We start from the raw sequence: 54,904 nt of genomic DNA on the forward strand, positions 1-54,904 counted from the left end.
GCCAACGATCCGGTTGCCGCATTTCGCGCGGCAAACGTCGAAGGCGCATTGCGGGTTGCGCAAGCCGCGCATCGCCGCAACGTCCGGCGGATGGTGTTCGTCAGCAGCGTGAAGGCGGTGGCGGAGTCCGACGGCGGCGTGCCGCTGGACGAGCGTGTGCCGCCGCATCCGGAAGATGCGTACGGGCGGTCGAAACTCGAGGCCGAGCAGGCGCTGGTCGAGTTTGCCTCGCAAACCGGCCTCGACGTCGTGATCGTTCGTCCGCCGCTCGTCTACGGCCCCGGCGTGCGCGCCAACTTCCTGCGGATGATGGATGCGATCGCGCGCGGCGTGCCGCTGCCGCTCGGCGCGATCGCCGCGCGCCGCAGTCTGGTCTACGTCGACAATCTCGCGGATGCGTTGCTGCACTGCGCGACCGACCCGCGTGCGGCGCAGGGCTGCTTTCACGTTGCCGACGACGACGCATCGTCCGTGACCGAACTGCTGCAGATGGTCGGCGATGCGCTCGGCAAGCCGGCGCGGTTGTTTCCGGTTCCGGTCGGGTTGTTGCGCGCGGTGGGCAAGTTGACCGGCCGGACTGCCGCGATCGACCGCCTGACGGGCGGCCTGCAGCTCGATACCGGTTGCATCGCGCGGGTGCTCGACTGGCGCCCCCCGTATTCGACCCGGCAGGGGCTCGAAGCGACGGCGGCATGGTATCGTTCGCGCGATACGGAACAATAACCGACATGCATTTCGCGATTTCCACGTGGCCGACTGCCGCCGCGATGGCGCTGGCCTGCGCCGTCGCGACCACAGCGATCCTGCGCACGCTGCTCGCCACCGGGCTGGCGTGGCGGCTTGCCACCGACATTCCAAACGATCGTTCGTTACACGTGCGTCCGACGCCGCGCGTCGGCGGCTGGGGCATCGTGCCGGTCTCCGTGCTTGCGATGCTGGGGTTCGCGCCGCGGATCTGGCTGATCGCTGTCGCGGCGGCAGCGCTGGCAGCCATGTCGCAATTCGACGACCGGCACGGGCTGCCGGCCCGCGTGCGGTTCTCGGCGCACCTCGTGGCGGTGGTCGCGCTGATCGCCGTGTTCCCGGCCGACGCACCGTGGTGGCTGCTGGTCGGAATCGGCTTCGCGATGGTCTGGCTGACGAACCTGTACAACTTCATGGACGGCGCCGACGGCCTCGCGGGCGGCATGGCGCTGTTCGGTTTCGGCGGGTACGCGGTCGCGGCGCTCAACGGCGCTCAGGTGGCGCCCGATCTCGTCGTGGCGGGCGCGGCGGTTGCTGGCGCGGCGCTGGGCTTTCTTCTGCTCAATTTCCACCCGGCGCGACTGTTCCTCGGTGACGCCGGCTCGATTCCGCTCGGGTTCCTGGCCGGTGCGCTGGGCTACTGGGGCTGGCGCACCGGCGTCTGGCCGATCTGGTTTCCCGCGATGGTGTTTGCTCCCTTTATTGCCGATGCATCTGTAACACTTTTGAGACGCCTGTTACGCGGAGAAAAGTTCTGGCAGGCGCACCGCGAGCATTATTATCAGAGGATGGTCCGATCGGGCGTCAGCCACGGTCGGACCGCTCTTTATTGGTACCTCATCATGCTCGCGGGCATAATTGTCGCCGTGTGGGCAAAGGGCCGCCCGGAACTGCAGCAATGGCTGTCGTTCTTCGTGTGGTATGGCGTCCTGGCATGGTTCGGATGGTTGATCGACATGCGTTGGCGCCAGTTTCAATCGGCCGCCGAAAACAACTCTTGAGGTTTCCCGCCGATGTTGCGATCCAAGGCATCGTGGCTGTCACTCAGTGCTTTTCTGTTCGACCTGATGGCGGTTGTCGCCGCATGGTTGTTCGCCTATCTCGTTCGTTTCAACGGTAGCGTTCCGCATGAGTTCCTGAGCGGCGCGCTGATGGCGATGACCTGGGTACTGCCCATCTACGCGCTGATGTTCCACGGGTTCGGCCTGTATCGTGGGCTGTGGGTGTTCGCGAGCCTGCCCGACCTGATGCGCATCGCGAAGGCGGTGGTCGGCGGCGGCGTGATCGTGATGATCGGCGCCTTGATGTTCCAGCCGCAGCCGATCATTCCGCGCTCGGTGCTGCTCGTGTCGCCGCTGATGCTGTTCCTGGCGATGGGCGGTGCCCGCGCGCTGTATCGCGCGACGAAGGAGTACTACCTGTACGGCGGGCTCGTCGGCAAGGGCAAGCCGGTGCTGGTGCTCGGCGCCGGCACGGCCGGCGCGAGTCTCGCGCGCGAACTGTCGCGCTCCGGTGAATGGCGCCTCGTCGGCCTGCTCGACGACGATGTCACGAAGCAGGGCCGCGAAATCTACGGCTACAAGGTGCTGGGCTCGTTCAACGACCTCAAGCACTGGACCGATGCGATGAAGGTCGAGTACGCGATCATCGCGATTCCGTCGGCGTCGGTCGAGGCGCAACGTCGCGTCGCGACGCTGTGCGTGCGTGCCGGCGTGAAGGCGATGGTGCTGCCGTCGCTGACCGCGCTGATGCCGGGGCAGGGCTTCCTGTCGCAGGTACGGAACATCGATCTCGAGGACCTGCTCGGCCGCGATGCCGTGACGATCGACACGCCGCACGTCGAGGCGCTGCTGCGCGGCCGTGTCGTGATGGTGACGGGTGCGGGCGGTTCGATCGGCTCCGAGCTGTGCCGGCAGATCCTGCGTTTCGCGCCGGCGCAACTGGTTGCTTTCGACCTGTCCGAATACGCGATGTACCGGCTCACCGAGGAGTTGCGTGAACGGTTCCCCGACCTGCCCGTCCTGCCGATCATCGGCGATGCGAAGGATTCGCTGCTGCTCGACCAGGTGATGTCGCGCCATGCGCCGCACATCGTGTTCCATGCGGCCGCCTACAAGCACGTGCCGCTGATGGAAGAGCACAACGCCTGGCAGGCGCTGCGCAACAACGTGCTCGGCACGTATCGCGTGGCGCGCGCGGCGATCCGCCACGACGTGCGTCACTTCGTGCTGATCTCGACCGACAAGGCCGTCAATCCGACCAACGTGATGGGCGCGAGCAAGCGCCTTGCCGAAATGGCGTGCCAGGCGTTGCAGCAGACGAGCGGGCGCACGCAGTTCGAGACGGTGCGCTTCGGCAACGTGCTCGGCAGTGCGGGCAGCGTGATCCCGAAATTCCAGCAGCAGATCGCGAAGGGCGGCCCGGTGACGGTCACGCACCCGGAGATCACGCGCTTCTTCATGACGATCCCGGAAGCGTCGCAGCTCGTGCTGCAGGCGTCGAGCATGGGGCATGGCGGAGAAATCTTCATTCTCGACATGGGCGAGCCGGTGAAGATCGTCGATCTCGCGCGCGACCTGATCCGCCTGTACGGGTTCTCGGAAGAGCAGATCCGCATCGAGTTCACGGGCCTGCGGCCCGGCGAGAAGCTCTACGAGGAACTGCTCGCGGACGACGAGGCGACGACGCGCACGCCGCATTCGAAACTGCGGATCGCGCGGGCGCGCGAAGTGCCGGACAATTTCCTCGACGAACTGCTGCCGTGGCTGATGCAGCACCGCGTGCTGTCCGACGATGAAGTGCGGCGCGACCTGCGGCGCTGGGTGCCGGAATATCAGACGACCGTCGTGCCTGTACTACAGAGCGTGCCAACGGTGATGCGGGCAGTATCGAATGAATGATGTCGGTCTTGCTGACCGCGAGGTTCAATTCTGCTGATCGAGCGGTGGTAATCGAGAGTTGATAGGTTCGTGGCGCGTATTTCGGCGTGCCGAAACGATCTGATTTGATTCGATATGCCGCCCCGGGACGGTAAGTCGGTTACCGTCCCGGCAAGCCTGCCTTACTCCACCGTCACCGATTTCGCGAGGTTCCGCGGCTTGTCGACGTCGGTGCCGCGCGCGCATGCGGTGTGATACGCGAGCAGCTGCAGCGGTACGACGTGGAGGATCGGCGACAGTTGCCCGTAGTGCTCCGGCATCCGGATCACGTGGAGGCCGTCGTCGTTGACGATCTGCGTATCGGCATCGGCGAACACGTACAGCTCGCCGCCGCGCGCACGCACTTCCTGCATGTTCGACTTCAGCTTTTCGAGCAGTGTGTCGTTCGGCGCGACCGTGACGACCGGCATCGCTTCGGTGACGAGCGCGAGCGGCCCGTGCTTCAGTTCGCCGGCCGGATAGGCCTCGGCGTGGATGTACGAGATTTCCTTCAGCTTCAGCGCGCCTTCCAGCGCGATCGGGTAGTGCAGCCCGCGGCCGAGGAACAGCGCGTTTTCCTTGCGCGCGAATTCTTCCGACCACGCGATGATCTGCGGCTCGAGCGCAAGCACGCTGTTCAACGCGGCCGGCAGGTGGCGCAGCTGCTTCAGGAATTCGGCTTCCTGCACGGCGTCGACGTGCCCGCGCAGCTTGCCGAGCGTCGCGGCCAGCACGAACAGCGCGACGAGCTGGGTCGTGAACGCCTTCGTCGACGCGACGCCGATCTCGGTGCCCGCATGCGTCAGGAACTGCATTTCGGTCAGGCGCACCATCGCGCTCGTCGCGACGTTGCAGACCGCGAGCGTATGCGCGTGGCCGAGCGACTGCGCATGCTTGAGCGCCGCGAGCGTATCGGCCGTCTCGCCCGACTGCGAGATCACGAGCACGAGCTGGCGCGGGTTCGGCACCGATTCGCGGTAGCGGTACTCGCTCGCGATCTCGACCTGGGTCGGGATCTTCGCGATCGATTCGAGCCAGTACTTCGCGGTGAGCCCCGAGTAGTAGCTCGTGCCGCACGCGAGGATCAGCAGGCTGTCGATCTCCGCGAACGCGGCGGGCGCGGCGTCGCCGAACAGCGTCGCGTCGAAGGCTTCCGTCTGCGGCACGGTATCGCTGATCGCGCGCGGCTGTTCGAAGATTTCCTTCTGCATGAAGTGGCGATACGGGCCGAGCTCGACCGCGCCGCCGTATGCGCTGACCACGCGGATCTCGCGCTGCACGGTGGCGCCATGTCGATCGACGATCTTCACACCGTCGAGCGACAGCTCGCACATGTCGCCTTCCTCGAGGAACGTGAAATGGTCGGTGCTGCCCGCGAGCGCGAGCGCATCGGACGCGAGGAAGTTCTCGCCGTCGCCATGGCCGACGACGAGCGGCGAACCCTGGCGCGCGCCGACGACGGTATGCGGCTGGTCCTTGTGGATCACGGCGATCGCATACGCGCCATGCAACTGATGCACGGCTTCGCGCACGGCGTCGAACAGGTTGCCGCGATACAGGCTGTGCACGAGGTGGGCAATCACCTCGGTGTCGGTCTGCGACACGAATTCGTAGCCCTTCGCGCGCAGCGCTTCGCGCAGCGTCTCGAAGTTCTCGATGATGCCGTTATGGACGAGCGCAAGCGCGTTCGACGAGAAGATCGGGTGCGCGTTGTGCGTGACGGGCGCGCCGTGCGTGGCCCAGCGCGTGTGCGCGATGCCCGTCGTGCCTTCGAGGTGCGATTCCTGCACCTGCGCGTCGAGATCGGCGACGCGCGCAACGCTGCGCGCGCGCTTCGGCGCACCCGGTTCGAGCACGGCGACGCCGCACGAATCGTAGCCACGGTATTCGAGGCGCCGTAAACCTTCGATCAGCACCGGAACGATATTACGCTGCGCAACTGCGCCGACAATGCCGCACATGAATGGTCAATCCTGTAAGTCGACGCGGGCGCCGCGTGGGCGCCCGCAAAAGGTTTAGCTATATTTCCTGGAAGCAGGGCCGCCTTTGCGGTCTTCGTTTTGTCGTTGGTGGGAACACACCATCGGTGACATCACTTGTCACATTGCGCGGTCATCACGCCGCAGCGATGGGTGAATTGGCGCGAGAAATTGCGTTTCCGACCTGACGAATATATCGCATTCGAGCACGGTCCCAGCGTTGCTGTTGGCTCTGGTCTGATCAATGCTGCTGGCGCTGCTTCCTTACCACCATCCACTTCGGTACCCTGAACCTGACGATGCTGAGATAAAGCCAAACATAAGTCAGCGCGAACAGCACGACAAAAACGAACAGGTGCACCGTATGCCGCCAGAACAGCGTCGCCGGAATCACCGCGACGAGGCACAGCAGCCATAGATAAGGTGACGTGAGCGAATTCCGCCGCGTCAAATCATGCGCATGCTTCGTCCCCACAGCCCAGCGCATCAGCCGCTTGTACACGAGCATGTGCAGGTGCACGCCGTCCGGAATGCCGGGCGACATCCCGCGGATGAACTTTTTCCGATAGATCGAGAAGCACGTCTCGAAGATCGGATACATGAACAGCAGCACCGGGTACCACGCGGACACCTCGCGATTGCGCATCACGAGCATGATCGCGAGTTCGGCAAGCATGAAGCCGATGAAATACGCGCCGCCGTCGCCGAGGAAGATCAGCCCGGCCGGAAAATTCCACAGAAAGAAGCCGAGCACGGCGCCCATCATGATGATCGACGCAGACATCACGACCGGGTCGTTGACATGGAACGCGACGTACGCGAGCGACGCGAACATCATGAAGCTGACCATCGACGCGAGGCCGTTGAAGCCGTCGATGATGTTGATCGCGTTCGCGAGCGCCGCGACCGCGAGCACGGTGATGAACGCCGAGATGGCCACGTAGCCGAGCAGGAAGTCGAGCGGCGGCACGCTGATGCGCTTGACCGCGATGCCCAGCAGCCAGAACGCCAGCGCGGCCGCGCCCATCGTGCAGAGCAGCCGCGCGCGCGGCGACACGCGTTTGGTCAGGTCCTCGACGAGGCCGGACAGGAACGCCGGCAGCCCGCAGGCGGCGATGCCGAGAATGCTGCCCGCGATCGTCGGATAGCGCCGGGACAGGATCAGCGCGGCAACGACGACCCCGGCGAGGATCCCGATGCCCCCCACTCGCGGCACGGGCCGCACGTGGAATTTCTGCACGCCGGCCAGATCGCTGTCGACCGAGAATTTCTCGTGAAGGTGCGCGTAGCGCACGATGAACAGCGTGACGAACAGGGAGACGATGAAGCCGGACGCGAAGCTGAGCATGGGATCGCTCGAAAAATGGACAGCGGATTATACAAAACCGCGCGGGTTCCCCTCCTGCCATCGCCAGTGGTCGGCACACATTTCTTCGATACCGAGCGTCGCGCGCCAGCCGATGATGTCGGCCGCGGCCTGCGGGTTCGCGTAGCACTCGGCGATGTCGCCCGGGCGGCGTGCGACGAGTTCGTACGGCACCGGGCGGCCCGACGCCTTTTCGAACGCGCGGACGACTTCCAGCACGCTGTATCCCTGGCCGGTGCCGAGGTTCACGACGAAGCTCGCGTCGCGCTTCGCCAGCGCATCGAGTGCGGCGATGTGCCCCTTCGCGAGATCGACGACGTGGATGTAGTCGCGCACGCCAGTGCCGTCCGGCGTCGCGTAGTCGGAACCGAACACGCGCAGCTTTTCCAGCTTGCCGACCGCGACCTGCGCGACATACGGCATCAGGTTGTTCGGGATGCCGGCCGGATCCTCGCCGATCAGCCCGCTCGCGTGCGCGCCGACCGGGTTGAAGTAGCGCAGCGTCGCGATGCGCCACGAAGGATCGGACACCTCGAGATCGCGCAGGATCTGCTCGGCGATCAGCTTCGACTGGCCGTACGGGTTCGTCGCCGACAGCGGGAACGACTCGTCGATCGGCGAGCGCTCGGGCACGCCGTACACGGTCGCGGACGAGCTGAACACGAACTGTTTGACGTTGCGTTCGCGCATCACCTTGAGCACGGCGAGCAGGCCGCCGATGTTGTTCTGGTAGTACTCGAGCGGCTTCGCGACCGATTCGCCGACGGCCTTGAGCGCCGCGAAATGGATGGTGCCGGTGATCGGGTGCGCGTCGAACACCTTCGCGAGCGCGGCTTCGTCGCACACGTCGACCTGATGGAACGAGGGCGTCTTGCCCGTGATCTGCTCGATGCGCCGGACGGATTCGGCCTTGCTGTTGACGAGGTTGTCGACGATCACGACATCGTAGCCGTTGTCGAGCAACTCGACGGCCGTGTGCGAGCCGATATAGCCCGCGCCGCCGGTGACGAGGATGGTGCCTTTAGCAGTCATTGCTGATGCGCTCCTTCAAAGTGTGAATCCTGTCAACGAATGGATGGTCTGCCGGTAGCGTTCGACGACCTGCTGCTCGTCGAATTCCGCCGTGACCTTCTGCCGGCCGCGCGCGCCCATCGCGTCGCGTCCGGCCGTTCCGAGTTCGATCATGCGGAGCAGCTGCTCCGCGAGACTTGCGCTGTCGCGTACGCGGCACAGGAAGCCCGTTTCGCCGTCGGCGACGACATCGCGGCAGCCCGGCACGTCGGTCGCGACGATCGGGCGGCTCATCGCCGATGCTTCCATCAGCGTGCGCGGCACGCCCTCGCGGTACGACGGCAGCACGACGCAGTCGGCCGCCGCGATATGCGGGCGGACATCGTGCGCCTCGCCGAGATATTCGATGATACCTTCGCCGACCCACGCGTCGACATCCGCGCGGCCGATCGCGCTCGGGTTGTCGACGCCGAGCGGCCCGAGCAGCTGGAAGCGTGCGTTCGGGAAGCGGCCGCGCACGATGCGCGCGGCTTCCACGTATTCGCGCACACCCTTGTCCCACAGCAGCCGGCCGATCAGGATGAAGACAGGTGCGTCACCGGCGGGCAGCGGCGCGGGCGCGAACTGGTCGAGATCGACGCCTTCGCCGTGCAGCAGCCGCGCGCGGTCGGGATGCGCGAGCAACCGCTCGTCGGTGAAGGTCGCGAGGTCGTCGCGGTTCAGGAACCATACTTCACGCGGGAAGCGGAACGCGAACCGGTACAGCCGCTTCGCGACGCTCGCCGCACGGCTCTTCTGGATGAAGACGTAGCCGAGCCCCGTCGTCACCGCGATCGACGGCACGCGCGCGAGCCAGGCTGCGACCGACCCGTAGATGTTCGGCTTGATCGTGTAATGGAACACGAGATCGGGCCGCAGCGCGCGGTAGTGGCGTACGAGCGCCGCGAGCGTGCCGAGATCCTCGCGCGGGCTCGTGCCTTTCGACGCGACCGCGAGCGCCACGTAGCGGCAGCCCATCTGCTCGAGCAACGGCACCGTGCGGTCGTGCGGCGCGATCACGACGACCTCGGCGCCGCGCGCGACGAGCGCACGGATCAGCCCGTGGCGATACGTGTAGATCGCCCAGGCCGTGTTGCAGACGAGCGCGATGCGCAGCGGGGAAGTGGCGGACATGAAAAAAAGAAAAAATAAAGCGTCGTAAATGCCGGATCGGCGTCAGGCGGACGGCCGCGCGGCGAACAGCGTCTGCTTGATCCGCTGCAACGTATGGTACGGCGTCACGAAATGCAGCAGGTTCTTGGCGAGGCCGGCCCAGTCGTACGGGTTCAGCGCGTTGAAATGGCTCAGCAGCAGCGTGAGCGTCGACACCAGCTGGCGCCGGCGCTTGGTCGCACTGATCCCGCCCTCGTTCAGTTCGTAATACAGGCCGAGTTCCGGCAGGTTCGCGCAATCGTAGCGTTGCATTAACCTCAAAAAAAGATCGAGATCCTCGGCCGCACGGTATTTCGCGCGATAGTTGCCCACTTCCCGCACGGCGTCGATGCGCAACATCACCGACGGATGCACGAGCGGCGAGCGCAGGAAGCGCGTGCGGCGCAGCGTGCGCGGATCGGCGGGCGGCGTCAGCATGAAGCGCGGTTCGCCGGCGCGCGACACGACCTGCGTCCACATGCCGACGCAGGCCACGCGCGGATGGGCGCCGAGATACGCGCGTTCCTTCGCGAGGCGCTGCGGCGCGGCCAGGTCGCCCGCGTCGATGCGGGCCGCATAACGGAAGCCGCGCGCCGCGAGCGCGTCGATGCCGGCCGCGAGCGCGCGCTCGATGCCGCCGTTCTGCGGCATGCGCAGCACCTCGATCGCGAGGCCCGGCAGGTCGGGTGCGACGATCGGCGGCGTGCTGCCGTCGTCGACGATCAGCACGTGCACGGGCGCCTCCTCGCGAAACGACGCGAGGGTCCGTACGACGTCGTCGTGCCCGTTGTAGGCCGGCAGCAGCACGGCCACGTCGTCGAGCGGGGGCGGGCAATCAGGGGACGTCATGTTCGCAGCTTGAAACGGATGTAATAAAAGTTGACGGCGGCCGCGGCCAGATAGCCGGCCGCCAGCCCGACGAGCGCGCCGTAGAGGCCGAGCCGGGGGATCGCGAACAGGTTGACGACCGCGGCGATCGCCAGCGCGAGCAACCATTTCGCCAGCAACACGAATTTTGCTTGATATTTGAGAACGATAAGATTGCCTATCGCCTCGATGCCGGCCGGCACGGACAGCCAGACGGCCCAGCGGAAGATGTCGACCGACGCCTCGTATCCGTGGCCGAACACCTTGCCGACGATCAGCGGGGCGGCCGCGTCGAGCACGAGCGCGCCGGCCGTCATCAGCCCGGCCGTCATCGCGATCAGCCGGACGATGTTGCGGCGCAGCCGTGCGACGTCCTGCACGCGGTAGACGAAGGCGGGCGCGATCGTCTGCGCGAGCATCAGCGCGAGCGTGATCCAGTTCTCGTTGAGCTGCTGCGCGGCCGAGTAGCGGCCGAGATCGGCGAACGACACGTGACGCTCGAGCATCAGGCGGTCGAGCTTCAGGAACAGGTACATGCAGATGAGCCCGAGCCAGAACACGGTGCCGGCCGTTGCAAAGTGCCTGAACAGCGGCTTATCGAACGTCCAGCCGAGGGTGCCGCCGTTACGATGCCGGTAGTACAGCAGCAGCGCGAAGCCGATCGCGGCGGCCTCGAGCGCCCACAGCCACGCGAAGCGGGCGGGGCCGGCGGCCGCGCGGACCAGCAGCCACACGAGCAGCGCCTTCGCGAGCGCCGTGACCATGCTGGTGACGAGCTGCGGCTTGCTGTAGGTCATGCTCTGCAGCCACGCGTTGATCACGCCGACGAACGGCTCGCGGAACACCATCGTGACGGCCAGGCCCGCGAGCATCGCGCCGACCAGCGGATCGAAGGCGCCCGCGGCGATCGCGATCCAGGTCGCGACGAGCGCGGCCACCGACACGGCGATGCGCAGCGCGAACGCGCTGCCGAGCACCGCGCCGAGCTGGGCGGGCGGACGCTGGACGATGGTCGGGACGAGGATTTCCGCGCCGCACACCCAGGTGAGCGGCGCCAGTACCAGGAGGAGCGTATTCGCATACTGCCATTTGCCGAACACATCTGGCCCGAAATAACGGGCCAGCAGGCCGCTGATCGCGATCGCGACGCCGATCTGCGTGAGCCGTTCGAGCCCCAGCCAGACGAGGTTCGCGACGGCTTTCGCGACGTCCGGGTTGCCGAAGCGCTTCAGCATGCGCAGCGGCGGCACGCGCACGGGGCGGCCGGCAGGGCGCCCGAAGGCTGCGGGGTGGCTGCGGCGGAGCGGCTAGGCATTAAAATGGGCGACATGCGCGTCATCAAAACCCGCGATTATAAGTGGGATCGCGACCGCTCCAGCCGTTCCGTTCCTTGTTTTGCGGGGCCGCATGTATCATGCGCGGCACCGGCGCGAGGCGGCCAGCCAAGCCAGACAATTTTCCATGCACGCAACTGAGAGAGAAGAGAATCGATGATCTCCCAATCCATCTTCAAGGCATATGACATCCGTGGCGTGGTCGGCAAGACCCTCGACGTCGACACGGCGCGCGGGATCGGCCGGGCATTCGGCAGCGAAGTGCGTGCGCAGGGCGGCGATGCGGTCGTCGTCGCGCGCGACGGCCGCCTGTCCGGGCCGGAACTCGTCGGCGCACTCGCCGATGGCCTGCGTGCGGCCGGTGTCGATGTCGTCGACGTCGGCATGGTGCCGACGCCGGTCGGCTATTTCGCGGCGAACGTGCCGCTGGCGCTGAAGGGCGGCGAGCGCCGCGTCGATTCGTGCATCGTCGTCACGGGCAGCCACAACCCGCCCGACTACAACGGTTTCAAGATGGTGCTGCGCGGCGCCGCGATCTACGGCGAGCAGATCCAGGCACTGTACCGCCGCATCGTCGACGAGCGCTTCGAGACGGGCAGCGGCACGTATGAAGAAATCGACGTCGCCGATCAGTACATCGCGCGCATCGTCGGCGACGTGAAGCTCGCGCGGCCGCTGAAGCTGGTCGTCGACGCCGGCAACGGCGTCGCGGGCCCGCTCGCGACGCGCCTGTTCAAGGCGCTCGGCTGCGAACTCGTCGAGCGCTTCACCGACATCGACGGCACGTTCCCGAACCACCACCCCGATCCCGCGCACCCGGAAAACCTGCAGGACGTGATCCAGGCGCTGAAGGACACCGATGCCGAACTCGGCTTCGCGTTCGACGGCGACGGCGACCGCCTCGGCGTCGTCACGAAGGACGGCCAGATCATCTACCCGGACCGCCAGCTGATGCTGTTCGCGGAAGAAGTGCTGTCGCGCAACCCGGGTGCGCAGATCATCTACGACGTGAAGTGCACGCGTCACCTCGCGAACTGGATCAAGTCGAAGGGCGGCGAGCCGCTGATGTGGAAGACGGGCCACTCGCTCGTGAAGGCGAAGCTGCGCGAGACGGGCGCACCGCTCGCCGGCGAAATGAGCGGCCACGTGTTCTTCAAGGATCGCTGGTACGGCTTCGACGACGGCCTTTACACGGGCGCGCGCCTGCTCGAGATCCTCACGAAGACGGCCGACCCGAGCGCGCTGCTCAACGGGCTGCCGGACGCGATGAGCACGCCCGAGCTGCAGCTGTGGCTCGACGAAGGCGAGAACTTCCGCCTGATCGACAAGCTGCAGAAAGAAGCGAAGTTCGACGGCGCCGAGGAAGTCGTGACGATCGACGGCCTGCGCGTCGAGTACCCGGACGGCTTCGGCCTCGCGCGTTCGTCGAACACGACGCCGGTCGTCGTGATGCGCTTCGAATCCGAGACGCAGGAAGGGCTCAAGCGCATCCAGGAGGACTTCCGCCGTGTGCTGACGGCCGCGAAGCCGGACGTCAAGCTGCCGTTCTGAGTGTCGGCGGCCCGCGGGCCGCCAACGGCGCGAGGGTCGATCCAATCGTCGCGCCATCCCCGAAAAGCGGCGCACGCCAAAGGCGTGCGGCCGCTTTTTGTCTGTCTGGACCCCCGGGCGGGATAAAATCCCCTCTTTCTGCTTGTCGCCGGCTGCCAGCCGGCGTTTTTTCAGCGTGCAAAAGATCCTGATCGTGCGCGTGTCGTCGCTGGGCGACGTCGTGCACAACATGCCGGTGATCGCCGATATCCGGCGCCGCCACCCCGATGCGCAGATCGACTGGCTCGTCGAGGAAAGCTTCGTCGACCTCGTGCGGCTCGTCGACGGCGTGCGCAACGTGCTGCCGTTCTCGCTGCGCCGCTGGCGCAAGAAGCCGTTCTCGGGCGCCACGTGGCGCGAGATCCGCGCATTCCGCAGGCGCCTCGCGGCCGAGCAGTACGATCTCGTGATCGACTGCCAGGGCCTGATCAAGACGGCCTGGGTCGCGAGCTGGGCGCGCGGCCCGCTCGTCGGGCTCGGCAACCGTACCGACGGCGCCGGCTATGAATGGCCGGTGCGCTTCTTCTATCGCAAGCGCGTGCCGATCGCGCCGCGCACGCACGTCGTCGAGCGCTCGCGGCAACTGGTCGCGGCCGCGCTGGACGACCCGGCGCCGACGCCGGCCGATCCGGTCGACTTCGGCCTCGACACGCGCGCGGCGGCGCTCGCGGTGGCCGCGCTCGGCCTGAACCTGCCGGTGCCGTACGTGGTGTTCGTCCATGCGACATCGCGCGCCGACAAGCAGTGGCCGGACGCCGCGTGGATCGAGCTCGGCCAGGCACTCGTGCGGCGCGGCGCATCGCTCGTGCTGCCGTGGGGCAACGACGCGGAGCGCGCGACCAGCGAGCGGCTCGCGAAGGAATTCGGCGATGCGGCGATCGTGCCGCCGAAGCTGTCGCTGCCGGCCGTGGTTGGGCTGATCGACGGCGCGGCCGCGACCGTCGGGGTTGATACAGGTCTGGTTCACATCGCGGCCGCGCTGAAGCGTCCGACGGTCGAACTGTACAATTTCGCGACGGCCTGGCGGACCGGCGGCTATTGGTCGCCGAACGTCGTCAATCTCGGCACGGCGGGGCAGCCCCCGTCGATCGCGCAGGTGAAGTCGGCGCTCGCGGGCTTCGGTCTCCTGTAACGCTGTCACATACGCGAACCGATCATGAGCGAATCCCAGATCATCGAAGTCCCGTCCGCCGACTGGAGCGGACACAACCTGTCGGCGCCGCGCGAGCAGTTGCTGGCCGCCGTCGAGGAAGGCAAGGTGCTGTATTTCCCGCACCTGCGCTTCGCGATCGAGGGCGGCGAGGAAGCGCTGCTCGATCCGGCGCTCGCCGATCCGAAACGCAAGAACATCAGCCTCGCGCCGAACGGCGGCGCGCTCGCCGGCGTGCTCGGCGACAGTGTCACGCAGTCGGCCGTGCGCGCGCTCGTCGCGCGCTTCCAGCAGCAGGCCGGCACGCTCGTCGACGGCCTCTTTCCCGAATACCGCGGCAAGCTGCGCGTCGCGCCGACCAGCCTGCGGCTGATGCAGGTCGAGACGCGCCAGACATCCTGGCGCAAGGACGACAGCCGGCTGCACGTCGACGCGTTTCCTTCGCGGCCGAACTACGGCGAGCGCATCCTGCGCGTGTTCACGAACGTGAACCCGGCCGGCGTGCCGCGCGTATGGCGCGTCGGCGAGCCGTTCGAGGACGTCGCGAAGCGCTTCCTGCCGTCGATCAAGCCGCAACGGCCGGGTGCCGCGTGGCTGTTGAACCTGCTGCACGTGACGAAGTCGCCGCGCAGCGCATACGACCACCTGATGCTGAACCTGCACGACAGCATGAAGGCCGATCTCGACTACCAGAAGACGAGCCCGCAGGAGACGATGCCGTTTCCGCCGGGTTGCGTGTGGATATGTTTCTCGGATCAGACTTCGCACGCTGTGATGTCCGGCCAGTTCATGCTCGAACAGACGTTCTTCCTGCCGGTCGACGCGATGGTCCGCCGCGAATGCGCGCCGCTCGGCATTCTGGAACGCCTGAAGGGCAGGGCGCTGGTTTGAGCGCGCACCTGCTTCGACGCAATACGGGGGCCGCCGCATGCTGAGGGTGATCTATCGCGCGCTGTGGTGGCTCGTCGCGCCTGCCGCGGTTATCCGGCTCTACGTGCGCTCGCGCAAGGAGCGCGGCTATCGCGAACATATCGGCGAACGCTTTGGCCATGTGACGGGCCGCTCGCGCGACGACCGCGCGCCGCTGATCTGGGTGCACGCGGTGTCGGTCGGCGAGACGCGCGCCGCGCAGCCGCTGATCGACGCGCTGATGCACGCGCGCCCCGATGCACGCATCCTGCTCACGCACATGACGCCGAGCGGCCGCGCGACCGGCGAACAGATCTTCGGCGATCGCTTGCTGCGCTGCTATCTGCCGTACGACATGCCGGGTGCGGTGCGGCGGTTCCTGCACGCCTGGCGGCCGACGCTCGGCCTCGTGATGGAAACCGAGGTGTGGCCGACGCTGATCGACGAGTGCCGTCGCGCGGACGTTCCGCTCGTGCTGACCAATGCGCGGATGTCCGCGCGTTCGTTCCGGCGCGCGGCGAAGTTCGGCGCGGCGACGCGCGACGTGTTCGGCGGCTTCTCGCGCGTGCTTGCGCAGAGCCCGGCCGACGCGGAGCGGCTGACGTCGCTCGGCGCGCGCAACGTGAGCGTGCTCGGCAACCTGAAGTTCGACATGACGACGCCGCCGGAACTCGCGGCGCGTGGCCATGCGTGGCGCGATGCGATCGGCACGCGGCCCGTGTGGGTGGCCGCCAGCACGCGCGAGAACGAAGAAGCGCTGGTGCTGCAGGCGTTCGCGGAGATGCATACGCCCGACGCGCTGCTGGTGCTCGTGCCGCGTCATCCGCAGCGTTTCGCGGAGGTCGAGGCGCTCGTTGCGCGCAGCGGGCTCAAGTGCGTGCGCCGTTCCGTCTGGGCGGCCGACGCGGCTGCGCTCGCGGCCGGCCAGACGGCTGCCGAGCCGTTGCCGGGCGACGTGACGGTTCTGCTCGGTGATTCGATGGGCGAGCTCGGCGCGTATTACGCGGCCGCCGATATCGCGTTCATCGGTGGCAGCCTGCTGCCGCTCGGCGGCCAGAACCTGATCGAAGCGTGCGCGGTCGGCGTGCCGGTGCTGATCGGGCCGCACGTGTTCAATTTCACGCAGGCGACCGCCGACGCGGTCGCGGCCGGTGCGGCGATGCAGGTCGCGGATCCGCTCGATCTCGCGCACGTGCTCGACGCGCTGTTCGCCGACAAGGCGCGGCGTATCGCGATGGGTGCGGCCGGCGCGGCCTTCGCGTCGCGTCACCGCGGCGCGACCGCGCGTACGGTCGACGTGCTCGCGGCGCTGCTGCCGCCCGCCGAACGCGGCGAGCGCATGCTGCAGGACGCGCAGGGCGCGGCTTCCGACGACGAATAGACGACGGGCGGCGCAAGGCCGCCCGCGTGCGCGTTGTGGCGTCGTGTGCCGCCGCAACGCGGCTCAGACCGTCAGCAATCCCTTCTTCTCGATGAACGCGATCACGTCCGCGACGCCTTCGAGCGCCTTCAGGTTCGTCATCACGTAAGGTCGTTCGCCGCGCATCTTCCGCGTGTCGGACGCCATCACGTCGAGGTTCGCGCCGACCAGCGGCGCGAGGTCGGTCTTGTTGATCACGAGCAGGTCGGACTTCGTGATGCCGGGGCCGCCCTTGCGCGGAATCTTCTCGCCACCCGCGACGTCGATCACGTAGATCGTCAGGTCCGACAGCTCGGGGCTGAAGGTTGCCGCGAGATTGTCGCCGCCCGATTCGATGAACACGATGTCGGCGTCCGGAAAGCGCGACAGCATCCGGTCGACGGCCTCGAGGTTGATCGAGGCATCTTCCCGAATCGCCGTGTGCGGGCAGCCGCCCGTCTCGACACCCATGATGCGCTCCTCGGGCAGCGCGCCGGCCACGGTCAGCAGCCGCTGGTCTTCCTTCGTATAGATGTCGTTCGTGATCGCGACGAGGTCGTACCGGTCGCGCATCGCCTTGCACAGCATCTCGAGCAGCGTGGTCTTGCCGGAGCCGACAGGGCCGCCGATGCCGACGCGCAGCGGCGGCAGTTTCTTCGTGCGGCGGGCGGAGGAGGGAGCAGGTGCGTTCATGGCGGGTAGCGTCGGGTTCAGGAGCGGAACAACCGCGAGTATTGGGTTTCATGCCGCGCGGAGAGGATGCCGAGCTGCGGCGCGAACGTGTTGACGGCGTCGGGCGGTGTCGCGAGCGCACGGCGCACGGCCGCGTCGATCGCGCCGCGCAGCGCGACGATGATGCGTTGCCCGGCGAACTGGCCGAGCGGCACGGCCTTCAGCGCGGCGGACGTCTGGTTCTCGACCCAGCCGAATGCGTACGCGGCGAGCGTCGCGTCGGCGTCGGCGTCGTGCATCGCGGCCGCGTAGGCGAACGCGGTCGGCAGCGCGATCGGCGACAGCGACGCGAGCGTTGCGCGGCGCGCGGCATCGCCCCATTCGAGCGACGCGCACAGCTGCGCGAGCGACCAGCCCATCTGTTCGGTTTCGCGGCGCAGTTCCGCCGATTCGCGGCTCGCGACGAACCACGCGTTTTCGGCGACAAGCGCGGGCGTGTCGTGCGCATGCCAGCGTGCAAGCTGATGCGCGAGAAACGGCAGCTCGCCGTGCGCGAGCACGTCGGTCAGGCCGCTGGCGATCCAGTCGCGCGCGGAATCGGCGTCGTGGATGAGGTTCGCGTCGAGCGCGGCTTCGAGGCCTTGCGAATAACTGTACGCGCCGATCGGCAGCGCCGGCGACGCGAGGTGCAGCAGCGCGACGAGTTCAGTGGTGGTCATGGCCGTGGCCGTGCGTGCATCCGGGACCATGCTGATGATCGTGATCGTGATCGTGATCGTGATCGTGATCGTGATCGTGCGAATGCGAGTGCCCGTGGTGTTCGCCGAATACCTGCTGCGCGAGGGCGTAATCCTCCGCGAACGTCGCATCGTGTCCATGCTTGTGGCCGCCACCGTACGCGCCGGCTTCCGGCTGGAACGGCGCGCTCGTTTCTTCGACCTGCGTGCCGAGCCGGCGCAGCATGTCGGCGAGTACCGGGTCGGCTTCGAGCTTCAGGTAACCGTCGCCGATCTCGACCGGCGTGTGACGGTTGCCGAGGTGATACGCGGCGCGCATCAGTGTGAGCGGGGCGGCCGCGCGCACGAGCAGCACGGTTTCGGGCGCCGCGGCGATGCGCACGAGTGCGCCGTCGTCGGCGACGAGCACGTCGCCGTCGCGCAGCACCGTGCCGCGCGGCAGCAGGACGGCGACGTCCTCGCCGGTGTCGAGCGTTGCCGCGAGGCGGCTCCTGCAGCGGGCGTCATAGGCGAGCGTGAGCGTCGGCGCGCGCGCGACGAGCGACGCGGCGAGTTTCACGTTCGGGGCAATACGTTTGTCGAGAGTGCGCATGAAACGGGGAACCGGAAATCAGAACAGGAAATAGCGCTGCGCCATCGGCAGCACCGTCGCCGGCTCGCAGGTGAGCAACTGGCCGTCGGCGATCACGTCGTAGGTTTCGGGATCGACGCTGATCGACGGGCGCCACGCGTTGTGGATCATGTCGGCCTTCGTCACGTTGCGGCAGTTGCGCACGGGCACGATCTGCTTCGCGAGGCCGTAACGTTGAGCAATGCCCGCATCGGCCGCCATCTGCGACACGAAGGTCAGCGACGTGCGGGCGAGCGCACCGCCGCGCGTCGCGAACATCTCGCGATAGTGGACCGGCTGCGGCGTCGGAATCGACGCGTTCGGGTCGCCCATCTGCGCCATCGCGATCATCCCGCCTTTGAGGATCATCGACGGCTTGATCCCGAAGAACGCCGATTCCCACAGCACGAGGTCGGCCCATTTGCCGGGCTCGATCGAGCCGACTTCGTGCGCGATGCCGTGCGTGATCGCCGGGTTGATCGTGTACTTCGCGACGTAGCGCTTCGCGCGGAAGTTGTCGTTGCGTGTGGTGTCTTCCGGCAGCGCGCCGCGCTGCACCTTCATCTTGTGCGCGGTCTGCCACGTACGGATGATCACTTCGCCGACGCGGCCCATCGCCTGCGAATCGGACGACAGCATCGACAGCGCGCCGAGATCGTGCAGGATGTCCTCGGCTGCGATCGTCTCGCGGCGGATCCGCGATTCGGCGAACGCGAGATCCTCGGCGATCGACGGATCGAGGTGATGGCACACCATCAGCATGTCGAGATGCTCGTCGAGCGTGTTGATCGTGTACGGGCGCGTCGGGTTGGTCGACGACGGCAGCACGTTCGACTCGCCGCACACCTTCAGGATGTCGGGCGCATGGCCGCCGCCCGCGCCTTCGGTGTGGTACGTGTGGATCGTGCGGCCCTTGAATGCGGCCACGGTCGATTCGACGAAGCCGCCTTCGTTCAGCGTATCGGTGTGGATCGCGACCTGCGTGTCGGTGTCGTCGGCGACCGACAGGCAGTTGTCGATCGCGGCGGGCGTCGTGCCCCAGTCCTCGTGCAGCTTCAGCCCGATCGCGCCGGCCGCGATCTGCTCGACGAGCGGTTCCGGCAGGCTTGCGTTGCCCTTGCCGAGGAAGCCGAGGTTGATCGGCCAGCCGTCGGCGGCCTGCAGCATCCGCTCCATGTGCCACGGGCCCGGCGTGCAGGTCGTCGCGTTGGTGCCGGTGGCCGGCCCGGTGCCGCCACCGAGCATCGTCGTGACGCCCGACGCGAGCGCCTCGTCGATCTGCTGCGGGCTGATGAAGTGGATGTGCGTGTCGATGCCGCCGGCCGTCACGATCAGCCCTTCGCCGGCGATCACTTCGGTCGCGGCGCCGATCGCGATCGTCACACCGGGTTGAATGTCGGGGTTGCCGGCCTTGCCGATCGCGGCGATGCGGCCGTGCTTGATCGCGATGTCGGCCTTCACGATGCCCCAGTGATCGAGGATCACCGCGTTCGTGATGACCGTGTCGGGCACCTCGGCTGCCACACGCTGCGACTGGCCCATCCCGTCGCGGATCACTTTCCCGCCGCCGAATTTCACTTCCTCGCCGTAGGTCGTGTAATCGCGTTCGATCTCGATCAGCAGTTCGGTATCGGCGAGCCGGACGCGGTCGCCCGTCGTCGGCCCGAACATTTCCGCGTACGCGCGGCGGCTCAAGCGTAGTGTCATGTCGTGCTGTTCCTGAAGAGCGGGGCGCGGCTTACAGCGGCCCCATCACCTTGCCCTGAAAACCGTAGACGGCGCGCGCGCCCGCGAGTGCGACGAGTTCGACGGTGCGCGTCTGGCCCGGCTCGAAGCGCACGGCCGTGCCGGCCGCGATGTTGAGCCGGAAGCCGCGCGCGGCTGCACGGTCGAACGACAGTGCGTCGTTGACTTCGAAGAAGTGGTAGTGCGAGCCGACCTGCACCGGGCGGTCGCCGGTGTTCGCGACGACGAGCGCGAGCGTTTCGCGGCCCGCGTTCAATTCGTGTTCGCCGTCGTCGGTGAGGATTTCGCCGGGGATCATGCGGGGCCTCACGGAATCGGGTGATGGACGGTCACGAGCTTCGTGCCATCGGGGAAGGTCGCCTCGACCTGGATGTCGGGAATCATCTCCGGCACGCCGTCCATCACGTCGTCGCGCGTGAGCAGGGTCGTGCCGTAGTGCATCACCTCGGCGACTGTCTTGCCGTCGCGCGCGGCTTCCATCAGCGCGGCGGTGATGAAGGCGACCGCCTCCGGATAGTTGAGCTTCAGGCCGCGTGCGCGACGGCGCTCGGCCAGCAGCGCCGCCGTGAAGATCAGCAGCTTGTCCTTCTCTCGGGGAGTCAGTTTCATGAAGGCAGACGTTCAGGAAAACGTAATTTTTATCGGTGCGCACGCAACCGGGCGAACGCGCGGGTCATCGTAGCACCGCGCTGTTTTGCGTGCGTCGCGTATCGCTTATGTAAGGAGCAAGGCGCGTGCCATGCCTGTTGCATGGTGCGCGATGCGCGTTCGTGGTGCGCCGTGCATGGGTAACGTGCAGCGTTTGATGCGGCGCTGCGCCGAAACGGTGCGCGGTGCGAACGCGCTCAGGTTTGCCAGAGGCGCAGCGGCCGTGCGTCGACGCCGTGCACGATCGGACGCAGATGCAGCCAGCAGTCGGTGAAGTGGCGCTGCAGCGCCTCCATCGATGTCGACAGCGCGCGCACGAGCACGACGCCCGGTGTCACGCAGGTCGCGCCCGCGCGCAGCGTGTCGTCGAACGGCATCCGCGTTGCGAGCGATTCGGCCAGCGCGGCGTCGCACGCGGCGCCGACGGCCCACAGCGTGCCGTATGCGGGAAAGCCGGCGAGGCCCTGCAGCGCGCCGCGCAGCGGATCGTGTGCGTCGAGCAGCGCGCGTTCGGTCCAAAGCGGCCGGCCGTCGGCATCGACGAGCGCCGAAGTCGACGCGATGCGTCCTGCCGACCAGGTTTCGCCTGCCGCCTGCCGGCCGAGCTGCGTCGCGTCCCAGCCGATCGCGCTCGCGCCCGCGCCGAGCGTCACCGTGAAATCGAGCGACGCATGCGATGCGTCGAAGAACAGGTTGTTCTGCGGCAGCCAGTCGAGCTTCGCATCACGGCCGACCGTGATGCCGATGCGCTGCGTCGCGTCGAGGCCGTTCGACTTGTACCACTTGGTCGCGCCGGGCGTCGTCAAAACCGCATGCGTGCCGTCGCCGAGCGCGATGTCGATGTCGAGCCGGTCGCCGCCCGCGACGCCGCCCGGCGGATGGACGATCACCGCATGGCAGATCGCGTCGCCCTCCGGATACAGCGGCCGCTGCACCCGCAGCGGGCCGTCATGCAGCCGGTGCACGAGCGTCGTGCGCGCGCCGTGCCGCTCGAAGCCGAGTTCGAGGCGGCCGCGCCACGACTTGGCGACGGCGGGGCGGGACAGCGGGGCGTGCGAATCGGGGGCGGACATCGGCGGCGAACGGGAAACGAGGGAAACGGGCGCGAAGAACGTGGATGCTACCGGAACAATAATGCAGATGCCGCGTTCGTTGGAAGCGCCGCGTGCGGGCGCGTCGCGAACCGGCCGCCGGTACCCGTTGCGGTGCCTACCGCCGTGCCTACCGCCGTGCCGCGCGTCACACCGCGATCAACTCGCGTACGCCGTTCGTCTCCATGTCGCGCGCGTCGCCGCCCGCGACGATCTCGCCGCGGCTCATCACCCAGTAGCTGTCCGCGATCGATTGCGCGAAGTCGTAATACTGTTCGACGAGCAGCACGGTCATCCTCGATTCGTCGACGAGCTGGCGCAGCGTGCGGCCGATGTCCTGAATGATCGACGGCTGGATGCCTTCGGTCGGCTCGTCGAGGATCAGCAACTGCGGCTCGCTCATCAGCGCGCGGCCGATCGCGAGTTGTTGCTGCTGGCCGCCCGACAGGTCGCCGCCGCGCCGTGCGCGCATGTCCTTCAGCACCGGGAACAGGTCGTAGATGCGGTCGGGCACTTTCGACGGCGCCTTGCGGCTCGCCGCACCGACGAGCAGGTTTTCCTCGACGGTCAGCCGCGGAAAGATGTCGCGACCCTGCGGTACGTACGCGAGCCCCGTCGCGACGCGCGCATACGGCGGCAGCGCACCGAGCGCGGCGCCGCGCCACGACACGCTGCCGCTTTTCGCGGCGACGACACCCATCAGGCAGCGCAGCAACGTGCTCTTGCCGACGCCGTTGCGGCCGAGCAGCACGGTGAGCTTGCCGTCGTCGGCGCCGAGGTTTACGTTGCGCAGGATATGGCTGCCGCCGTAGTACTGGTTCAGTGCTTCGATCTTCAGCATCGCATCATCGTCCGAGATAAGACTCGATCACCGCGTCGTCGCGCTTGACCTGGTCGAGCGTGCCCTGCGCGAGCACCGCGCCTTCGGCCATCACCGTCACGCGGCCCGTGTCGCCCGCGAGCGCCGCGACGAATTCCATGTCGTGCTCGACGACCATCATCGAGCAGGTGCCGCGCAGCGTGTTCAGCAGTTCGGCAAGTTCCATCGTCTCGTGGTCGGTCATCCCGGCCGCCGGCTCGTCGAGCAGCAGCAGGGCGGGGCGCTGCATCAGCAGCATGCCGATCTCGAGCCGCTGCTTCTGCCCGTGCGACAGTTCGCCGGCCGCACGGTATGCGTGACTTTCGAGGCCGATCAACGCAAGTGTTTCCTCGATCTTCGCCTGCGCCGAGCGGTCGAGCCGCGCGCGCAGCGATGCGAGCCAGCCCTTGTCGGTCTGCATCGCGAGTTCGAGGTTTTCCCACACCGGATGCTGTTCGAACACGGTCGGCTTCTGGAACTTGCGGCCGATGCCCGCGCGTGCGATCTCGGGCTCGCTCATCCGCGAGAGGTCGAGCGTCTGGCCGAGAAATACGCTGCCGGCGTCGGGTCGTGTCTTGCCGGTGACGACATCCATCATCGTCGTCTTGCCCGCGCCGTTCGGGCCGATCACGCAGCGCAGCTCGCCCGCGTCGATCGCGAGTGACAGCTTCTTCAGCGCACGAAAGCCGTCGAAGCTCACCTCGATATCCTCGAGGTAGAGGATCGTGCCGTGCGACGTGTCGATGCCTTGCGGCACGACGCGCCCCATCGACGCGGTGCCGCTGACGGCGAGCAGTTCGTCTTCGGGCGGCGGCGTGAACTGGTACAGGGCCGTTCCGTTCATGCGCGTTTCCCTTTCGCGATCAAGGTTTCGACGAGGCCCATGATCCCGCGCGGCAGCAGCAGCGGCACGAGCACGAAGATCAGGCCGAGGAAGAACAGCCAGTATTCGGCGAAGTAAGCGGTAAAGAAGCTCTTCGCGCCGTTCACCGCGAATGCGCCGACGATCGGCCCGATCAGTGTGCCGCGTCCGCCCACCGCGACCCAGATCGCCATTTCGATCGAGTTGCCGGGCGACATCTCGCCGGGATTGATGATGCCGACCTGCGGCACGTACAACGCCCCGGCGATGCCGCACAGCACGGCCGACACGGTCCACACGAACAGCTTGTACGCGAGCGGGCTGTAGCCGAGGAACATCAGCCGCGTCTCGCCGTCGCGCACCGCGGTGACGACGCGCCCGAGCTTGCTCGTGACGATCGCGCGCGCGGCGATGAACGACAGCACGAGTGTGGCGAACGTCAGCAGCAACAGCACCGTGCGCGTGCCGGGCGACGTGATTGCGAAACCCGCGATGCGCTTGAAGTCGGTGAAGCCGTTGTTGCCGCCGAAGCCCGTCTCGTTGCGATAGAACAGCAGCATCGCGGCGAACGTCAGCGCCTGCGTGATGATCGACAGGTATACGCCCTTCACGCGGGAACGGAACGTGAAGAAGCCGAACACCCAGGCGAGCACGGCCGGCACGAGCACGACGAGCGCGAGCGCCCACGCGAGGTGCTGCGTGCCGCTCCAGTACCACGGCAACTGGTGCCAGTCGAGAAACACCATGAAGTCGGGCAGGTCGCTGCCGTACTTGCCGTCGCGGCCGATCTCGCGCATCAGGTACATGCCGATCGCATAGCCGCCGAGCGCGAAGAAGAGGCCATGGCCGAGGCTCAGGATTCCGCAGTAGCCCCACACGAGATCGAGCGCGAGCGCGGCGATCGCGTAGCACATCAGTTTGCCGGCGAGCGTCATCGCGTATGCGGACAGATGGAACGCGCTCGCCTCGGGCGCGACGAGCGCGGCGAGCGGCACGCCGATGCCGATCGCGATGCACAGCGCGACGAGCGCGAGCCATGCGCGGCGCGACAGCAGCGCCGGGCGCGGCGGCAGGCCGAGCGCGAAGCCGTCGGCCGCGCGGGCGGCGGCAGCGGGCTTGGGTGAGTCGGCGACCGGGTTCGACAGCGAATCGGTGAATGAAGTCACGTCAAGCCTCCGCGCTGCGGCCCTTCGGGGCGAACATGCCCTGCGGGCGTTTCTGGATGAACAGCACGATCATCACGAGTACCGCGATCTTCGCGAGCACGGCGCCCCAGAACGGCTCGATCGCCTTGCTCGCGAGGCCGAGCCCGAAGCCGCCGAGCACGGTGCCGGCGATCTGCCCGACACCGCCGAGCACAACCGCCATGAACGAATCGATGATGTAGTTCTGGCCGAGGTCGGGGCCCACGTTGCCGATCTGCGACAACGCGCAGCCGCCGAGGCCAGCGATGCCCGCGCCGAACGCGAACGCATACGCGTCGACGCGGGCGGTCTTCACGCCGACGCATGCGGCCATCCGGCGGTTCTGCGTGACCGCGCGCACGAACAGGCCGAGCCGCGTCTTCGTCAGTACAGCCCAGGCGACGAAGACCACCGCGAGCGCGAACGCGAGGATCGCGAGCCGGTTGTACGGCAGGATCAGGTTCTGCATCACCGTCACGCCGCCGCTCATCCACGACGGATTCACGACCTGTACGTTCTGCGCGCCGAACAGCATGCGCGTCGCCTGGATCAGGATCAGGCTCACGCCGAACGTCGCCAGCAGCGTTTCGAGCGGGCGGCCGTACAGGTGCCGCAGCACGAGACGTTCGAGCACGATGCCGACGAGTGCGGCCGTGACGAACGACACGGGCACGGCGACGAGCGGATACCAGTCGAATGCGCCGGGCGCGTAACGCTGGATCAGCGTCTGCACGACATAGGTTGCGTACGCACCGATCATCAGGAATTCGCCGTGCGCCATGTTGATCACGCCGATCAGCCCGTAGGTGATCGCGAGGCCGAGCGCGGCGAGCAGCAGCACGCTGCCGAGCGACAGGCCCGCAAACAAGGTGCCGACGATCTCGCCGCGGCGCTGCAGCGTGTGCAGTGCGTCGAGCCCTTGCTGCGCGGCGTCGCGCACACGCGCGTCGGGTTCCGCGTAGCTGCCGTCGGCATTCTTCGCGACGAGCGGGCGCAGCTGTTCGATCATGTCGAGGTCGCGGCGCGCGGCCACCACCTGCACGGCTTCGAGGCGCTTCGCCGGATCGGCATCGTGCAGCGCGGCGATCGCCCACAGTGCGTCGAGGCGGCGCTTCAACGCGGGGTCGGTTTCCTTCGCGCGGGCGCGGTCGATCATCGGCTTGAGCGCGGGGTCGGGCGACTTCAGCAGCGCATCGATCGCGTCGCGTCGCGCGGCGACATCGGGTGACGCGAGCGCAAGGCCCGACAGCGCGCCCGCGATCTTCGTGCGCAGCAGGTTGTTCAGCATCACGGGCTGCGCATCGCCGGCCGGCGTCGCGGCCTGCGTGAGCGCATCGTGTGCGGTGTCGCCGGTCTGGATCAGCAGGCGGCCGTCGCCGGTCGCGAGCGCGTCGCCGCTCGACAGTGCATTGAGCACCGCGACGGCGCGCGGATCGGCGTCGGCGGCGAGGCGCTCGATCGCGGACGTCTTCGCGTCGAAGTCGTCGCCGGCGAGCGCGGCGGTATCGGCCGCCGTCAGCGCGAATGCGGCGTGCGGCAGCATGCCCGCGAGGGCGGCGCACGCGACGATCGCGACGGCGGCGCGGCGAAAGCGTGTAAGCATCGGGAGATCCTGTCGGCGTAGGGAGGCGGATTCATGCACCGATGTGCCGACCGGCGCATCGGTGCATGCATGCGTGCGGGCGGGGCATCGCGCCGGTGCGCGCGCCCCTGCATCGCGTCAAGCCAGCGCCGTGCGCTGCCGGCGCAGGAATGCCGGGATCGACGTGACGATGTCCGGCTTGCCCTGGTTGCCGGCAATGAACGGGCTCCACGGCTGCGCGCGCACCGCGGTCTTCGTTTTCCACACGACGTTGAACTGCCCGTCGCCGCGGATCTCGCCGATCATCACCGGCTTGTGCAGGTGGTGGTTGCCGTCCATCGCGAGCGTGAAACCCGACGGCGCGGCGACGGTTTGGCCGATCATCGCGACGCGCACCTTGTCGACGTCGGTGCTCTTCGCCTTCTCGACGGCCTGCTTCCACATATGGATGCCCACGTAGGTCGCTTCCATCGGGTCGTTGGTCACGCGCTTCGCGCCGCCCGGCAGGTTGTTCGCCTTCACCCACGCGGCGAACTGGTCCTTGAACTTCGTGTTGGTCGGGTTCTTCACCGACATGAAGTAGTTCCACGCGGCGAGGTGGCCGACGAGCGGCTTCGTGTCGATCCCGCGCAGTTCTTCCTCGCCGACCGAGAACGCGACGACCGGCACGTCGGTCGCCTTGATCCCCTGGTTGCCGAGTTCCTTGTAGAACGGCACGTTCGAGTCGCCGTTGATCGTTGAGATCACGGTCGTCTTGCCGCCTTGCGAGAAATTCTTGATGTTCGCGACGATGGTCTGGTAATCGCTGTGGCCGAACGGCGTGTAGACCTCCTGAATATCGGCATCCTTCACGCCCTTCGATTTCAGGAACGCGCGCAGGATCTTGTTGGTCGTGCGCGGATACACGTAGTCGGTGCCGAGCAGGAAGAAGCGCTTTGCGCCGCCGCCTTCCGCGCCCATCAGGTACTCGACGGCCGGAATCGCCTGCTGGTTCGGCGCGGCGCCCGTGTAGAACACGTTGCGCGACATTTCCTCGCCCTCATACTGCACCGGGTAGTAGAGCAGCCCGTTCAGCTCCTCGAACACCGGCAGCACGGACTTGCGCGACACCGACGTCCAGCAGCCGAACACGCACGCAACCTTGTCCTGCGTGAGCAGCTGGCGCGCCTTCTCGGCGAACAGCGGCCAGTTCGACGCGGGATCGACCACCACGGGCTTGAGCTTGCGGCCCATCACGCCGCCGCTCTTGTTGATGTCGGCGATCGTCATCAGCGCGGTGTCCTTCAGCGACGTCTCCGAGATCGCCATCGTGCCCGACAGCGAATGCAGGATGCCGACCTTGATCGGGCCGGTGCCCGCATCGGCCGCGTGCGCGAACGGGCTCTTGCCCGCCAGCGCGAGCGCGCCGGCCATCGAACCGAACTTCAACAGACTGCGACGTTTCATCGGGATCCCCTTGTCGTGTTGGATGCGCGTGCGCCGTGGCGGCGCCTGCCATCGTGTAACGCAAGGCATGTGCCAGTCGCGCGGATGCGCGCCGGGCGTGCCTGTGCGGGGCGTTCCGGGGCGTCGGGGTGGTGCGGATGATGCGTCGTGCAGCATCCGCGGTCCGTTGCGGTGCAGGCGCGCGGGCGCAAATGGTGCACGGCGCGGGGGCGCGGCGCCGTTGCGCGTCATCGGCGGCGTGCGGAACGAGACGGAGCGGGGCGGAAAAGAGAAACGGGCACGCGATGCGTGCCCGTTCGGCGGATCAGTGCGGCCGGCGGCAGTGTGCCGGGCGGCGGGGCGGCGCGCGATGCGCCGCCGGACAGGTCAGTAACGCGGCACGGACGGATCGACGTCGCGCGACCACGCGTCGATCCCGCCTTGCAGGTTGTACAGCTTCGTGAAGCCGCGCGATTCGAGGAACATCGCGACCTGTGCGCTGCGCATTCCGTGATGGCACACGCAGACGATTTCCGTTTCGTCGTCGAGCTCTTCGCTGCGCGCGGGAATCTGCTGCATCGGGATCGACACGCTGCCGGCGATCTGTGCGGTCGCGATTTCCCACGGCTCACGCACGTCGAGCACGACCGGTGCCGGGCGCGTCGGATCGCCGAGCCATTCCGCGAGCATCGCGGGCGTCAGGATCTGCATGGAGGCTCCGCTGCTCAGAACTTGAAGCGCGACGGCTCGATCGCGTTGACGAGGTGGTCGATGTACGTTTCGAACACGTCGGCGACGCGGTACTGCTTGTCGTCGATGCGCGTGATGATCTGCGCCTTCATCACCGGACGGCCGCCGACGAATGCCGACAGGCGGCCGCCGACCTTCAACTGCTCGAGCATTTCCTGCGGCACGACGGGCAGGCCGCCCGCGACGCAGATCACGTCGTACGGCGCCTTGCCGGCCCAGCCGCGCGAACCGTCGCCGAGGACGACTTCCGCGTTGGTCACGCCGTCGTTGCGCAGGTTGTCTTCCGCGAATTTCGCGTTGGTCGGGTCGATCTCCACGGCCGTCACGTGCTGTGCACGGTGCGCGAACAGTGCGGCGAGGTAGCCCGAGCCGGCGCCGATGATGAGCACGTTCTCGTGCTTCTTGACCGTCAGCTCCTGCAGCACGCGCGCTTCGACGCGCGGGAACAGCATCTTGCTGTTGCCGCCGGGCAGCGGCAGTTCGAGGTCGGCGAACGCGAGATCGCGGTATGCGGCCGGAACGTAGTTTTCACGCTTGACGATCGACAGCAGGCCCAGGACGTCCAGATCCAGCACGTCCCACGGCCGGATCTGCTGTTCGATCATGTTGAAACGCGCGTTTTCGATATTCATGGTGTGGTCACGCAGCCTGGTCGGCCATCAGCGGGGATAGAGAAACTTCGTGATTGTACCAAACGGGGCGGCCGCGAAGCCTTCAGGCGGCCTGCAACAGACCTTTACCCTTTGCTCTTCTTGATCTGCGCCTCGAATGCGAGGTCAAGCTTGCTCGCCTTGCGCGGCTTTTTGGGGCCGAATTCGTCGACGAACTTGACGAACTCGTCGAGCGGCAGCGGCTCGCAGCGCTTCTCGGCGGTGCCGCCCGAACGGTCGACGAGATAGAACAGGCCGCCCGCCATCGCGACGGCCGCGAATTGCGGGTTGCCGGAGCGGGTCTTCAGGCGTTCGACCGCGTAGGTCGCTTTGGTGGTGCGCATCGTGCGGGTTCTGGCGGAACGTAAGCCCCACACTGTATCAAACCGGCCGCCTGCGCGCGGCCTTGGCCCGATCGGCCCTAGACCGTGCGCGAATAGCGCTGCTGCTGCGTCTGCCCGAGATACGCGTCGAATGCCATCGCGATGTTGCGTACGACCATGCGGCCGGCCGGATGGATCGTCAGGCGGTCGCGCGCGATCGTCAGCAGCCCGTCGCGCTCGAACGGGCGCAGCGCGTCGAGCTCGCGCGCGAAATGATCGGCGAAGCGGATGCCGTGCGCGGCCTCGACGTGCGAGAACGGCAGGTCGAGGTTGCACATCAGTTGCGTGATCACGTCGCGGCGCAGCCGGTCGTCGGGCGTGAGCCGCACGCCACGCGCGATCGGCAGCCGGCCCGCGTCGAGGGCGGCGCCATAGGCCGGCAGATCCTTCGCGTTCTGCGCGTAGACGTCGCCGACCTTGCCGATCGACGACACGCCGAAGCCGACGAGATCGGTATCCGCGCGCGTGCTGTAACCCTGGAAATTGCGCTGCAGCGTGCCGTTGCGCTGCGCGCGCACGAGCTCGTCGGACGGCCGCGCGAAGTGGTCCATCCCGATGTACACGTAGCCGGCGGACGTCAGCATGTCGATCGCGAGGCCGAGCAGCGCGATGCGCGTTTCGGGCGGCGGCAGCGTCGCATCGTCGATCTGCCGCTGCATCTTGAACAGGTGCGGCATGTGCGCGTAGCCGAACACCGACAGGCGATCGGGCGCGAGCTCGATGATCGTCTCGAGCGTGCGCGCGAACACGGCGACGGTCTGGTGCGGCAGCCCGTAGATCAGGTCGACGCTCACCGAATGAAAGCCCGTCGTGCGCGCGGCGGAGAGCAGGTCGGCCGTCATCGCGAGCGGCTGGATGCGGTTGATCGCCTGCTGGACGGCCGGATCGAAATCCTGCACGCCGAGGCTCAGCCGGTTGAAGCCGATCGTGCGCAGGTGCACGAGTGTCGCGGGCGTGACCGTGCGCGGATCGATCTCGATCGAGAACTCGGCGTCGGCGTCCGGCGCGAGCGCGAAGTGCTCGCGGGTGGCCGCCATCAGCTCGGCCGTTTCGTCGTCGGACAGGAAGGTCGGCGTGCCGCCGCCCCAGTGCAGTTGCGTGACGGGGCGGGACGGATCGAACAGCGCGGCCTGCAGCGCCATCTCGCGCTTGAGCTGGTCGAGATACGGGCGGGCGCGGCGGTGGTTGTTGGTCGCGATCTTGTTGCAGCCGCAGTAGAAGCACGCGGTGTTGCAGAACGGGATGTGGAAGTACAGCGACAGGTCGCTCGACGACGCACCGGGGTCGCTGGCTGCGCGCACGTAATCGGCTGGGTCGAAATCGTCGCGGAACTGCAGTGCGGTGGGATATGACGTATAGCGCGGCCCGTTCGCGCCGTATTTCGCGAGCAAATCGGGACGGAACATTGTGTCGGCAGAACCAGAACTCATGACGGTCTCGCGCTTTTTAGATGCTTTCGAGTATATAAACGCGCGATTCGGCTGCATTGTGTAATAACGTCGCAGCCGGCGATGGCACAATGCGGGGTGGGGCTGCCGGACGCCGCGTCCGGTTGCCGCACCGTTTTTGTTGTTTGTCGAGAGAGCCGAGTGTCCGTCGAATTGCCTGTCCGCCCGGCGCCCGCCGACGTCCCGCCGCCGCATGCATGCCGCGAGGGCTGCGGTGCGTGCTGCATCGCGCCGTCGATTTCCAGCCCGATTCCGGGCATGCCCGGCGGCAAGCCGGCCGGCGTGCGCTGCGTGCAGCTCGGCGACGACCTGCGCTGCATGATCTTCGGCCGGCCCGAGCGCCCCGCGTGCTGTTCCGGGCTGCAGCCGTCCGCCGACATGTGCGGCGCGTCGCGCGACGACGCGCTCGCGTGGCTCACGCGCCTCGAGGCCGCGACGCAGCCGTCGTCGCATACAGGAGAGAGTTCAGCATGACCGCACCTCGCGCGCCCGGCCGGCGCCGTTTCCTTGCCGCATCCATCGGCGCCGTCGGCGTGTGCATCTCGCTCGCTGCCTGCGCGTCGACGTTCCCGTTCATCCCCGATCACTACACGTTCTCGCGCGGCGACGTGCAGAAGGCCGTCGGGCGCAAGTTCCCGTACCAGAAGACGGTCGCGCAGGTCGTCGATGTGTCGCTCGCGAACCCGGCCGTCAACCTGCTGCCTGACCAGAACCGCGTCGCCGTGCAGCTCGATGCGCATTTCGCGAGCCCGTTCCTGCGCGCGCCCGTCAGCGGCAAGTTCACCGTGTCGGGCCAGCTTGCGTACGACGCGCCGAGCCGCTCGGTCGTGCTGAGGGCGCCGGCCGTCGACAGCCTCGTGCTCGACGGCGACGCGCAGATGTATGCGCAGCAGGTCGGCGCGGCCGCCGGCCTGCTCGCGACGCAGTTGCTGACCAACTATCCGATCTACACGTTCAAGCCCGAACAGCTGCAATTTGCCGGGGTGAACTACGAACCCGGTACAATTACGATTCTTACAAACGGCATACGCGTGGCGATCGTCGAGAAGTGACGACGGACCGCGCGCGGCCGGGCGGGCCGCGCGTGGAAGAGTGGCCCTTTCTTTCGACCATTTCGGAGTTGGGCCACGGATGGACTGGATCCTGATCTGCAAGGCATTGATCCTCGGCGTCGTCGAGGGGCTGACGGAATTCCTGCCGGTGTCGAGCACCGGTCACCTGATCGTCGCGGGCAGCTTCCTGAATTTCAACGATTCGCACGCGAAAACCTTCGACGTCGTGATCCAGTTCGGCGCGATTCTCGCGGTCTGCTGGGAATACCGGCAACGGATCGCGTCCATCGTGTCCGGGCTGCCGAGCCGGCCCGACGCGCGGCGCTTCACGTTGAACGTCGTGATCGCGACGATTCCCGCGATCGCGCTGGGCCTCCTGTTCGAGAAGAAGATCAAGGCCGTGCTGTTCTCGCCGGTGCCCGTCGCGTTCGCGCTTGTCGTGGGCGGTGCGATCATCCTGTGGGCCGAGGCGCGGCAACGCGAACGCAGCGAGCCGCCGCGCGTGATGTCGGTCGATGCGCTGACGCCGCTCGATGCGTTGAAGGTCGGCCTCGCGCAGTGCTTCGCGCTGGTGCCCGGCATGTCGCGCTCGGGCTCGACGATCATCGGCGGGATGCTGTTCGGCCTCGACCGGCGTGTCGCCACCGAATTCTCGTTCTTTCTCGCGATCCCGATCATCTTCGGCGCGACGCTCTATGAAACCGTGAAGGACTGGCAGGCGTTCACCGTCGATTCGCTCGGCCTGTTCGCGCTCGGGCTCGTCGCGGCGTTCGTCAGCGCGTTCGTGTGCGTGCGCTGGCTGCTGCGCTACGTCGCGACGCACGATTTCACGGTGTTCGCGTGGTACCGGATCGCGTTCGGGCTGTTCGTGCTGCTGGTCGGTTACAGCGGCTGGCTTAACTGGGCGTGATGCCGAGACGGCGGCCGGTGCGCCACCGATAAAAAAGGCCCGATCGGCAGATGCCGGTCGGGCCTTTTTCCTTTCGGGGCAGGGGCGAGTCGTTCAGCCTGCGCGCTTGCGGAACACCAGGTCCCACACGCCGTGGCCGAGCCGCAGCCCGCGCCGTTCGAACTTCGTCACCGGGCGGTAGTCGGGGCGCGGTGCGTAGTCGGCGGCCGTGTTCTCGAGCGTCGGCTCCGCGCCGAGCACTTCCAGCATCTGTTCCGCGTAGTTCTGCCAGTCGGTCGCGCAGTGGATGTATGCGCCCGGCTTCAGGCGCGACGCGAGATGCGCGACGAGCGGCGGCTGGATCAACCGGCGCTTGTGATGGCGCGCCTTGTGCCACGGATCGGGGAAGAAGATGTGCACGCCGTCGAGGCTTTCCGGCGCGAGCATGTGCTCGAGCACTTCGACCGCGTCGTGCTGGATGATGCGGATGTTCGGCAGGTCCTGCTCGCCGATCAGCTTCAGCAACGCGCCGACGCCCGGCTCGTGCACTTCGACGCCGAGGAAGTCGTCGCCCGGGCGGTGCGTGGCGATTTCCGCGGTCGACGCGCCCATGCCGAAACCGATCTCGAGGATGCGCGGCGCGCTGCGGCCGAACACGGCATCCCAGTCGAGCAGTGCCGGTGCATACGGGACGACGAAGCGAGGGCCGAGGTCGTCAAGCGCGCGGCGCTGGCCGGTCGACACGCGGCCGGCGCGGGTCACGAAGCTGCGGATGCGGCGGTGGTGCAGCGGGTTGACTGCGCCGGCGCCTTCGGCGGCTTCGTCGGGAATGGCGTCGTCGTGCGGCGTCAGGCCGGCTTCGTTCGGATCGTCGTGCATCATCGGTACTGAGAAAGGCTCGGTTGCGGGCGAGGGCATCGGGCGCGCGGGACGCGCCAGCGCGGTACAAAAAAGCCGCCTTCGACGAGGCGGCTGGCGCGCGGTTGCGGAACGTGGCGACGGGAGCGGCGATACGCCGTCAAGCCGTTGATCCTTAAGGATTTCCCGTTCAGCCAACCGGAAAGAGCCGGATTATGGACTGGTTTGATCCGACTGGCAAGGTTGCGCGGGCGGTGGCCGCGCTGCTGCTGGCCCGGCGTCGACATGCTTCGGGTTGGGGCCATATGGAAAAAGGGCCGAAGCGCATGCCGCTTCGGCCCTCGTTTCAGCGAACGGATTCGTTGCGCGTCACGCGACGCGCTGGTCGAGCCTGCGGCGCGTGATCGCCTTGATCTGGTTCAGCGCGTAATCGAGTTCGAATGCGGTCTCGCGCGACACGCGGCTTTCCAGTTCGAAGAAGATGCCGGCCTTCGTGTAATGGCGCACGCAGATGATGAACGGGAAGCCGTGCTGCTCGCGATACGCGCGGTTCATCCGCTGCAGGCGGATTTCCTCGTCGTCGGTCAGTGCGTCGAGGCCGGCGCTCGTCTGTTCGCTGACCGATGCGTGCGTCAGCCCGCCGCCGCGCACGGCCTGTGCCGACAGTTCGGGATGGCGATCGAAGAACGCCTTTTTCGCATCGATGCCGCGCGCGCGGATGCTGGCCATCATCGCGTCGTGCAGCGCGTCGACCGAAGCGAACGGGCGCGCGGCCCACGCGTCTTCGGCGACGTCCGGCGAGTGCTCGAAGATGTCGCCGAGGGCTTGAACGAACTGATCCTTCGCCATCGCGTTGATCGCGGCGAGCTTGGTGGTGTCGAGTGAAGTCGAGGACATCGTCTGTAGGAACCTTCGAGCGGGAATGGAGGTTCCGAGTATAGGAATCGCACCGGTGCGACCAGAAGTGGGCAAGTCCTATTGGCCGTATACCAGTCGGGGCATTGGCCCCGCACGTCGGCGGTTCCGGGCCCGCATCGGCGCGCACTTCATGCGGCGCCGGCAATCGACGTCAGCCGCTCGCCGCTGTCCGACAACAGTCCGCGCAGCCATGCATGCGCCTTCGAGCGATGCTTGTTCGGATGCCAAAGCACATAGAAGCGCATCAGCGGAAAGTTGAATGGCGCCGGGCGGATCAGCAGCGGCAGGCGGCGTGCGTAGTAGGCCGCGAAATGCCGCGCGGTCGTCAGGATCAGGTCGGATTCGCTGACGAGGTACGGCGCGAGACTGAAGTACGGGCAGGACATCTGCCGGCCGCGGCTCAGGCGCAACGTCGCGAGTGAACTCTCCACGACACCGCGCTGCGAGCTCGAGTAGGGCAGCGGCACCAGGTGCGACGCATCGATATAGCTTTCCGCGGTCAACCTGCCGGGCTTCGCGAGCGGATTGTCCTTCGACATCAGGCACACGACTTCGTCCTCGAGCAGCACGTTCATGTGCAGATGCTCGGGCGGCGTCGGCCAGTTGCCGATCACGACGTCGACCTGTCCTTCGGCCAGCGCCTTCTCGTAGTCGTATTCGGCGCCCATCGGCAGCGTGACGAGCTTCGAATTCGGCGCGTGCTGGCGGAACCGCCGCGCCAGGTCCGCGAAGAACGGCGGCGCGAGGTAGTCGGGCATCGCGATCGTGAACGTGCGGTCGGAGCGCTGCGGATCGAATGCGTCGTCGGCGCTGAACATCTTGTCGAGTGCATTGAGCGCGACGCGCGCGTCCTGCGTGAGCTGCAATGCGCGCTCGGTCGGCACCATCTCGTTCTTTTCGCGCGTGAGCAGCGGATCGTCGAACAGCTTGCGCAGGCGTTTCAGCGCGCTGCTGAGCGCGGGCTGCGACTGGTTCAGCCGGATCGCCGTGCGCGACACGCTGCGTTCCTCGACCAGCGTACACAGCACGCGAAGCAGGTAGGTGTCGAGCGGATCGTCGTTGCGCATGGTGATTTCGGGTTCGTTGACCGGCTCCACTTTGCCGTCGAGTGCCGAACGGCGTCAACGGTTCGAGGTACGTCACGGCGCGCCTGCCCGGCAATCGGGAGACGGGCGAGACCGGCGTCGATGCCGCTGAAACGGCCGCCACGCTTGACGGGCGACACCCCGCGAAGCGGTACGGGGCGGCCTGCAGCGCGGTTTGCTATGGGGCCTATAACAACCCGAACCTGTCTGCTGCCGGAGCCCTGCGATATGGTCGGGCTTCACAACAAGATCACGGCCTTGCAAGCCGCCGAGGCCCGACCGGATCGCCGCGCAGTGCGGCGGCGAGACGGGCGGTCGCGTCGTCGGCCCAGGACGGCCGAGTCATTACAGGAGACACCTGTGTCTGTCACGGAGCAGCATTCGTCAGTCTATTCGTCGGTCGAGCCGACGCTTGAAGAGCGCGTCTATCGCAAGGTGTCGTGGCGTCTTCTGCCGTTTCTCTGCGCCCTGTGGGTGCTCGCGTGGCTGGACCGCGTGAACATCGGTTTCGCGAAGCTGCAGATGCTCGATACGCTCAAGTTCAGCGAGGCCGTCTACGGGCTCGGCGCCGGCATCTTCTTTCTGGGCTACTTCTTCTTCGAAGTACCGTCGAACGCGCTGCTGCAGAAGATCGGCGCGAAGAAGACCATCATGCGCATCACGATCGGCTGGGGGATCATCTGCATCATGCAGTCGTTCGTGAAGACGCCGACGCAGTTCTATCTGCTGCGCTTCCTGCTCGGCGCGTTCGAAGCCGGCTTCTATCCCGGCATCATCCTGTACCTGACCTACTGGTATCCGAGTTCGCGGCGCGCGAAGGCGTTCGGCACGTTCATGTCGGCGTCGGCGATCGCCGGCGTGCTCGGCGGCCCGCTCGCCGGCAGCATCATGACGTCGCTCGACGGTTCGCACGGCTTCCACGGCTGGCAATGGCTGTTCGTCATCGAGGGCATCCCGTCGGTGCTGGCTGGGATCGTTGCGTACTTCTACATGACCGATCGGCCGGAGCAGGCGACGTGGCTGTCCGTTGCCGAGCAGCAGGTCGTGCGCAACGTGCTGGACGCGGACAAGCGCGAGCTCGGCGAGCGCGGCCACGACTGGCGCACGCTGTTCCGCAATCCGAAGGTATGGCTGCTGATCGCGATCTTCTTCTGCCTGTTGTGCGCGAACTCCGCGCTGACGTTCTGGATTCCGACGATCATCCGCGACTCGGGCTTCGGCGCGACGGTGGTGATCGGCTGGATCGCCGCACTCGCGTACGTGTTCGGCGCTGCCGGGATGATCCTGAACGGTGCGCGTTCCGACCGGAACAAGGAAGTGCGCTGGCACTTCGCGATCCCGGCCGGCTGCGGTGCGCTGGCGATGGCGGTGATGGCCGTGCTGCTCGGGATGCCGGGCGTGGCACCCGCGTTCACGATCGCAGCGATGATCGTGGCGCTGGCCGGCACGATGAGCGCGATTCCCGTGTTCTGGCAGTTGCCGAACCTGTATCTGGCCGGCAGCGCCGCTGCGATCGGCGTCGCGCTGATCAATTCGGTGTCGAACCTGGCCGGCTTCGGTGCGCCGTATGTGCTCGGGCTCGTCAAGAGCGCGACCGGCAGCCTCGCGCCGGGCCTTTACCTCGTCGCCGCGATCGAGCTGATGGCGGCCGTGCTGGTCGTGACCGGCATCGTGCATGCACACAAGTCGAAGGAATCCTGATCATGAGCGAACTCTTCAAGCGTGAGCGCCGGCAATTCGTGATGGCGTCGATGGCTGCGGCCGGCGGCATGCTGCTGGCTGGCCGCGCACCGGCCGCGACGCCGTCGGCGGCGCAGGGCGATGCGCTGAAGCCCGCGCAGGCGGCCGATCCGATCTCGCAGCATGGCGCGAGCCCGCGCCTGACCATTCACCTGCTCGATACCTATCACGGTGCGCCTGCGGCCGGCATGCACGTCGAGTTTTCGCGGATCGAGAAAGGCGAGGCCGTGCCGATCCGCAAGGCGGTCATCAACCGGAACGGGCGAACCGACGAGCCGCTGCTGATCGGCGACACCTACGTCGCAGGCGACTACGAACTGCTGATGCAGGTCGACGATTACTTCCGGATGAAGGGTGCGCGGCTGCCGTCGCCGTCGTTCCTGTCGCAGGTGCCGATCCGCTTCCGCGTCACCGATGCATCGGAACGGCTGCACCTGCCCGTGCAGTTCGGGCCGTGGAACTACACGTACTACCGCGGCAGCTGAGCGGCAGGTTCTTTCCGGATTCCTCGACCAGAATTGGAGCAAGCGAATGGCTGGCATCAGCACCCATGTTCTCGACCTGACGACCGGCAAGCCGATCGGCGGCGTACCGATCGAACTCTATGACCTCGGCGTCACGCCGCCCAGATTGCTGAACCGCACGGTCAGCAACGCCGACGGGCGAACCGACGCGCCGATGCTGCGCAGCGAAGCAGCGCGCGCCGGGCAGTTCGAACTGCGCTTCTCGATCGGTGCGCATTTCAAGGACGCGAGTGCGCTGTCCGACGTCGTGCCGGTTCGCTTCACCGTATTCGATCCGGCACAGCACTATCACGTGCCGCTGCTCTGCTCGCCGTGGTCGTTCTCGACGTACCGCGGCAGTTGATCTCACCTGAATGGAGAAGTGCTATGTCTCAAACCGATACCTACCTCGTCGACTCGATCCGCCTCGCGATGGAGAACGTACGGGAGCGCAAGACCTGGCCGTTCGGCGCCGTGCTCGTCCGCGACGGCAAGGTGCTCGCGCGTTCGGTCAATGAAGTGGAGGCGACGTGCGATCCGAGCGCGCATGCCGAGATGCAGGCCGTGCGTGCCGCGAGCAAGGCGCTCGGCAGCACGGACCTGAGCGGCTCGGTGATGTATGCGAGCGGGTATCCGTGTTCGATGTGCCTGTCGGCGATGTATCTGGCGGGCGTCAGCGAGGTGTATTACGCGTACTCGAACGAGGACGGCGAGCCGTACGACTTGTCGGCCGCGCGCGGGTATGTGGAGATCGCGCGTCCGCTGGAAGAGCGCGAGATGAAGCTTGTCTATCACCGTGCGCGCGATGAAGGGCAGGACCTGTATGAGGCCTGGCAAGCGGTGCATGGTAGCTGAGCGACGGGCTCGCACCACGCAGGGTTGATCGGTGCTGGCGCTTACGGCGCACTCCCCGGCACCGGTTTTGGGACATGCTTTCCTGATGAGGGAGGGTGTGTCCTTTTTTCTTTGGGCGGTTCGTGGTGGTTCGGGCGATGGGCCGCTGCCGGGCGATTGAGTAGAATCGCTGACGCACAACCGGCATGACCGGATGCGCGAGACGCGTGCGCAACTTGATGAAAATGAACGGCGCGCGTTTCGTTTCGATTGCTCGCGGCCAGAACGACAAGAAGCGATGACGGCCGCCATGACGTGTCATGTTCCGCATGGGGTTGCCGTGGCAACGATGGTGAGAGATGGCAGGTGGGCATGATCCACGACCAATGGCCTTTGGGGAGAAAAGCCATGAGCGAAACAACTTCCGTGCGTCGCAAGATCGGTAGCGGCCCGGCGACGCTCGCACTCGCCGAGTGCGGGATTGCCGGCATCGTCGGTATTTCGATCTTTAATAGTCCAGAGGCCTTTGCCGGGGCGTCGGGGTTCGGCGCGATCGGTACCGCGCTGGCTGTTATCGTCCTGTGCGGGATCGTTTCGCTCGGTGGTCTCGTCTGGGCGATCGGTGCGTTACTGAATGCAAATCGCGATGCCGGAGCGAACGCGATGCCGGCGTATTGCGCGATCGTGCTTCATGGCCTGCTGTGCTTGCCTATCCTGATCGTGATGATGCGGGCGGTATGAGGTGGGCGTTGCGTGCGTCGACCCGGCGTTCGCATGTGGTTGGGTGAGGGCGGCGGGAAGTGTGTTGCGGATGGCGCGAGCGCCGGACTTTACGTCGTGGGAGAGCTATCGGGAGATCTTGCGACGAGTAAGCGACGGACATGCGCCGTGGCACACATTCGAGAACTGATATTGCTGGAAGAGGGGCAGTGACTGCCAGAGAACCCTTCAGGCCATGTGCGGCAAGGGTTTGGAAGGACTGGAGCGGGCGATGGGAATCGAACCCACGTCATCAGCTTGGGAAGCTGAGGTAATGGCCATTATACGACGCCCGCAGAGCCGTTGATTCTACAAGAGGTTGGGTGAGAATGGCAAGCGTCGGATTCTGGCTACTGGCATGGCTACGTAGCGGAGCGCTAGCCGATGATGGCAAACAATCGACGAACGAACAGGTTCAATGATGTTGACTATTTTGACCATGACCCCCGAGCAGGAACAGGATGCGCGAGCAAAGGCGTTTTATCTGCTCAAGAAATGGACGAGTTTCACGTTCCTGGAATACGCCGTTGGACTATATCGGGACTTTCTCGGCGCGTATGCAAAACAACTGGACACACCGAGCCCAAATCAGGTGGAGCTCGAGGAAGCCTACACACATGATTTCTTGGGGGCACTGGTGCACATGGATCTGGGCATCGATGCATTGCGCCGAGGTCTTGACAAACGAGCAGCATACGACGCGCTGGTTATAGGAAGCCAGCAAGGCGGCGACCTGTTGTTTGGACGGAGTGCGCTTGAAATCGGTCGTAAATACGATCCGTTTTTTCATTCACTGGGGCTGAAGGACACCAACTTTTCGGATCCGGTGTATGCCACCGGATTCGCGGAGGGGGTGTGGATCGAGAGATTGATCTGCTACGCGCTCAAGTGCACGGTCGGGCTCGATTTTTCCGAATACCTTACCTATGGCAAGCGTGCCGACGGCGGCACACGTGTGTTCAAGCATTGGACGTATGAATCGTTGTTCCAGGATCCGTTATTTCCGGCCTGGCGGTATTGGCCACCCGGTCGCACCTATCCCGCATCGCTTCCTCCCTGTCCGCCGAAGAACGAATCCGCAAGCGGCGAGGTTTGCAGCGGTCAGGAGATTCCTGTCGAGGGGATCTGGGAGCCATGGTTTCCTTCCGGAGAGGTGGGCTGTCCGAGCTATTTCCTCAAAGGCAGTGTTGCCCACAAGTACTTGTTGGAAGGGTCCAACGACGAACATGCGGTGCGCTGGCGGCTGCTGTGGGAAGACACGCGTTACCGGGACGGCAGCATTCCGGCAGAGGAGGAAACTTACTTCCCCACGCCTGTCGCGCAACCGAGGCTACGGGTTCCGCCCGGAGAGCCTTGTCCGCGCACCGGTTACTGGCAAAGCCCAGCCGTGAAAGATTCGGTTCATGTCGAAGCCGGAGCGCCAATGCCGGGACCGCAACGCACAGCGTGGGGGATGGTCATTTGGCATTATGGTGATCCTCAACCGGACAATTGAAGAACTGCTAAGCCCTGAGGGTAACGGCGCTTCGCGACTTGGTCATGAAGCGTCTGATCGTAACGTAAGGCGGCACCGCAGCACCAACGCTGAGCGAAACACGCCGGCGGCGTGCTTGCCCACAAGCCAGTGTCGAAATTAGACGAGTCAGTGTCGGAAGCATGCAAGCCCCGACAACGCTTTCGAACTAACGTGACAAGCCTCTTACACGATCGTTAGTCTGGAGCCGACATGTCCGATTTCATCACCGTTCTTCGCGAAACCTGCCCGACGCCGGTCCTTGATGCGACCAAGTGGAAACGCATTGGCGGCGATCCGCACACCGTGAACCTCAACGCGTACCTCTCCAAGGACGGCAGCAAGATCATGGGTACCTGGATCTGCACGCCGGGCAAGTTCGAGGTGAACTACGAGAAGTGGGAGTACTGCCACTTCCTCGATGGCTACTGCATCATCACGCCGGAAGGCGAGAAATCGGTGCACCTGAAAGCTGGCGACGTGTTCGTGATCGAACCCGGCATGAAAGGGACGTGGGAAGTAGTGGAGACGGTGCGCAAGTACTTCGTCTTCGCCTGAGCGGGCCGATAGATTCGAGCCACGCTTGTCTTGGTCGCCCGACACCCGCCCGGTTCACGGAGCACGGAGGCAAGCAGGGGATTCCGGCTCAATAAGACCCGATCCGGTTCAAAAACGGCTCGCCGAGCGTGGTTGCACGCTTGGCCGGCTTTACCACCCCGCGCGATCGCGCCGGGTGCCGGCAAGACATCGCGCAAGCGCCTATGATGCGGCGATCAGCCTGTCGCGCCGGCCGTCGTGCGCGCATGGCCTGCGAAAACCGAACGTTTTCCCGGAACCCCGCCCATGCGCATCACCGCGATCCACGAGCAAGCGATTCCCGTGTCCCGCTATGCCGATCCGGCGATTCCATCCGGCGGCCTGACGACGAGTGTCGTTGCAGTCGTGACCGACGTCGTGCGCGATGGCCACCCGGTGACGGGCTACGGCTACGCATCGATCGGTCGCTTCGCGCAGGGCGGCCTGATCCGCGAACGGTTCGCGCCGCGCCTGCTGGCCGCGGCCGACACGCTCGCCGACGAAGCCGGCACGAACCTCGACCCGTTCCGCGCATGGCGCGCGATGATGGCCGGCGAAAAGCCCGGCGGACACGGCGAACGCTGCGTCGCAGTCGGCACGCTCGACATGGCGATCTGGGACGCCGCCGCGAAAATCGCCGACCTGCCGCTCAATCGCTTTCTGGCCGACCGGCTTGGACGCACGGCAGCACCACGCGTCCGTGTGTACGCGGGCGGCGGCTACCGCTATCCGCATGACGATCTAGCGCGTCTGTCCGACGAGATGCGCCGGATCGTCGATCTCGGCTACACGCACGCGAAGATCAAGATCGGCGGCGCGGATCTCGACCAGGATCGACGCCGCATCGAAGTCGCCGCCGCGCACCTTGCGGGCAGTTCGCGTCTCGCGGTCGACGCGATGAATACGTATGACACGACGACGGTCGGCGCGGCCGCCGAGATGCTCGCACCGTTCGACCTCTGGTGGTTCGAGGACGTGTGCGATCCGCTCGACCTGCCGCTCCAGGCAGACCTCGCCACACGATACGCATCACCGATCGCGGCCGGCGAAGCCTTGTTCTCGCTCGCCGAAGCAAAGCTGCTCGACCGTTACGGCGGGCTGCGCAACGACCGCGACGTGCTCGTATTCGATCCCGTGCATTGCTACGGACTGCCGGGCTATCTGCAGATCGTCGATCACTTCGTGTCGCGCGGCTGGCGATGCGATGCGTTCTGGCCGCATGGCGGTCATCTGTTCTCGCTGCACGTCGTCGCGGCGCTCGGTCTCGGTGGTGCGGAAGTCAGTCCGTTCGCGTTCCGTCCGTTCGGCGGGCTGGCCGATGGCGAAACCGTCGACGCCGGATACGCGCGCGTGCCGCAGGCGCCGGGCATCGGTTTCGAACTGCATGCCACCGCGCACGAAGTATTCCGCGCAGTATCGGTATCGGGCCGTTGACGGCTAAAGCGCGTCGATCGCGAATCGAATCGCGAAGCCGAGCATCATCACAGCAACGAAGCCATCGAGCACACGCCATGCGAGCGTGCGAGCGAACCACGCACGGCACGCGCGTGCGCCATAGGCGAGCATCAGGAACCACGCGAGCGAAGCGGTCATCGCGCCGATCGCAAACGGCGTGCGTGCGGACGGCGTGTGGCTCACGATCGCGGTGCCGAGCAGCAGCACGGTATCGATCCACGCATACGGATTGAGCAGCGAAACGGCGGCGGTCGCGAGTACCGTGCGTGCCCGCGTGGGCTCGCTGCCGGCGCGCGAACCGTCGACCTGCCCGGGCTGCCGTCTGACGATCGCCGAACGCAACGCGAGCAGGCCATAACCGGCGAGATAGGCGATACCGGCCCACAGCGCGGCCGATACCACACCGGGATGCCGCGACAGCAGCGCCGACAACCCCTGCGCGCCGAGCGCGATCAGCAGCGCGTCGCTACCTGCGCAGACGAGGGCAATGGAGAGCAGATGGGGGCTCGAGATCGAGCGCTTGATGACGAAGGCGTCCTTGGGGCCGACCGACGTGAACAGGCCGGCGCCAAGCAGCAGGCCTTCGATGAAGGCAGAGGTGTCGAGCACGAGCGGGCCGACAACCTCTTAAGCTGAACCGGTGATGGTTACGATGTGAGCAACGTTAAGGGGTGCCGGGGGGCGTTGTCAATGCCCCGCCGGGTACCTGCGCGCCGGTCACCGTGTTGCCGCATCGCCGAGGTTGAGCGCGACGAGCGCGCAGACGGTCAGCGCGATGCCGCCGAGCTTCAGTAAGGATACCGATTCATCGAAGCAGACGATGCCGATCACGGCGGTGGCCGCCGTGCTGGCGGCGGCCCAGCTCGCGTACGCGAGTCCCATTTCGAGGCGCTTCGTCGCGAGCGCCATCAGCCACACGGCGAACGCATAGCAGACGACCGTGATCGCAGACGGCAGCGGGCGGGAAAAACCGGCCGAAAATTTCAGGCCGACGGAGCCGAGCACTTCGGCGAGAACACTGACGCCCAGCACAAGCCAGGCAGACTGGAACGGGGACACGGATGGCCTCCTTCCCCCGACGCTTATACCGAGCGGCGAGGAGAAGTGGAGGTGTCAGCGGTACCCAGTGAAAGGAGCTTAGTACGCGCGGTGGGGCAGTACAAGGCAAGCGCCGCGCGGGTCACGCGCGATCGCCATGGCCGGCTGCCCATTCGGGCCGCTGCCCGAGCGTGTCGAACAGCCGGACGATCTCGGCCTTCACCTTCTGCACCGCGTTGCTGACGAGCGCGGTGTCGTGCCAGCACAGCGACAGGTCCCGTGCGAACAGCCGGTGCGCGACGGTCGACAGCTTGAGCTTGCGTTCCTCGATCTCGACGTGCGCGGCCGTCCACGGCAGGATCGTTACGCCGAGCTGCGCCATCACGGCTGCGAACAGCAGCCCGGTCGAACTCGCCTCGAAGCTGATTTCGTACGACAGCCCGGCCTCGCGCATCGCCCAGTCGACACGGTTGCGGATCGTGTTCGGCGCGCTCGGCAGCACGAGCGGCATGTGCGCGATCGCGTCGAGCGGCACGGGATCGTCCGGCACCGGGAATTCGGGCCACGTGATCAGGTACAGCGTTTCCGTCAGCAGCCGGTGGATCGCGATGCCGCGCGTGTCGACCGCATCGACGACGATCGCGAGATCGAGCCGCGCGCGTTCGAGCAGCGTGTCGAGATCGGCGCTCGGCGCCTCGATCAGCTCCAGCATGATGCCGGGATAGCGGTCGCGTACCGCGCGGGCGAGCGGAATGGCCAGCACGCGCGCGGTGCTCGACGGCATCCCGACCGTCACGCGGCCCTGGGGCGTATCGGCGTCGCGGCGCAGCAACTCGCGCGTGCCGTCGGCCTGGCGCAGCAGTTCGAGCGCGTGCTGGTACAGCGTGCGGCCGGCGGCGGTCGGCGCGACGCCGCGCACGCTCCGCTCGAGCAGCTGCATCCCGAGATCCTGTTCGAGATTGCGCATCTGCTGGCTCACCGCCGGCTGCGCGACATGCAGCGCCTCGCTCGCATGCGTGACGTTGCCGCATTCGACGACCTTCACGAAATAGCGCAACTGTCTCAAGTCCATCGCCGCCGTCTCCCGATTCAAGCCATAAGCCAATCCGATCGAGCAAGATGAATATCATATTTTTCTGCGATCGATGGTGTTTCTATACTCGTCTCACAAAAGAGCCCGACTGCCGGCCATCCCGGACCGGACGCGGCGAACGTGCCGGCCCCGCCGGCAAGGAGACGAAGATGTTCAAGGCGATCGACGCGCCGGCGGCCGGCGCGAAGCCGCGGCGCACGCCGCTCACGCGCGAGCAGGTGAAGGGCTTCTGGGCCGTGTACGCGGGCTGGGTGCTCGACGGCGTGGATTCGGTGATCTACGCGCTCGTGCTGATTCCCGCACTGACCGAACTGCTGCCGGCATCCGGCATCGCGGCGACGCCCGCGAACCTCGGGATGTACGGCTCGATCCTGTTTGCGCTGTTCCTGATCGGCTGGGGGCTGTCGTTCATCTGGGGGCCGCTCGCCGACCGCTTCGGCCGCGTGCGCACGCTCGCCGCGAGCATCCTGATCTACTCGGTGTTCACCGGTGCGGCCGCGTTCGTGCACGACGTCTGGGCGCTGGCCGCGTGCCGGCTGATCGCCGGGATCGGCGTCGGCGGCGAGTGGGCGCTCGCGGGCACCTATGTCGCAGAGAGCTGGCCGGAAGACCGCCGCAAGATGGGCGCCGGCTACCTGCAGACGGGCTACTACTTCGGCTTCTTCATCGCCGCCTGCCTGAACTACACGATCGGCGCGACCTACGGCTGGCGCGCGATGTTCCTGTGCGGTCTTGCGCCCGCATTGCTCGCGGTGTTCACGGTGATGCGCGTGAAGGAGCCCGGGCAGTGGCGCCGGCACGACGCGCGCGACGGCGACGTGGCCGACGCGCGGCGCGCGCATCCGCTGCGCGAGATCTTCGCGCCGGCGTTCCTGCGCCGCACGCTGACGAGCGCGAGCCTCGTGGGCGTCGCGATCGTCGGGTTGTGGGCCGGTTCTGTTTACGAGGCGAGCGCGGTCAGTACGCTGGCGGCGCGCGCGGGCATCGATCACGTCGGCGCGCTGCGGCTTGCGTCCATCGGTGCGGCAATCCTGTCTTGCGCGACGATCGCGGGCTGCCTGGTCGCACCGTGGCTGTCGGAACGGCTCGGCCGGCGCACCGCGCTCGGCGTGTATTTCGCGGGGATGGCCGGCTCGATCGTGTTCGCGTTCGGCTGGGCGTTCTATCAGCCGAACGGGCTGGCGGCGTTCATGGTGTCGCTCGCGTTTCTCGGCTTCTTCGGCGGCAACTTCGCGATCTTCTCGTTGTGGCTGCCCGAGCAGTACCCGACGCGTGTACGCGCCACCGCGTTCGCGTTCAACGCGTCGGTCGGCCGCTTCATCGGTGCGGGCGTGAACTTCCTGCTCGGCGCCGCGATTCACGGCTACGGATCGCTCGGCGTGCCTGTCGCGTGGACCGCGGCCGTGTTCGGGCTCGGCATCCTGATCCTGCCGTTCGCGGTCGAAACGCGTCACCAGACGTTGCCCGAATGAGCGGCACGCACCGCTCGTTCGCATCCACGCCACACCCAGTCATCAATATCAGGAGTCCGGAATGCAGGCATTGAAGGGAATCAAGGTCGTCGATCTGAGTCGCGCGCTGTCGGGGCCGTTCTGCTCGATGGTGCTCGCCGATCTCGGCGCCGACGTGATCAAGGTCGAGTCGGGGCCGCACGGCGACATGAGCCGCGCATGGGGGCCGTTCGATCGTGGCGTGAGCACGTACTACCTGTCCTGCAACCGCAACAAGCGCGGCATCTGCGTGGATTTCCGGCAGCCGGCTGGGCTCGACGTCGTACGGCGGCTGATCGCGCAGGCCGACGTCGTGATCGAGAATTTCAAGGCCGGCACGATGGACGCGATGGGGCTCGGTTACGCCGCGCTGAGCGCGCATGATCCGCGGCTCGTGATGGGCAGCGTCACCGCGTTCGGCCCGCGCGGCCCGCTGCGCGACTGGCCGGGCTTCGACCAGATCGCGCAGGGCTATGCGGGATTGATGAGCCTCACCGGGTTTCCGGAAGGCGAGCCGACCCGCACGGGCACCGCGATCGGCGATCTCAGCTCCGGAATGTGGGTGGCGACCGGTGTGATGGCCGCGCTGTTCGAGCGCGAGCGGACCGGGCGCGGCCAGCATGTCGGCACGTCGCTGCTCGAAAGCCTCGTGTCGCTGCTGAGCGTGCACGGGCAGCGCTACCTGAGTCTCGGCGATGTGCCGCGTCGCACCGGCAATGCGCACGCGGTGATCGCGCCGTACGGCGTGTTCGAGACGGCCGACGGCCCGCTCAACCTTGCGCCGATCACGACCGACATGTGGCTGCGGTTGTGCCAGCTGCTGGATCTGCCCGAACTGCCGAACGATCCGCGCTTCGCGACCAACGACGCGCGTGTCGCTCACCGTGACGAACTGAAGGTGCTGCTGGAGAGCCGGCTGCGCACGCGCGGCAAGCGCGAATGGACGCAGCGTTTCGTCGAAGCCGGGCTGCCGGCCGGCCCGATCAATACGCTCGACGAAGTGTTCGACGATCCGCAGCTCGCCCATTGCGGGCTGGTCGAGCCGGTCGCCCATCCGACGCTCGGCGCGCTGCGCCAGGTCGTCACGCCGCTCGGCGGGATGGGCGACGACGTGCCGGCGCCGCGCACGCGCCATGCGCCGCCGCTGCTCGGCGAGCATACGGTCGACGTGCTGCGCGAAGCCGGTTACGGCGACGACGCGATCGACGCGCTGCTGGCCGGGCGTACGATCTTCCAGGCGGAAGCCGTGGCGGAGGCCGTGCAATGACCGACCCGACGAAACACGACAGCGCGTCGACCGTGACGGTCGACCTGATCGGCGAGCGGATCGCACGCGTGCGGTTCGCGAATCCTGCGCGGCGCCATGCGCTCGACGCACCGTTGCTCGACGCACTGGTCGCGCGCCTCGATGCGCTCGCCGAACACCGTCCGCCGCCCGTCGTGATCCTGTCGAACGACGGCAGCGGCGACGTGTGGAGCGCGGGGCACGACCTGCGCGAACTGGCCGACGATCGCGATCCGCTCGCATACGGCAAGCCGCTCGAACGCGCGCTGCGGCGCGTGCGAACCTATCCGGGCGCGGTGATCGCGGCGGTGGCCGGTTCGGCGTGGGGTGGTGCGGTCGATCTCGTGATGAGCTGCGACCTCGTCATCGCGGCGCGCGACGCGCGTTTCGCGATGACGCCGGCGAACATCGGCCTGCCGTATTCGACGAGCGGCCTGCTGCGCTTCTACGACAACCTGCCGATCCATGTGCTGAAGGAAATGTTCTTCTGCGCGCAGCCGCTCGATGCGGAGCGCGCCGCGCATCACGGGCTCGTGAACCGGCTGGCCGAACCGGGCGGCGTCGACGACGCGGCGCTCGACGTCGCGCGCACGATTGCCGCGAAGGCGCCGCTTGCCGTGCATGCGGTGAAGGAGCAGTTGCGCGTGCTGCAGGACGCGCGGCCGCTGCCGGCCGACGCGTTCGAACGGATTGCCGAGTTGCGCCGGCAAGCGTGCGAAGGCGCCGATTTCGACGAAGGGTTGCGTGCGTTTGCGGAGCGCCGTACGCCGCAGTTTCGCGGCGCCTAGGCGTACCGGTCGCGTTGCGACGGCGGCGTGCGTTACACGCCGCCGAGCGCGTGCAGGCCGACGAGCAGCAGCGCGCCGATCGCGATCAGCAGCAGCGCATGAATGCGTGTGTAGATCACGCACAGCGTCGACGCGACCGCGATCGCACGCGCGGCCCAGCCGCCGTCGAGCGCCTGCAGCAGCACCCAGACCGACGCGAGGATCATGCCGGCCGCGACCGGGCGCAGGCCGGCTTCGAGCGCGATCTGCCAGCGCTTGCCCTGGTGCCGCCGCCACAGATGCGCGACGCCGTAGATCAGGAAGGCGGTCGGGCCGAACAGTGCGAGCGTCGCGATCACCGCACCCCAGAAGCCGGCCACCTGCCAGCCGATCAGCGTCGCCAGCAGCGAGCCGGGCCCCGGCGCCATCCGCGCGATCGCGAAGTCGTTCACGAATTGCGTGGCGGTCATCCAGTGATGGACGTCGACGACCTGGCGCTGGATGTCGGCGATGATCGCCTGCCCGCCGCCGATCGTCGCGATCGACAACGGCGCGAATACGCCGAACAGTGCCGCGTAACGTGCAGACGCGTTCATCGTGCGTCGCTCCTGGCCGGTGTGGCGGCCGCGCGGCGGTATTCGAGCGCGACGCTCAGCGCGCCGCCGATCAGCACGGTCCACACGAGCGGCCAATGCAGCACCGCCACCGACACGAAGGTGAGCGCCATCACCGCGAACGGCAGCGCGCGACGCGGCAGCCGCCGCACGGCGGTGATCGCCATCGAGATCGACAGCCCGATCGCCGCGGCTGCCGCGCCGGCGAGCGCGATATGCGTGAGCGGGAAGCGCGTGAGCGTCGAGAACGCGACGCCGATCAGCACGATCAGCACGGCCGGCGGCGCGATGATGCCGGTGAATCCGGCCACCGCGCCGCGCCATCCGGCGAGGCGGTAGCCGATCCAGATCGCGAGGTTTTTCACGTTGACGCCCGGCAACGCTTGCGACAGCGCGAGGCCGTTGAGGAATGCCTCTTCATCGAGCCAGCGCCGTTCGTAGACGAAGTCGCGCATCATCCGCCCGCTCAGTCCGCCGCCGAAGCTGGTCAGGCCGATCTGCGTGAACGCGATGAACAGCGCGAGGATGCCCGGCGGCGGTGCGTCGCCTGCGGGCGGCGCCGGTGAAGTCGTGGCGGAAGGCGGGGGCATCGGGCGGGTAGCACGTGGCGATCGAGTGATCGCCCATGTTAGCAAGCGGCGCCTGTCAGCACGCTGACATTGGCTCGGCGCCGCCGCGGCGACATCCGCCGCCGATTCGACGCGCTATGCGCGCACGACCGTCACGCCCGCCGCCTCGATCGGCTCCGTCAGCGCGGCTTCGGTTTCCTTCTCGACGACGACCGTCTGCGCCAGCGTGATCTCGCCGATCACGAACTGCGACGCCGCGCGCAGTTTCGACTGCGACGCAAGCACGACCGTCTCGGCCGCGCGTTCGGCCAGCGCGCGCTTGATCGCCGCTTCCTCGAAATCGCCGGTGCTCAGCCCCGCGACCGGATGAACGCCCGTGACGCCCATGAAGTACAGGTCCGCATGGATGCGCGCGATGCCTTCCATCGCCGCCGCGCCGACCGCGACGATCGAGTGCTTGTAGAGCCGCCCGCCGATCAGGATCACGTCGATCGACGGATGCGCGGCCAGCGCGACCGCGACGCTCGGGCTGTGCGTGACGATCGTCGCGCGCAGGTCGGGCGGCAAATGACTGACGAGCAGCGCGGAGGTCGTGCCGCCGTCGACGATCGCGACCTGGCCGGGCGCGATCATCTCCGCGGCCCGCCGCGCGATGCGCCGCTTTTCCGCCGTCTCGAGCGTCTCGCGCTGCGCGAACGGCGCGACGGCCGGCGACGCCGGCAGCGCGCCGCCATGCACGCGCTGCAGCAGGCCTTCGGCCGCGAGCTCGCGCAGGTCGCGGCGAACCGTGTCTTCGGACACGCCGAATTGCGCGCTCAGCTCGACCGCCAGTACCTGGCCGTCGCGCGCGAGCGCATCGAGGATCGCCTTCTTGCGTTGGGTCGTCAGCATCGTGTTTGCACGAAAATTCTTGAAATTGCACGAATATGCACGTTACCATGGGCGCCGTCTTTTGTCGAACGGGAGGCTGCAATGGGTGCAATGGCTGCAACGCGTGACCGGGTCCGCATCGTCGATACGACGGTGCTGTCCGATGACTGGTATGTGCTGAAAAAGGTGACCTTCGATTTCCAGCGCCGCGACGGAACGTGGCAGCGCCTGAACCGCGAGACCTACGATCGCGGCAACGGCGCGACGATCCTGCTGCGCCATGCCGGCACGGGCGACGTGCTGCTGACGCGGCAGTTCCGGATGCCGGCGTTCGTCAGCGGCCACGACGGCATGCTGCTCGAAGCCGCCGCCGGCCTGCTCGACGACGAGACGCCCGAAGCGCGCATCCGCGCGGAGGCCGAGGAGGAGACCGGCTACCGTGTGCGTGGCGTGCGCAAGGTGTTCGAGGCGTTCATGAGCCCGGGCTCCGTGACGGAGAAGCTGCATTTCTTCGTCGGTGAATACGACGCGTCGCTGCGTACCGGCGACGGCGGCGGCGTCGCGGAAGAGGGTGAGGATCTCGAAGTCGTCGAGATGCCGCTGCAGGCGGCGCTGGACGCGGTCGAGCGCGGCGAGATCGTCGACGCGAAGACGATCATGCTGCTGCAGTACGTCGCGCTGCGGGAAACCGCCGGCGCGCGCGCCGCATGACGCCGCAGCTCGTGCTGGTCGCAGGCCCCTATCGCAGCGGCACCGACGGCGACCCCGCGCGCATCGCCGCGAACCTGCACCGGCTGGAAGCGGCGGCGCTTGCCGTGTACCGGCGCGGGCACGTGCCGATGATCGGCGAATGGGTGTCGCTGCCGCTTGCGGTCGCGGCCGGGTCGACGCAGGTCGGCGACGCGATCAGCGAGACGTTCCTGTATCCGGCCGCGCACCGGTTGCTGCGGCGTTGCGATGCAGTCCTGCGGATCGACGGCGCGTCGCGCGGTGCGGACATGGATGTCGGTCTTGCGCGGGAGCTTGGCAAACCAGTCTATTTCGCGGCCGACGAGATTCCGCTCGCGCCGGACGATCCGGATCGCTGACGAGGAAGGGCGGCGCCGGGCCGACGGCTCACCGGCGGCCTCGCCGCATCGGTCGATACCTGCACGGCCGATGACCGGACGAGCGTGGCGTCGCGCCGCTGCATCGCGCATGCGGCGCGACGCTCGAACGGGCGTATGATCGCGACGCCATTCGCGCAACGTTCGACGCTACCGCCCGCCCATCATGCCGTTCTCCGATCCCGCTGATTCCGCCGACTCCACCGCCGCGCAACTGCCCGCCGATCTCGTCGCGGCCGCCGTCGACGCGCTCGCACGCGCCGACGCATTGCTCGTGACGGCCGGCGCGGGTATCGGCGTCGATTCCGGGCTGCCCGATTTTCGCGGCACGGACGGATTCTGGCGCGCGTATCCGGCGCTGCGCCACGAGCGTTTCGAATTCCACGAGATCGCGTCGCCGCACGCGTTCCGTGCGCGCGCGCCGCTCGCGTGGGGGTTCTACGGACACCGTCTCGCGCTCTATCGCACGACGGTGCCGCATGCGGGCTTCGCGATCCTGCGCCGCTGGATCGACGCGATGCCGAACGGCGGCTTCGTGTTGACGAGCAACGTCGACGGCCAGTTCCAGAAAGCCGGCTTCGATCCGGCGCGCATCGTCGAGATCCACGGGTCGATTCATGCGATGCAGTGCCTGAGGCCGTGCACGGACGCGACGTGGGATGCGGCGCCGTTCGTGCCGGACGTCGACGAAGCCACGTGCCGCCTCGTTGGCGACATGCCGCGCTGCCCGCACTGCGGCGGCCTCGCGCGGCCGAACATCCTGATGTTCGGCGATACCGGCTGGCTCGGGGAGCGCTATGACTTGCAGGAGCGCGCGCTGGAAGACTGGATCGCGCAGGCCGGGCGCGTCGCCGTGGTCGAGATCGGTGCGGGCACCGCGATTCCGACCGTGCGTTTGCTGAGCGAACGACTCGGTGCGGACGTGATCCGTATCAACTCGCGCGAAGCGCATGCACGCCGCGCGGACGTGATCGGTCTGAAGGGCGGGGCGTTGGCGACGCTGAGCGTGCTCGATCGCGCGTGGCGCGGCGGTTGAGTACCGCGCCACGGGGCGACCGGCGCCGGCCGCGCGGTTACGGCCGGGCGACGAGCGCCTGCACGAGCGCCGGTGCGACGGGTGAACCGAGGCCGGTCACGTAGTCGTAGCCGCCGGCTGCGTTGCAGATGCTGCCGCAACTGCCGTTGGACCCGGTCGTCACGTCGTGAAAGTCGCTGCCGTATCCGGTTTTCCCGACCGTATAAAGCGCGTCGTAGGTGCCGCTCAACGATTTCTTGCCGGCGGCCGTGCGCAGCGAATTCGCGATCGCGACGAGCGCCGACCATTGCGGCGCGCCCGCGCTCGTGCCGCCGACCTGGAACCAGCCTGTCTGCCCCTGATAGGTGACCGAGTCGTACACCGCGAAACCGCTGGACGGATTTGCGTCGTAGCTGACGTCGGGTACGCCGCGCTTGCCGGCCACCGGAATCGGCCATGCCGTCTGGCCGGCCGGTTCGGCCTCGGTCGTGCTCACGCCGCCGCCGCTGCCGCTCCACGCGGCTTCGCCGACGTAGTTGCCGGCCGTGTCGGACGACAGCGTCGTGCCGCCGACCGACACCACGTAAGGCGACGCGGCCGGGTATTCGGTCCCGGCGCCGCTGTCGCCGGACGACGCGACGAACGTAACGCCCGCGACGTTGAAGTGGCTGTCGAAGCCGGTCTCGGTGCTGAATTCGTTGCCGCCGAAACTCATCGACACGACCGATGCGCCGCGCTTGACCGCGACGTCAACCGCGGCGAGCAGGTCGTTGAAGCTGGCCGACGCGGCCTCGACCAGCACGATCTTCGCCTTCGGGGCGATCGCGTGTACCCATTCGACGTCGAGCGATATCTCGAGCGACCAGCCCGAATCGGTCTTCGGCCGTGCGCCGTGTGCGTACACCTTGGTGAAACAGCCGTTCGACGACGTGCAGGCCGGCAGCGAGAACGCGTTGCTGAACACGCCGAGGTCGGACTCGATCTTCGGGTCGTCGTACGCGTCGACGATCGCGACGGTCATCCCGTCGCCCTGGTTGGCGATCGAATCGAACCCGTACGCGTGGCGCGTGAGCGCGGGCGTGAGGCCGGCGATCGTGGCCGTGCTCGCGCGCTGCTTCGTGTGGAACGGCGGGCGGGCGAAGCCTTTCGGCGCCCGGTTGCCTTCGACGTAGGACGGCGGCCCGTTGCCGTCGGCGAGCGCGACACTCGATGCGAGCAGCGAAGCGCACAGCGCCGGAACCAACATGGATGACAGGCGGAGATTGTTCATTCTTCGAGTCTCCATGTCGATGGAGTGGAGTGGCGAAACAATTTTACGAAATCGACGATGTCAATTGAATCGAATATCGGTCGAATGCGGGAATGTCTGATAAGGGTAAGTACGCGAAAACCCTTTAGAAGCCTGAGTTTTCAGGGTTAACCTGCGGCCGGATTGAATCGCGTTTTCGCCTTTTAAAATCTGATAAATAATCGATCGATTCAAAGCGAATTTGTAATGTCGGGTGTAATCGACTGGAAATTCAGATTAAATCGCGCTCGTGAAAACAATGAGCGACGTCGAGCGGTCGCGACGCGATCCGGTTCCCGTCTCCGCGGCCCGCCGGCATTGCCGCCGTCGCGCGATTCCGCATACAGTTCAACGTAGGCCGTGTCCGCGGCACGGCGTCGTCAGTGAGGAGTGCCCTTGTTCTACTCGATGGTCGCGATCTTCGTCGGCGCCGGGCTCGGCGCGTTGCTGCGCTGGTTCCTGAGCCTTGCGCTCAACGCGTT

Annotated in this window: 57 protein-coding genes and 1 tRNA gene (2 of these 58 cut by a window edge); 25 read left to right on the forward strand and 33 right to left on the reverse strand. The window is 66.9% G+C overall.

Annotated features, from left to right (window positions below):
* The 3 genes in view from KEC55_RS04180 to KEC55_RS04190 are tightly spaced (at most 12 nt apart) and all read left to right on the forward strand, a layout consistent with a single transcriptional unit that may run on beyond the window.
* Nucleotides 1–723 carry the 3' portion of a UDP-glucose 4-epimerase family protein gene (locus KEC55_RS04180; RefSeq protein ID WP_282506865.1) on the forward strand. The gene continues 243 nt to the left of window position 1, outside the view, so the window shows 723 of its 966 coding nt (coding positions 244–966); the start codon falls outside the window, past its left edge; the stop codon is at nt 721–723.
* Between the two features lie 5 nt (nt 724–728).
* The gene (locus KEC55_RS04185) at nt 729–1,745 is read left to right on the forward strand and encodes an MraY family glycosyltransferase (protein ID WP_282506866.1); all 1,017 of its coding nucleotides are present in this window, start codon (nt 729–731) and stop codon (nt 1,743–1,745) included.
* A gap of 12 nt (nt 1,746–1,757) precedes the next feature.
* Nucleotides 1,758–3,644 carry a polysaccharide biosynthesis protein gene (locus KEC55_RS04190; RefSeq protein WP_282506867.1) on the forward strand — a complete coding sequence of 629 codons (1,887 nt, stop codon included), beginning with the start codon at nt 1,758–1,760 and terminating at the stop codon, nt 3,642–3,644.
* A 161-nt stretch (nt 3,645–3,805) separates the two neighbouring features.
* Here the strand turns inward: KEC55_RS04190 and glmS are convergent, their stop codons facing one another.
* From glmS to KEC55_RS04220, 6 genes are all read right to left on the reverse strand, one after another.
* Nucleotides 3,806–5,623, reverse strand: coding sequence for a glutamine--fructose-6-phosphate transaminase (isomerizing) (gene glmS, locus KEC55_RS04195; protein ID WP_282506868.1), 1,818 nt, complete (start codon nt 5,621–5,623; stop codon nt 3,806–3,808).
* 259 nt (nt 5,624–5,882) lie between these two features.
* A complete protein-coding gene (locus tag KEC55_RS04200) occupies nt 5,883–6,989 on the reverse strand; it encodes an MraY family glycosyltransferase (RefSeq protein WP_282506869.1) in 1,107 nt (368 codons plus the stop codon).
* Between the two features lie 27 nt (nt 6,990–7,016).
* A complete protein-coding gene (gene galE / locus KEC55_RS04205; protein WP_282506871.1) occupies nt 7,017–8,039 on the reverse strand; it encodes a UDP-glucose 4-epimerase GalE in 1,023 nt (340 codons plus the stop codon).
* A gap of 15 nt (nt 8,040–8,054) precedes the next feature.
* Nucleotides 8,055–9,191: a glycosyltransferase family 4 protein gene (locus KEC55_RS04210; protein ID WP_282506872.1), complete on the reverse strand. Its 1,137-nt coding sequence runs from the start codon at nt 9,189–9,191 to the stop codon at nt 8,055–8,057.
* 42 nt (nt 9,192–9,233) lie between these two features.
* A complete protein-coding gene (locus tag KEC55_RS04215; RefSeq protein ID WP_282506874.1) occupies nt 9,234–10,058 on the reverse strand; it encodes a glycosyltransferase in 825 nt (274 codons plus the stop codon).
* Nucleotides 10,055–11,311 (reverse strand): lipopolysaccharide biosynthesis protein, encoded by a 1,257-nt coding sequence (locus KEC55_RS04220; protein WP_282506875.1) that lies wholly within the window; start codon nt 11,309–11,311, stop codon nt 10,055–10,057. The genes KEC55_RS04215 and KEC55_RS04220 overlap by 4 nt, the downstream gene beginning before the upstream one ends.
* Nucleotides 11,312–11,566: 255 nt before the next feature.
* Here KEC55_RS04220 and KEC55_RS04225 point away from each other — a divergent pair, with 255 nt between their 5' ends.
* The 4 genes from KEC55_RS04225 to waaA all read left to right on the forward strand — a co-directional run bounded on the left by KEC55_RS04225 (nt 11,567) and on the right by waaA (nt 16,440).
* Nucleotides 11,567–12,961 carry a phosphomannomutase/phosphoglucomutase gene (locus tag KEC55_RS04225; protein ID WP_176049396.1) on the forward strand — a complete coding sequence of 465 codons (1,395 nt, stop codon included), beginning with the start codon at nt 11,567–11,569 and terminating at the stop codon, nt 12,959–12,961.
* 175 nt (nt 12,962–13,136) lie between these two features.
* Nucleotides 13,137–14,132, forward strand: a complete 996-nt coding sequence (gene waaC, locus KEC55_RS04230; RefSeq protein WP_282506876.1) for a lipopolysaccharide heptosyltransferase I — start codon at nt 13,137–13,139, stop codon at nt 14,130–14,132.
* 24 nt (nt 14,133–14,156) lie between these two features.
* Complete coding sequence (locus tag KEC55_RS04235; RefSeq protein WP_282506877.1) at nt 14,157–15,041, forward strand: Kdo hydroxylase family protein; 885 nt, start codon at nt 14,157–14,159, stop codon at nt 15,039–15,041.
* A gap of 37 nt (nt 15,042–15,078) precedes the next feature.
* Complete coding sequence (gene waaA, locus KEC55_RS04240) at nt 15,079–16,440, forward strand: lipid IV(A) 3-deoxy-D-manno-octulosonic acid transferase (RefSeq protein ID WP_282506878.1); 1,362 nt, start codon at nt 15,079–15,081, stop codon at nt 16,438–16,440.
* A 63-nt stretch (nt 16,441–16,503) separates the two neighbouring features.
* Here waaA and ureG read toward each other — a convergent pair whose 3' ends face one another.
* The 16 genes from ureG to hemN all read right to left on the reverse strand — a co-directional run bounded on the left by ureG (nt 16,504) and on the right by hemN (nt 31,087).
* Nucleotides 16,504–17,151 carry an urease accessory protein UreG gene (gene ureG / locus KEC55_RS04245; protein ID WP_124449119.1) on the reverse strand — a complete coding sequence of 216 codons (648 nt, stop codon included), beginning with the start codon at nt 17,149–17,151 and terminating at the stop codon, nt 16,504–16,506.
* A gap of 17 nt (nt 17,152–17,168) precedes the next feature.
* On the reverse strand, nt 17,169–17,849 hold the full coding sequence (locus tag KEC55_RS04250) for an urease accessory protein UreF (RefSeq protein WP_282506880.1): 681 nt from the start codon (nt 17,847–17,849) through the stop codon (nt 17,169–17,171).
* Nucleotides 17,836–18,459: an urease accessory protein UreE gene (gene ureE, locus KEC55_RS04255; protein ID WP_282506881.1), complete on the reverse strand. Its 624-nt coding sequence runs from the start codon at nt 18,457–18,459 to the stop codon at nt 17,836–17,838. The genes KEC55_RS04250 and ureE overlap by 14 nt, the downstream gene beginning before the upstream one ends.
* Before the next feature lie 18 nt (nt 18,460–18,477).
* Complete coding sequence (ureC, locus tag KEC55_RS04260; protein WP_282506882.1) at nt 18,478–20,184, reverse strand: urease subunit alpha; 1,707 nt, start codon at nt 20,182–20,184, stop codon at nt 18,478–18,480.
* A gap of 31 nt (nt 20,185–20,215) precedes the next feature.
* Nucleotides 20,216–20,521: an urease subunit beta gene (locus KEC55_RS04265; RefSeq protein ID WP_282506883.1), complete on the reverse strand. Its 306-nt coding sequence runs from the start codon at nt 20,519–20,521 to the stop codon at nt 20,216–20,218.
* Between the two features lie 8 nt (nt 20,522–20,529).
* Nucleotides 20,530–20,832, reverse strand: coding sequence for an urease subunit gamma (gene ureA / locus KEC55_RS04270; protein WP_006406310.1), 303 nt, complete (start codon nt 20,830–20,832; stop codon nt 20,530–20,532).
* A gap of 236 nt (nt 20,833–21,068) precedes the next feature.
* Entirely contained in the window at nt 21,069–21,944 is an 876-nt protein-coding gene (locus tag KEC55_RS04275; RefSeq protein WP_282506884.1) for an urease accessory protein UreD, read from the reverse strand.
* A gap of 166 nt (nt 21,945–22,110) precedes the next feature.
* Complete coding sequence (urtE, locus tag KEC55_RS04280; protein WP_282506886.1) at nt 22,111–22,803, reverse strand: urea ABC transporter ATP-binding subunit UrtE; 693 nt, start codon at nt 22,801–22,803, stop codon at nt 22,111–22,113.
* A gap of 4 nt (nt 22,804–22,807) precedes the next feature.
* Entirely contained in the window at nt 22,808–23,665 is an 858-nt protein-coding gene (gene urtD / locus KEC55_RS04285) for an urea ABC transporter ATP-binding protein UrtD (RefSeq protein WP_282506887.1), read from the reverse strand.
* A complete protein-coding gene (gene urtC, locus KEC55_RS04290; protein ID WP_282506888.1) occupies nt 23,662–24,849 on the reverse strand; it encodes an urea ABC transporter permease subunit UrtC in 1,188 nt (395 codons plus the stop codon). Before urtC ends, urtD begins: the two co-directional genes overlap by 4 nt.
* 1 nt (nt 24,850) lies before the next feature.
* A complete protein-coding gene (gene urtB, locus KEC55_RS04295) occupies nt 24,851–26,470 on the reverse strand; it encodes an urea ABC transporter permease subunit UrtB (RefSeq protein WP_282506889.1) in 1,620 nt (539 codons plus the stop codon).
* Between the two features lie 117 nt (nt 26,471–26,587).
* Nucleotides 26,588–27,895, reverse strand: a complete 1,308-nt coding sequence (gene urtA, locus KEC55_RS04300; RefSeq protein WP_282506890.1) for an urea ABC transporter substrate-binding protein — start codon at nt 27,893–27,895, stop codon at nt 26,588–26,590.
* A gap of 366 nt (nt 27,896–28,261) precedes the next feature.
* Nucleotides 28,262–28,585 carry a rhodanese-like domain-containing protein gene (locus KEC55_RS04305; protein ID WP_282506891.1) on the reverse strand — a complete coding sequence of 108 codons (324 nt, stop codon included), beginning with the start codon at nt 28,583–28,585 and terminating at the stop codon, nt 28,262–28,264.
* Between the two features lie 14 nt (nt 28,586–28,599).
* On the reverse strand, nt 28,600–29,256 hold the full coding sequence (locus KEC55_RS04310) for a protein-L-isoaspartate O-methyltransferase family protein (protein ID WP_282506892.1): 657 nt from the start codon (nt 29,254–29,256) through the stop codon (nt 28,600–28,602).
* Between the two features lie 104 nt (nt 29,257–29,360).
* Nucleotides 29,361–29,618 carry a hypothetical protein gene (locus KEC55_RS04315; RefSeq protein WP_034182921.1) on the reverse strand — a complete coding sequence of 86 codons (258 nt, stop codon included), beginning with the start codon at nt 29,616–29,618 and terminating at the stop codon, nt 29,361–29,363.
* A gap of 77 nt (nt 29,619–29,695) precedes the next feature.
* Nucleotides 29,696–31,087 carry an oxygen-independent coproporphyrinogen III oxidase gene (hemN, locus tag KEC55_RS04320; protein WP_282506893.1) on the reverse strand — a complete coding sequence of 464 codons (1,392 nt, stop codon included), beginning with the start codon at nt 31,085–31,087 and terminating at the stop codon, nt 29,696–29,698.
* A 159-nt stretch (nt 31,088–31,246) separates the two neighbouring features.
* Here hemN and KEC55_RS04325 point away from each other — a divergent pair, with 159 nt between their 5' ends.
* The 3 genes from KEC55_RS04325 (at nt 31,247) to KEC55_RS04335 (ending at nt 33,067) form a co-directional block, all read left to right on the forward strand.
* Entirely contained in the window at nt 31,247–31,579 is a 333-nt protein-coding gene (locus KEC55_RS04325; protein ID WP_282506894.1) for a YkgJ family cysteine cluster protein, read from the forward strand.
* Nucleotides 31,576–32,157 (forward strand): DUF1439 domain-containing protein, encoded by a 582-nt coding sequence (locus tag KEC55_RS04330; RefSeq protein WP_282506895.1) that lies wholly within the window; start codon nt 31,576–31,578, stop codon nt 32,155–32,157. Before KEC55_RS04325 ends, KEC55_RS04330 begins: the two co-directional genes overlap by 4 nt.
* A gap of 79 nt (nt 32,158–32,236) precedes the next feature.
* Nucleotides 32,237–33,067, forward strand: coding sequence for an undecaprenyl-diphosphate phosphatase (locus KEC55_RS04335; RefSeq protein ID WP_282506896.1), 831 nt, complete (start codon nt 32,237–32,239; stop codon nt 33,065–33,067).
* A gap of 93 nt (nt 33,068–33,160) precedes the next feature.
* Here KEC55_RS04335 and trmB read toward each other — a convergent pair whose 3' ends face one another.
* The 3 genes from trmB to KEC55_RS04350 all read right to left on the reverse strand — a co-directional run bounded on the left by trmB (nt 33,161) and on the right by KEC55_RS04350 (nt 35,889).
* Nucleotides 33,161–33,928 (reverse strand): tRNA (guanosine(46)-N7)-methyltransferase TrmB, encoded by a 768-nt coding sequence (gene trmB / locus KEC55_RS04340; RefSeq protein WP_282506897.1) that lies wholly within the window; start codon nt 33,926–33,928, stop codon nt 33,161–33,163.
* Nucleotides 33,929–34,273: 345 nt separating this feature from the next.
* Nucleotides 34,274–34,801, reverse strand: a complete 528-nt coding sequence (gene uraD / locus KEC55_RS04345; protein WP_176049374.1) for a 2-oxo-4-hydroxy-4-carboxy-5-ureidoimidazoline decarboxylase — start codon at nt 34,799–34,801, stop codon at nt 34,274–34,276.
* A gap of 149 nt (nt 34,802–34,950) precedes the next feature.
* The gene (locus KEC55_RS04350) at nt 34,951–35,889 is read right to left on the reverse strand and encodes a LysR substrate-binding domain-containing protein (RefSeq protein ID WP_282506898.1); all 939 of its coding nucleotides are present in this window, start codon (nt 35,887–35,889) and stop codon (nt 34,951–34,953) included.
* 378 nt (nt 35,890–36,267) lie between these two features.
* On the opposite strand from KEC55_RS04350, the gene KEC55_RS04355 reads away from it, so the two are divergent.
* From KEC55_RS04355 to KEC55_RS04375, 5 genes are all read left to right on the forward strand, one after another.
* A complete protein-coding gene (locus tag KEC55_RS04355; protein ID WP_282506899.1) occupies nt 36,268–37,608 on the forward strand; it encodes an MFS transporter in 1,341 nt (446 codons plus the stop codon).
* A 2-nt stretch (nt 37,609–37,610) separates the two neighbouring features.
* A complete protein-coding gene (uraH, locus tag KEC55_RS04360) occupies nt 37,611–38,132 on the forward strand; it encodes a hydroxyisourate hydrolase (RefSeq protein ID WP_282506900.1) in 522 nt (173 codons plus the stop codon).
* A gap of 46 nt (nt 38,133–38,178) precedes the next feature.
* Nucleotides 38,179–38,514 carry a hydroxyisourate hydrolase gene (gene uraH, locus KEC55_RS04365; protein ID WP_059235698.1) on the forward strand — a complete coding sequence of 112 codons (336 nt, stop codon included), beginning with the start codon at nt 38,179–38,181 and terminating at the stop codon, nt 38,512–38,514.
* Between the two features lie 23 nt (nt 38,515–38,537).
* A complete protein-coding gene (locus KEC55_RS04370) occupies nt 38,538–39,005 on the forward strand; it encodes a nucleoside deaminase (protein ID WP_282506901.1) in 468 nt (155 codons plus the stop codon).
* Between the two features lie 387 nt (nt 39,006–39,392).
* Complete coding sequence (locus tag KEC55_RS04375; protein ID WP_282506902.1) at nt 39,393–39,725, forward strand: hypothetical protein; 333 nt, start codon at nt 39,393–39,395, stop codon at nt 39,723–39,725.
* 239 nt (nt 39,726–39,964) lie between these two features.
* On the opposite strand, the gene KEC55_RS04380 is transcribed toward KEC55_RS04375, so the two are convergent.
* A tRNA-Gly gene (locus KEC55_RS04380) sits at nt 39,965–40,039 on the reverse strand.
* Nucleotides 40,040–40,161: 122 nt separating this feature from the next.
* Between KEC55_RS04380 and KEC55_RS04385 the strand changes: the two genes are divergently transcribed.
* The 3 genes from KEC55_RS04385 to KEC55_RS04395 all read left to right on the forward strand — a co-directional run bounded on the left by KEC55_RS04385 (nt 40,162) and on the right by KEC55_RS04395 (nt 43,266).
* Nucleotides 40,162–41,238: an Imm72 family immunity protein gene (locus tag KEC55_RS04385; protein WP_282506903.1), complete on the forward strand. Its 1,077-nt coding sequence runs from the start codon at nt 40,162–40,164 to the stop codon at nt 41,236–41,238.
* Between the two features lie 231 nt (nt 41,239–41,469).
* Nucleotides 41,470–41,814, forward strand: a complete 345-nt coding sequence (locus KEC55_RS04390) for a cupin domain-containing protein (RefSeq protein ID WP_176049364.1) — start codon at nt 41,470–41,472, stop codon at nt 41,812–41,814.
* A gap of 285 nt (nt 41,815–42,099) precedes the next feature.
* Nucleotides 42,100–43,266, forward strand: coding sequence for an enolase C-terminal domain-like protein (locus tag KEC55_RS04395; protein ID WP_282506904.1), 1,167 nt, complete (start codon nt 42,100–42,102; stop codon nt 43,264–43,266).
* 3 nt (nt 43,267–43,269) lie between these two features.
* Here KEC55_RS04395 and KEC55_RS04400 read toward each other — a convergent pair whose 3' ends face one another.
* The 3 genes from KEC55_RS04400 to KEC55_RS04410 form a co-directional block, all read right to left on the reverse strand.
* A complete protein-coding gene (locus tag KEC55_RS04400; protein ID WP_282506905.1) occupies nt 43,270–43,896 on the reverse strand; it encodes a LysE/ArgO family amino acid transporter in 627 nt (208 codons plus the stop codon).
* Nucleotides 43,897–44,004: 108 nt separating this feature from the next.
* Nucleotides 44,005–44,346: a DMT family transporter gene (locus KEC55_RS04405; protein WP_282506906.1), complete on the reverse strand. Its 342-nt coding sequence runs from the start codon at nt 44,344–44,346 to the stop codon at nt 44,005–44,007.
* Between the two features lie 121 nt (nt 44,347–44,467).
* Nucleotides 44,468–45,397, reverse strand: a complete 930-nt coding sequence (locus KEC55_RS04410) for a LysR substrate-binding domain-containing protein (protein WP_282506907.1) — start codon at nt 45,395–45,397, stop codon at nt 44,468–44,470.
* A 170-nt stretch (nt 45,398–45,567) separates the two neighbouring features.
* Between KEC55_RS04410 and KEC55_RS04415 the strand changes: the two genes are divergently transcribed.
* From KEC55_RS04415 to scpB, 3 genes are all read left to right on the forward strand, one after another.
* Entirely contained in the window at nt 45,568–46,890 is a 1,323-nt protein-coding gene (locus KEC55_RS04415; RefSeq protein ID WP_176049359.1) for an MFS transporter, read from the forward strand.
* A 61-nt stretch (nt 46,891–46,951) separates the two neighbouring features.
* Nucleotides 46,952–48,175, forward strand: coding sequence for a CaiB/BaiF CoA transferase family protein (locus KEC55_RS04420; RefSeq protein ID WP_282506908.1), 1,224 nt, complete (start codon nt 46,952–46,954; stop codon nt 48,173–48,175).
* Nucleotides 48,172–48,981 carry a methylmalonyl-CoA decarboxylase gene (scpB, locus tag KEC55_RS04425; RefSeq protein ID WP_282506909.1) on the forward strand — a complete coding sequence of 270 codons (810 nt, stop codon included), beginning with the start codon at nt 48,172–48,174 and terminating at the stop codon, nt 48,979–48,981. Before KEC55_RS04420 ends, scpB begins: the two co-directional genes overlap by 4 nt.
* A 32-nt stretch (nt 48,982–49,013) precedes the next feature.
* On the opposite strand, the gene KEC55_RS04430 is transcribed toward scpB, so the two are convergent.
* The 3 genes from KEC55_RS04430 to KEC55_RS04440 form a co-directional block, all read right to left on the reverse strand.
* Nucleotides 49,014–49,556 (reverse strand): chromate transporter, encoded by a 543-nt coding sequence (locus KEC55_RS04430; RefSeq protein WP_282506910.1) that lies wholly within the window; start codon nt 49,554–49,556, stop codon nt 49,014–49,016.
* On the reverse strand, nt 49,553–50,164 hold the full coding sequence (locus KEC55_RS04435; RefSeq protein ID WP_282506911.1) for a chromate transporter: 612 nt from the start codon (nt 50,162–50,164) through the stop codon (nt 49,553–49,555). Before KEC55_RS04435 ends, KEC55_RS04430 begins: the two co-directional genes overlap by 4 nt.
* Nucleotides 50,165–50,278: 114 nt before the next feature.
* Nucleotides 50,279–51,034: a DeoR/GlpR family DNA-binding transcription regulator gene (locus KEC55_RS04440; RefSeq protein WP_282506912.1), complete on the reverse strand. Its 756-nt coding sequence runs from the start codon at nt 51,032–51,034 to the stop codon at nt 50,279–50,281.
* Nucleotides 51,035–51,124: 90 nt separating this feature from the next.
* On the opposite strand from KEC55_RS04440, the gene KEC55_RS04445 reads away from it, so the two are divergent.
* The 3 genes from KEC55_RS04445 (at nt 51,125) to KEC55_RS04455 (ending at nt 53,155) form a co-directional block, all read left to right on the forward strand.
* Nucleotides 51,125–51,724 carry an NUDIX domain-containing protein gene (locus tag KEC55_RS04445; protein ID WP_176049353.1) on the forward strand — a complete coding sequence of 200 codons (600 nt, stop codon included), beginning with the start codon at nt 51,125–51,127 and terminating at the stop codon, nt 51,722–51,724.
* Nucleotides 51,721–52,101, forward strand: coding sequence for a DUF4406 domain-containing protein (locus KEC55_RS04450; RefSeq protein ID WP_282506913.1), 381 nt, complete (start codon nt 51,721–51,723; stop codon nt 52,099–52,101). Before KEC55_RS04445 ends, KEC55_RS04450 begins: the two co-directional genes overlap by 4 nt.
* Before the next feature lie 184 nt (nt 52,102–52,285).
* On the forward strand, nt 52,286–53,155 hold the full coding sequence (locus KEC55_RS04455) for an SIR2 family NAD-dependent protein deacylase (RefSeq protein WP_282506914.1): 870 nt from the start codon (nt 52,286–52,288) through the stop codon (nt 53,153–53,155).
* A 37-nt stretch (nt 53,156–53,192) separates the two neighbouring features.
* Here the strand turns inward: KEC55_RS04455 and KEC55_RS04460 are convergent, their stop codons facing one another.
* Nucleotides 53,193–54,380, reverse strand: a complete 1,188-nt coding sequence (locus tag KEC55_RS04460; protein WP_432626289.1) for a S53 family peptidase — start codon at nt 54,378–54,380, stop codon at nt 53,193–53,195.
* 438 nt (nt 54,381–54,818) lie between these two features.
* Between KEC55_RS04460 and crcB the strand changes: the two genes are divergently transcribed.
* Nucleotides 54,819–54,904, forward strand: partial view of a fluoride efflux transporter CrcB gene (gene crcB, locus KEC55_RS04465; protein ID WP_282506916.1) — the beginning only. The gene runs 301 nt beyond the window's last position; only the first 86 of its 387 coding nucleotides appear in the window; its start codon is at nt 54,819–54,821; its stop codon lies beyond the right edge, outside the window.

This window comes from Burkholderia cepacia, assembly GCF_029962485.1.
In the GTDB taxonomy this organism is placed as follows: Bacteria; Pseudomonadota; Gammaproteobacteria; order Burkholderiales; family Burkholderiaceae; genus Burkholderia.

Bases quoted from the DNA above. Each gene is read 5' to 3' on its own strand.
- KEC55_RS04185 (WP_282506866.1), top strand. From the start codon at position 729: ATGCATTTCGCGATTTCCACGTGGCCGACTGCCGCCGCGATGGCGCTG.
- KEC55_RS04190 (WP_282506867.1), top strand. From the start codon at position 1,758: ATGTTGCGATCCAAGGCATCGTGGCTGTCACTCAGTGCTTTTCTGTTC.
- glmS (WP_282506868.1), bottom strand. From the start codon at position 5,623: ATGTGCGGCATTGTCGGCGCAGTTGCGCAGCGTAATATCGTTCCGGTG.
- KEC55_RS04200 (WP_282506869.1), bottom strand. From the start codon at position 6,989: ATGCTCAGCTTCGCGTCCGGCTTCATCGTCTCCCTGTTCGTCACGCTG.
- galE (WP_282506871.1), bottom strand. From the start codon at position 8,039: ATGACTGCTAAAGGCACCATCCTCGTCACCGGCGGCGCGGGCTATATC.
- KEC55_RS04210 (WP_282506872.1), bottom strand. From the start codon at position 9,191: ATGTCCGCCACTTCCCCGCTGCGCATCGCGCTCGTCTGCAACACGGCC.
- KEC55_RS04215 (WP_282506874.1), bottom strand. From the start codon at position 10,058: ATGACGTCCCCTGATTGCCCGCCCCCGCTCGACGACGTGGCCGTGCTG.
- KEC55_RS04220 (WP_282506875.1), bottom strand. From the start codon at position 11,311: ATGCTGAAGCGCTTCGGCAACCCGGACGTCGCGAAAGCCGTCGCGAAC.
- KEC55_RS04225 (WP_176049396.1), top strand. From the start codon at position 11,567: ATGATCTCCCAATCCATCTTCAAGGCATATGACATCCGTGGCGTGGTC.
- KEC55_RS04235 (WP_282506877.1), top strand. From the start codon at position 14,157: ATGAGCGAATCCCAGATCATCGAAGTCCCGTCCGCCGACTGGAGCGGA.
- waaA (WP_282506878.1), top strand. From the start codon at position 15,079: ATGCTGAGGGTGATCTATCGCGCGCTGTGGTGGCTCGTCGCGCCTGCC.
- ureG (WP_124449119.1), bottom strand. From the start codon at position 17,151: ATGAACGCACCTGCTCCCTCCTCCGCCCGCCGCACGAAGAAACTGCCG.
- KEC55_RS04250 (WP_282506880.1), bottom strand. From the start codon at position 17,849: ATGACCACCACTGAACTCGTCGCGCTGCTGCACCTCGCGTCGCCGGCG.
- ureE (WP_282506881.1), bottom strand. From the start codon at position 18,459: ATGCGCACTCTCGACAAACGTATTGCCCCGAACGTGAAACTCGCCGCG.
- ureC (WP_282506882.1), bottom strand. From the start codon at position 20,184: ATGACACTACGCTTGAGCCGCCGCGCGTACGCGGAAATGTTCGGGCCG.
- KEC55_RS04265 (WP_282506883.1), bottom strand. From the start codon at position 20,521: ATGATCCCCGGCGAAATCCTCACCGACGACGGCGAACACGAATTGAAC.
- ureA (WP_006406310.1), bottom strand. From the start codon at position 20,832: ATGAAACTGACTCCCCGAGAGAAGGACAAGCTGCTGATCTTCACGGCG.
- KEC55_RS04275 (WP_282506884.1), bottom strand. From the start codon at position 21,944: ATGTCCGCCCCCGATTCGCACGCCCCGCTGTCCCGCCCCGCCGTCGCC.
- urtE (WP_282506886.1), bottom strand. From the start codon at position 22,803: ATGCTGAAGATCGAAGCACTGAACCAGTACTACGGCGGCAGCCATATC.
- urtD (WP_282506887.1), bottom strand. From the start codon at position 23,665: ATGAACGGAACGGCCCTGTACCAGTTCACGCCGCCGCCCGAAGACGAA.
- urtB (WP_282506889.1), bottom strand. From the start codon at position 26,470: ATGCTTACACGCTTTCGCCGCGCCGCCGTCGCGATCGTCGCGTGCGCC.
- urtA (WP_282506890.1), bottom strand. From the start codon at position 27,895: ATGAAACGTCGCAGTCTGTTGAAGTTCGGTTCGATGGCCGGCGCGCTC.
- KEC55_RS04305 (WP_282506891.1), bottom strand. From the start codon at position 28,585: ATGCAGATCCTGACGCCCGCGATGCTCGCGGAATGGCTCGGCGATCCG.
- KEC55_RS04310 (WP_282506892.1), bottom strand. From the start codon at position 29,256: ATGAATATCGAAAACGCGCGTTTCAACATGATCGAACAGCAGATCCGG.
- KEC55_RS04315 (WP_034182921.1), bottom strand. From the start codon at position 29,618: ATGCGCACCACCAAAGCGACCTACGCGGTCGAACGCCTGAAGACCCGC.
- hemN (WP_282506893.1), bottom strand. From the start codon at position 31,087: ATGAGTTCTGGTTCTGCCGACACAATGTTCCGTCCCGATTTGCTCGCG.
- KEC55_RS04330 (WP_282506895.1), top strand. From the start codon at position 31,576: ATGACCGCACCTCGCGCGCCCGGCCGGCGCCGTTTCCTTGCCGCATCC.
- KEC55_RS04335 (WP_282506896.1), top strand. From the start codon at position 32,237: ATGGACTGGATCCTGATCTGCAAGGCATTGATCCTCGGCGTCGTCGAG.
- trmB (WP_282506897.1), bottom strand. From the start codon at position 33,928: ATGATGCACGACGATCCGAACGAAGCCGGCCTGACGCCGCACGACGAC.
- uraD (WP_176049374.1), bottom strand. From the start codon at position 34,801: ATGTCCTCGACTTCACTCGACACCACCAAGCTCGCCGCGATCAACGCG.
- KEC55_RS04350 (WP_282506898.1), bottom strand. From the start codon at position 35,889: ATGCGCAACGACGATCCGCTCGACACCTACCTGCTTCGCGTGCTGTGT.
- uraH (WP_282506900.1), top strand. From the start codon at position 37,611: ATGAGCGAACTCTTCAAGCGTGAGCGCCGGCAATTCGTGATGGCGTCG.
- uraH (WP_059235698.1), top strand. From the start codon at position 38,179: ATGGCTGGCATCAGCACCCATGTTCTCGACCTGACGACCGGCAAGCCG.
- KEC55_RS04370 (WP_282506901.1), top strand. From the start codon at position 38,538: ATGTCTCAAACCGATACCTACCTCGTCGACTCGATCCGCCTCGCGATG.
- KEC55_RS04375 (WP_282506902.1), top strand. From the start codon at position 39,393: ATGAGCGAAACAACTTCCGTGCGTCGCAAGATCGGTAGCGGCCCGGCG.
- KEC55_RS04385 (WP_282506903.1), top strand. From the start codon at position 40,162: ATGATGTTGACTATTTTGACCATGACCCCCGAGCAGGAACAGGATGCG.
- KEC55_RS04390 (WP_176049364.1), top strand. From the start codon at position 41,470: ATGTCCGATTTCATCACCGTTCTTCGCGAAACCTGCCCGACGCCGGTC.
- KEC55_RS04395 (WP_282506904.1), top strand. From the start codon at position 42,100: ATGCGCATCACCGCGATCCACGAGCAAGCGATTCCCGTGTCCCGCTAT.
- KEC55_RS04410 (WP_282506907.1), bottom strand. From the start codon at position 45,397: ATGGACTTGAGACAGTTGCGCTATTTCGTGAAGGTCGTCGAATGCGGC.
- KEC55_RS04415 (WP_176049359.1), top strand. From the start codon at position 45,568: ATGTTCAAGGCGATCGACGCGCCGGCGGCCGGCGCGAAGCCGCGGCGC.
- KEC55_RS04420 (WP_282506908.1), top strand. From the start codon at position 46,952: ATGCAGGCATTGAAGGGAATCAAGGTCGTCGATCTGAGTCGCGCGCTG.
- scpB (WP_282506909.1), top strand. From the start codon at position 48,172: ATGACCGACCCGACGAAACACGACAGCGCGTCGACCGTGACGGTCGAC.
- KEC55_RS04430 (WP_282506910.1), bottom strand. From the start codon at position 49,556: ATGAACGCGTCTGCACGTTACGCGGCACTGTTCGGCGTATTCGCGCCG.
- KEC55_RS04435 (WP_282506911.1), bottom strand. From the start codon at position 50,164: ATGCCCCCGCCTTCCGCCACGACTTCACCGGCGCCGCCCGCAGGCGAC.
- KEC55_RS04440 (WP_282506912.1), bottom strand. From the start codon at position 51,034: ATGCTGACGACCCAACGCAAGAAGGCGATCCTCGATGCGCTCGCGCGC.
- KEC55_RS04445 (WP_176049353.1), top strand. From the start codon at position 51,125: ATGGCTGCAACGCGTGACCGGGTCCGCATCGTCGATACGACGGTGCTG.
- KEC55_RS04450 (WP_282506913.1), top strand. From the start codon at position 51,721: ATGACGCCGCAGCTCGTGCTGGTCGCAGGCCCCTATCGCAGCGGCACC.
- KEC55_RS04455 (WP_282506914.1), top strand. From the start codon at position 52,286: ATGCCGTTCTCCGATCCCGCTGATTCCGCCGACTCCACCGCCGCGCAA.
- KEC55_RS04460 (WP_432626289.1), bottom strand. From the start codon at position 54,380: ATGTTGGTTCCGGCGCTGTGCGCTTCGCTGCTCGCATCGAGTGTCGCG.